The 57671-nt window shown below is 62.0% G+C and carries 48 protein-coding genes and 1 pseudogene (1 of these 49 running past the window's edge); 36 read left to right on the forward strand and 13 right to left on the reverse strand.

The features are described 5' to 3' along the window. Window positions 1–486 precede the first annotated feature (486 nt). The 9 genes and pseudogenes from ACZBJS_RS20865 to ACZBJS_RS20905 all read left to right on the forward strand — a co-directional run. Window positions 487–567: pseudogene (locus ACZBJS_RS20865) on the forward strand (tripartite tricarboxylate transporter TctB family protein); the annotation flags it as partial. A 478-nt stretch (window positions 568–1045) separates the two neighbouring features. After that, the gene (locus ACZBJS_RS20870) at window positions 1046–2599 is read left to right on the forward strand and encodes a lipopolysaccharide biosynthesis protein (RefSeq protein ID WP_463439080.1); all 1554 of its coding nucleotides are present in this window, start codon (window positions 1046–1048) and stop codon (window positions 2597–2599) included. A 2-nt stretch (window positions 2600–2601) separates the two neighbouring features. Then, window positions 2602–4440 carry an asparagine synthase (glutamine-hydrolyzing) gene (gene asnB / locus ACZBJS_RS20875; protein ID WP_253589787.1) on the forward strand — a complete coding sequence of 613 codons (1839 nt, stop codon included), beginning with the start codon at window positions 2602–2604 and terminating at the stop codon, window positions 4438–4440. Between the two features lie 3 nt (window positions 4441–4443). Next, window positions 4444–5541, forward strand: coding sequence for a glycosyltransferase family protein (locus ACZBJS_RS20880; protein ID WP_463439081.1), 1098 nt, complete (start codon window positions 4444–4446; stop codon window positions 5539–5541). A 157-nt stretch (window positions 5542–5698) separates the two neighbouring features. Then, window positions 5699–6268: an acyltransferase gene (locus ACZBJS_RS20885; protein ID WP_253589789.1), complete on the forward strand. Its 570-nt coding sequence runs from the start codon at window positions 5699–5701 to the stop codon at window positions 6266–6268. After that, a complete protein-coding gene (locus ACZBJS_RS20890; protein ID WP_253589790.1) occupies window positions 6258–7109 on the forward strand; it encodes a class I SAM-dependent methyltransferase in 852 nt (283 codons plus the stop codon). The genes ACZBJS_RS20885 and ACZBJS_RS20890 overlap by 11 nt, the downstream gene beginning before the upstream one ends. A gap of 2 nt (window positions 7110–7111) precedes the next feature. After that, entirely contained in the window at window positions 7112–8038 is a 927-nt protein-coding gene (locus tag ACZBJS_RS20895) for an NAD-dependent epimerase/dehydratase family protein (protein WP_463439082.1), read from the forward strand. 11 nt (window positions 8039–8049) lie between these two features. Beyond that, on the forward strand, window positions 8050–9195 hold the full coding sequence (locus ACZBJS_RS20900) for a glycosyltransferase family 4 protein (protein WP_253641404.1): 1146 nt from the start codon (window positions 8050–8052) through the stop codon (window positions 9193–9195). 677 nt (window positions 9196–9872) lie between these two features. Beyond that, a complete protein-coding gene (locus tag ACZBJS_RS20905; protein WP_463439083.1) occupies window positions 9873–10472 on the forward strand; it encodes a hypothetical protein in 600 nt (199 codons plus the stop codon). Between the two features lie 629 nt (window positions 10473–11101). Here the strand turns inward: ACZBJS_RS20905 and ACZBJS_RS20910 are convergent. Together ACZBJS_RS20910 and ACZBJS_RS20915 are read right to left on the reverse strand one after the other, a co-directional pair. Further along, window positions 11102–12433: a hypothetical protein gene (locus ACZBJS_RS20910; RefSeq protein ID WP_463439084.1), complete on the reverse strand. Its 1332-nt coding sequence runs from the start codon at window positions 12431–12433 to the stop codon at window positions 11102–11104. A gap of 704 nt (window positions 12434–13137) precedes the next feature. Continuing rightward, entirely contained in the window at window positions 13138–14322 is a 1185-nt protein-coding gene (locus ACZBJS_RS20915) for a glycosyltransferase family 4 protein (RefSeq protein WP_225644412.1), read from the reverse strand. A 712-nt stretch (window positions 14323–15034) separates the two neighbouring features. Between ACZBJS_RS20915 and ACZBJS_RS20920 the strand changes: the two genes are divergently transcribed. The 9 genes from ACZBJS_RS20920 to ACZBJS_RS20960 all read left to right on the forward strand — a co-directional run bounded on the left by ACZBJS_RS20920 (window position 15035) and on the right by ACZBJS_RS20960 (window position 26833). Further along, window positions 15035–15676: a winged helix-turn-helix transcriptional regulator gene (locus ACZBJS_RS20920; RefSeq protein WP_212058605.1), complete on the forward strand. Its 642-nt coding sequence runs from the start codon at window positions 15035–15037 to the stop codon at window positions 15674–15676. Window positions 15677–15760: 84 nt separating this feature from the next. Then, a complete protein-coding gene (gene asnB / locus ACZBJS_RS20925) occupies window positions 15761–17704 on the forward strand; it encodes an asparagine synthase (glutamine-hydrolyzing) (protein WP_463439085.1) in 1944 nt (647 codons plus the stop codon). Next, on the forward strand, window positions 17701–18501 hold the full coding sequence (locus ACZBJS_RS20930; protein ID WP_253589796.1) for an ABC transporter permease: 801 nt from the start codon (window positions 17701–17703) through the stop codon (window positions 18499–18501). Before asnB (ACZBJS_RS20925) ends, ACZBJS_RS20930 begins: the two co-directional genes overlap by 4 nt. Next, window positions 18498–19841 (forward strand): ABC transporter ATP-binding protein, encoded by a 1344-nt coding sequence (locus ACZBJS_RS20935; protein WP_229158727.1) that lies wholly within the window; start codon window positions 18498–18500, stop codon window positions 19839–19841. Before ACZBJS_RS20930 ends, ACZBJS_RS20935 begins: the two co-directional genes overlap by 4 nt. 8 nt (window positions 19842–19849) lie before the next feature. Continuing rightward, entirely contained in the window at window positions 19850–20713 is an 864-nt protein-coding gene (locus ACZBJS_RS20940; RefSeq protein ID WP_463439086.1) for a TylF/MycF/NovP-related O-methyltransferase, read from the forward strand. 43 nt (window positions 20714–20756) lie between these two features. Beyond that, on the forward strand, window positions 20757–22922 hold the full coding sequence (locus ACZBJS_RS20945) for a methyltransferase domain-containing protein (RefSeq protein ID WP_463439087.1): 2166 nt from the start codon (window positions 20757–20759) through the stop codon (window positions 22920–22922). Between the two features lie 122 nt (window positions 22923–23044). After that, entirely contained in the window at window positions 23045–24718 is a 1674-nt protein-coding gene (locus tag ACZBJS_RS20950) for a glycosyltransferase (RefSeq protein ID WP_456792503.1), read from the forward strand. Between the two features lie 22 nt (window positions 24719–24740). Then, window positions 24741–25550: a class I SAM-dependent methyltransferase gene (locus ACZBJS_RS20955; protein WP_016847978.1), complete on the forward strand. Its 810-nt coding sequence runs from the start codon at window positions 24741–24743 to the stop codon at window positions 25548–25550. A gap of 107 nt (window positions 25551–25657) precedes the next feature. Next, window positions 25658–26833 (forward strand): glycosyltransferase, encoded by a 1176-nt coding sequence (locus ACZBJS_RS20960; protein WP_253607799.1) that lies wholly within the window; start codon window positions 25658–25660, stop codon window positions 26831–26833. Between the two features lies 1 nt (window position 26834). Here the strand turns inward: ACZBJS_RS20960 and asnB (ACZBJS_RS20965) are convergent, their stop codons facing one another. Then, window positions 26835–28769: an asparagine synthase (glutamine-hydrolyzing) gene (asnB, locus tag ACZBJS_RS20965; RefSeq protein ID WP_253607800.1), complete on the reverse strand. Its 1935-nt coding sequence runs from the start codon at window positions 28767–28769 to the stop codon at window positions 26835–26837. Between the two features lie 440 nt (window positions 28770–29209). Here asnB (ACZBJS_RS20965) and ACZBJS_RS20970 point away from each other — a divergent pair, with 440 nt between their 5' ends. The 5 genes from ACZBJS_RS20970 to ACZBJS_RS20990 all read left to right on the forward strand — a co-directional run bounded on the left by ACZBJS_RS20970 (window position 29210) and on the right by ACZBJS_RS20990 (window position 34406). Continuing rightward, window positions 29210–30499 carry a nucleotide sugar dehydrogenase gene (locus tag ACZBJS_RS20970; protein ID WP_463439088.1) on the forward strand — a complete coding sequence of 430 codons (1290 nt, stop codon included), beginning with the start codon at window positions 29210–29212 and terminating at the stop codon, window positions 30497–30499. Window positions 30500–30518: 19 nt separating this feature from the next. Next, window positions 30519–31535 carry an NAD-dependent epimerase gene (locus ACZBJS_RS20975; protein WP_028338350.1) on the forward strand — a complete coding sequence of 339 codons (1017 nt, stop codon included), beginning with the start codon at window positions 30519–30521 and terminating at the stop codon, window positions 31533–31535. A gap of 229 nt (window positions 31536–31764) precedes the next feature. Then, window positions 31765–32826: a Gfo/Idh/MocA family protein gene (locus ACZBJS_RS20980; RefSeq protein WP_229158739.1), complete on the forward strand. Its 1062-nt coding sequence runs from the start codon at window positions 31765–31767 to the stop codon at window positions 32824–32826. Then, window positions 32823–33290: an acyltransferase gene (locus ACZBJS_RS20985; protein ID WP_253589801.1), complete on the forward strand. Its 468-nt coding sequence runs from the start codon at window positions 32823–32825 to the stop codon at window positions 33288–33290. Before ACZBJS_RS20980 ends, ACZBJS_RS20985 begins: the two co-directional genes overlap by 4 nt. A gap of 18 nt (window positions 33291–33308) precedes the next feature. After that, window positions 33309–34406, forward strand: coding sequence for a DegT/DnrJ/EryC1/StrS family aminotransferase (locus ACZBJS_RS20990; protein ID WP_253607802.1), 1098 nt, complete (start codon window positions 33309–33311; stop codon window positions 34404–34406). A gap of 37 nt (window positions 34407–34443) precedes the next feature. On the opposite strand, the gene ACZBJS_RS20995 is transcribed toward ACZBJS_RS20990, so the two are convergent. Together ACZBJS_RS20995 and ACZBJS_RS21000 are read right to left on the reverse strand one after the other, a co-directional pair. Further along, window positions 34444–34974, reverse strand: a complete 531-nt coding sequence (locus ACZBJS_RS20995) for an HAD family hydrolase (RefSeq protein WP_028338346.1) — start codon at window positions 34972–34974, stop codon at window positions 34444–34446. Between the two features lie 105 nt (window positions 34975–35079). Further along, window positions 35080–36303: a phenylacetate--CoA ligase family protein gene (locus ACZBJS_RS21000; RefSeq protein WP_463439089.1), complete on the reverse strand. Its 1224-nt coding sequence runs from the start codon at window positions 36301–36303 to the stop codon at window positions 35080–35082. A 95-nt stretch (window positions 36304–36398) separates the two neighbouring features. On the opposite strand from ACZBJS_RS21000, the gene ACZBJS_RS21005 reads away from it, so the two are divergent. Next, window positions 36399–37550, forward strand: coding sequence for an AGE family epimerase/isomerase (locus ACZBJS_RS21005; protein WP_463439090.1), 1152 nt, complete (start codon window positions 36399–36401; stop codon window positions 37548–37550). A 64-nt stretch (window positions 37551–37614) separates the two neighbouring features. Here the strand turns inward: ACZBJS_RS21005 and ACZBJS_RS21010 are convergent, their stop codons facing one another. The 6 genes from ACZBJS_RS21010 to ACZBJS_RS21035 form a co-directional block, all read right to left on the reverse strand. Further along, window positions 37615–38454 carry an ABC transporter ATP-binding protein gene (locus ACZBJS_RS21010; RefSeq protein WP_028338343.1) on the reverse strand — a complete coding sequence of 280 codons (840 nt, stop codon included), beginning with the start codon at window positions 38452–38454 and terminating at the stop codon, window positions 37615–37617. Window positions 38455–38621: 167 nt separating this feature from the next. Further along, window positions 38622–39905 carry an ABC transporter substrate-binding protein gene (locus ACZBJS_RS21015; protein WP_028338342.1) on the reverse strand — a complete coding sequence of 428 codons (1284 nt, stop codon included), beginning with the start codon at window positions 39903–39905 and terminating at the stop codon, window positions 38622–38624. 60 nt (window positions 39906–39965) lie between these two features. Beyond that, the gene (locus ACZBJS_RS21020; RefSeq protein WP_253589806.1) at window positions 39966–41039 is read right to left on the reverse strand and encodes a branched-chain amino acid ABC transporter permease; all 1074 of its coding nucleotides are present in this window, start codon (window positions 41037–41039) and stop codon (window positions 39966–39968) included. 3 nt (window positions 41040–41042) lie between these two features. Beyond that, window positions 41043–41936 carry a branched-chain amino acid ABC transporter permease gene (locus ACZBJS_RS21025; protein WP_028343071.1) on the reverse strand — a complete coding sequence of 298 codons (894 nt, stop codon included), beginning with the start codon at window positions 41934–41936 and terminating at the stop codon, window positions 41043–41045. 217 nt (window positions 41937–42153) lie between these two features. Further along, window positions 42154–44082 (reverse strand): long-chain fatty acid--CoA ligase, encoded by a 1929-nt coding sequence (locus tag ACZBJS_RS21030; protein ID WP_310885803.1) that lies wholly within the window; start codon window positions 44080–44082, stop codon window positions 42154–42156. Continuing rightward, on the reverse strand, window positions 44079–44900 hold the full coding sequence (locus tag ACZBJS_RS21035) for an ABC transporter ATP-binding protein (RefSeq protein ID WP_028338338.1): 822 nt from the start codon (window positions 44898–44900) through the stop codon (window positions 44079–44081). The genes ACZBJS_RS21030 and ACZBJS_RS21035 overlap by 4 nt, the downstream gene beginning before the upstream one ends. Before the next feature lie 398 nt (window positions 44901–45298). On the opposite strand from ACZBJS_RS21035, the gene ACZBJS_RS21040 reads away from it, so the two are divergent. From ACZBJS_RS21040 to ACZBJS_RS21055, 4 genes are all read left to right on the forward strand, one after another. Next, complete coding sequence (locus ACZBJS_RS21040) at window positions 45299–45973, forward strand: Crp/Fnr family transcriptional regulator (protein ID WP_028338337.1); 675 nt, start codon at window positions 45299–45301, stop codon at window positions 45971–45973. 137 nt (window positions 45974–46110) lie between these two features. After that, complete coding sequence (gene gmd / locus ACZBJS_RS21045) at window positions 46111–47211, forward strand: GDP-mannose 4,6-dehydratase (protein ID WP_411782425.1); 1101 nt, start codon at window positions 46111–46113, stop codon at window positions 47209–47211. Further along, window positions 47192–48136, forward strand: a complete 945-nt coding sequence (gene fcl, locus ACZBJS_RS21050; RefSeq protein WP_301322305.1) for a GDP-L-fucose synthase — start codon at window positions 47192–47194, stop codon at window positions 48134–48136. Before gmd ends, fcl begins: the two co-directional genes overlap by 20 nt. A gap of 117 nt (window positions 48137–48253) precedes the next feature. Further along, the gene (locus ACZBJS_RS21055; RefSeq protein WP_463439091.1) at window positions 48254–49231 is read left to right on the forward strand and encodes a tripartite tricarboxylate transporter substrate binding protein; all 978 of its coding nucleotides are present in this window, start codon (window positions 48254–48256) and stop codon (window positions 49229–49231) included. A 98-nt stretch (window positions 49232–49329) separates the two neighbouring features. Here ACZBJS_RS21055 and ACZBJS_RS21060 read toward each other — a convergent pair whose 3' ends face one another. Next, window positions 49330–50175 (reverse strand): uroporphyrinogen-III synthase, encoded by an 846-nt coding sequence (locus ACZBJS_RS21060; protein WP_253589809.1) that lies wholly within the window; start codon window positions 50173–50175, stop codon window positions 49330–49332. Window positions 50176–50310: 135 nt separating this feature from the next. Here ACZBJS_RS21060 and purU point away from each other — a divergent pair, with 135 nt between their 5' ends. Both purU and ACZBJS_RS21070 read left to right on the forward strand, forming a co-directional pair. Next, window positions 50311–51174 (forward strand): formyltetrahydrofolate deformylase, encoded by an 864-nt coding sequence (gene purU / locus ACZBJS_RS21065; RefSeq protein WP_229161371.1) that lies wholly within the window; start codon window positions 50311–50313, stop codon window positions 51172–51174. Window positions 51175–51489: 315 nt separating this feature from the next. Continuing rightward, the gene (locus tag ACZBJS_RS21070) at window positions 51490–51885 is read left to right on the forward strand and encodes a metallophosphoesterase family protein (RefSeq protein ID WP_253589810.1); all 396 of its coding nucleotides are present in this window, start codon (window positions 51490–51492) and stop codon (window positions 51883–51885) included. Window positions 51886–52076: 191 nt separating this feature from the next. Here ACZBJS_RS21070 and ACZBJS_RS21075 read toward each other — a convergent pair whose 3' ends face one another. Then, on the reverse strand, window positions 52077–52355 hold the full coding sequence (locus ACZBJS_RS21075) for a hypothetical protein (protein WP_229161380.1): 279 nt from the start codon (window positions 52353–52355) through the stop codon (window positions 52077–52079). A gap of 374 nt (window positions 52356–52729) precedes the next feature. On the opposite strand from ACZBJS_RS21075, the gene ACZBJS_RS21080 reads away from it, so the two are divergent. From ACZBJS_RS21080 to ACZBJS_RS21105, 6 genes are all read left to right on the forward strand, one after another. Continuing rightward, window positions 52730–53911: an ABC transporter substrate-binding protein gene (locus tag ACZBJS_RS21080; RefSeq protein WP_463439092.1), complete on the forward strand. Its 1182-nt coding sequence runs from the start codon at window positions 52730–52732 to the stop codon at window positions 53909–53911. 155 nt (window positions 53912–54066) lie between these two features. Continuing rightward, entirely contained in the window at window positions 54067–54936 is an 870-nt protein-coding gene (locus tag ACZBJS_RS21085) for a branched-chain amino acid ABC transporter permease (protein WP_463439093.1), read from the forward strand. A gap of 7 nt (window positions 54937–54943) precedes the next feature. Continuing rightward, window positions 54944–55975, forward strand: coding sequence for a branched-chain amino acid ABC transporter permease (locus ACZBJS_RS21090; protein ID WP_463439094.1), 1032 nt, complete (start codon window positions 54944–54946; stop codon window positions 55973–55975). Further along, window positions 55972–56724: an ABC transporter ATP-binding protein gene (locus ACZBJS_RS21095; RefSeq protein ID WP_253589813.1), complete on the forward strand. Its 753-nt coding sequence runs from the start codon at window positions 55972–55974 to the stop codon at window positions 56722–56724. Before ACZBJS_RS21090 ends, ACZBJS_RS21095 begins: the two co-directional genes overlap by 4 nt. Continuing rightward, complete coding sequence (locus tag ACZBJS_RS21100; RefSeq protein ID WP_463439095.1) at window positions 56717–57433, forward strand: ABC transporter ATP-binding protein; 717 nt, start codon at window positions 56717–56719, stop codon at window positions 57431–57433. Before ACZBJS_RS21095 ends, ACZBJS_RS21100 begins: the two co-directional genes overlap by 8 nt. Before the next feature lie 31 nt (window positions 57434–57464). Then, on the forward strand, window positions 57465–57671 hold the 5' portion of the coding sequence (locus ACZBJS_RS21105) for a cobalamin-independent methionine synthase II family protein (RefSeq protein WP_253589815.1). Its footprint extends 912 nt past the window's final position; the window shows 207 of its 1119 coding nt (coding positions 1–207); it begins with the start codon at window positions 57465–57467; the stop codon falls past the right edge of the window.

A 57671-nucleotide genomic window follows, 5' to 3' on the forward strand; every position in this document is an offset into this window, starting at 1 on the left:
TGGTTCCTCTCCCTCGGCGATCCATCTCGGCCTCCTCGACCACGTTGAATCTCCCTTAATATGCGATTCTCAACCCTCCAGATCGCGGCTTTCTGACTCAGTAAGATTAGGCCGTGTGGACAGTTGCCTTAGCCAGAGCGGAGCGGTAGCGATCGTTAAGATGGCGAAGTAATTTCGGGCGGTTTTTCGTAGCGCGTTGCGACGCGCCTGAACCGCTGCAGTTTTGAGAAGCAGCGTTCGATCACGTGACGCTCGGCATGGAGAGGCTTGTTGAACGGATGTTTGATTGCCCATGAGGGGGCGCGATGGCTTGTGTGCCTTTTGCGCCGATGGCGGATCGCAACGCATCCGAATCGTAGGTCGCATCGCCGTCAGACATTGGCTGAGAGCCCCTCGATGAGCGGTTGGGCTTGAGGCGCTTCGCCAGCTTGACCTGCCGTTAGGCCGATGGCCGTTCTGCTGCGCGCGCTCGCGTCAGCGCGCGGCTACGACAATTGGCGTACAGGCGCGTCCTGGGATGCGACCGGGCTCGAACCCGGTCACTTCTCGTTCTATCTCTGCATCATCCAGCAGCCTCTACGGCCTCACGGCGGTCCTTGCGCGGCGGCCGAGAGACCTTCGCCACGCGCGCAGGCCCGCCGTGTGATGACGGTGCTCGAGCTGGCGCACGCAGTGAGCCCGGAACCTGCCTGGGTCAGATCGAGCATGCCGAAGCCCGACAGGGCTCGGGATGTGGCGGAAAGGGCATTTAGATACCTCTTGTTTGAACGGGCGGCTTTGGGTCTGTGCTTATCTGCTTTAGAATTTAGACAGGCCTTTCCAATTGTTGCTTGAACGACAAGCCAGGCCGCAAGCAACCAGCCATGGTTCCGTGGAGATCGGCTCGTGCCTTTGCTGCGGCCCTGGCCTGGTCCCACGGCTCCCCGCCGTCTGCCAACCCTCGACAATCACCGCGCCGGCTGCTAGCCCGTCGTCATGCCGAATGGGTTTTGCCCTTACGGAAGAGGCACTTGAGGCGTATCGGAGCGATGGACCGAAAGCGGGCATGGCGGTGAAAAAGGGTCCATCCAATCTGCTCGGTAACTCGGCATGGAACGCGACCGCCTTCGCGGTTGCGGTGCTGCTGAACCTCGCGATCCTGCCGTTCGTGATTTTCCGGCTCGGTCTCGCCGCGTTCGGCGTTGCGGGTCTGGTGACGGCCTGTGTCGCGCCGGCGCTGATGTTCAGCAATGCGCTCGGCCTTTCGACGGCGCGGGAACTCGCGCAAAGGCTGGAACCGCCCGACCACGACCAGGCGCGGCGATTTTTCGCGACCGCTCTCGCGCTTGCCATCGTCCTTGGCGGCCTGATCGCGGCGTTGCTTGCCTTTGCCGGCGCGCCGCTCGCGCGGCTGGGATTCCACCTCGGCGGCCCGGCCGCCGACGACCTCGGGCTCGCCTTCGCATTGGCGGGCGCCGGTTGGCTGTTCCAGTGCCTGTTCGCCGTCTTCCTCTCGCTGTTCACGGCGCGTCAGGACTATCGGCGGATCGCGTCGATCAGCATCACGGGCACGGTGGTGACGACGATGTCGATGCTGCTGCTGATCCCGAACGCACCGCGCGCCTCGACCTTCATCGGCTGTCAGGCCTTGGGCTTCGCAACCAATCTCCTGATGGTCGTCGCCTGGTCGCGACGCGCAATCAGTGACTGGCTGGCACGGCCGGCGCTCGATCGCGGCGCGTTGCGTGCACTGGTGAAGCTTGGCGGCTGGCAGGTCGCGGCGCAAAGCGGCGCGCTGTTCGCAGGCCAGGCGGACCGTTATCTGCTCGGCGCGCTGCTGCAACCGCAATTCGTCGGCTTCTACAGCGTCGCGCAGCGGCTGGAGGAGGCTGTCTATATCGGTGTGCTGAAGATCGGCGAGATCTTGTTCCCGTTCTTCAGCACCCTGCAGAGAGAGGATGACGATCGCAAGGTCGACCTCCTGCTTCGCTCGTCCTGGATTCTCAATGTGCTTGCCGCGAGCGCGCTGGGTGGCCTGATCCCGGTCGCAGGCGCATTGCTGCATCGATGGACCGGCGCCGAGGTCGCCGCCGAGGCCCAGCTGGTGCTGGTGGTGCTTGCGATCAGCGGAATATTGGGGTCCAGCGCCAATGTGTTTGCGTTCTATCTGCTGTCGCAGGGGCGCTCCAGTTCCAACGCGCTGATCTCGCTCGTCACGGGCATCTTCACGCTGGCGACCAGCGCCGTCGCGTTGCCGTATTTCGGCTGGCAGGCGGCCGGTTGGAGCTCCTGTGTCGGGATGGTTGCGCAGATGGTGATCACGGTGCTGCTGTTGCGGCGTACCTTCAGGCTTTCGGGGATGTGGTCACGGATGCTGCATTTCGTCCTGATCCCGCTCGGGACGGGGATCGCCGTTGCGCTGGCGCTGCGCTCGCAGCTCGGCCATGTGTCATTCGACCAGGCGCCGTCATGGTGGTATGTGGTGTCGCTGTACGGTATGTCGGCGGCGGCGATCTTCGTTGCCGCCGTTGCCGTGTCGCAACTGGGTCCCTACCGCGCCGTCTGCTGGCGCGATCTCCACGTCATCATCACTCGCTTCTTGCCCTTCAAGGCCGTCTAGACATGTGCGGTATCGCAGGCATCGTCAATCTGCGCGGCGCTCCCGTGAAGCCGGCTGACATCTCGCGGCTCACCAATTTGATCGCGCATCGCGGTCCGTTCGGCGAGGGCACCTGGTTCAATGCCAAGCGAAACGTCGCCTTCGGCCATCGCCGGCTCGCCATCATCGATCCAGGCGAGGGTGGCTATCAGCCGATGGCATCAGGCGACGGCCGCCATGTGATCGTCTACAATGGCGAGATCTACAACTTCCTCGAATTGCGCCGCGAACTCGAGGCGAAGGGCGCAGCCTTTCGCAGCCAGTCCGATACCGAAGTGATCCTTGCCGCCTGGCAGGCTTGGGGCGAGGACATGCTGCTGCGCTTCAACGGCATGTGGGCGCTGGCGATCTACGACACGGCCACGGATGATCTGTTCCTGGCGCGCGATCGCTTCGGCATCAAGCCGATGCTGTATGCGCTGTCATCCGAGCGGTTCGTGTTCGCGTCCGAGCAGCGGGCGCTGGCGCGGAGCGGGCTGGTTGAGACGTCGCTCGATATTGACGTGGCGCGGCGGCTGTTGCTTGATCCGTTCGGGATCGAAGGCAGCGAGCGGACGCTGTTCGCGCAACTGCGCCGCCTGCAGGGCGGCCACTGCATGTGGTTGCGCCAGGGGCGTGTGCAGGTGCGTCGCTGGTGGCGGACCGTGGACCATCTGCCGGCGATTCCGGATACCGAGGCCGAACGGGTCGGACGCTTTCGCGACCTGTTTCAGGATTCCGTCGCGCTGCGGATGCGCAGCGACGTTCCGATCGGGACCTGCCTGTCCGGCGGCTTCGATTCGTCCGCGGTGATCTGCGCCATGGCGACCCATGAGAAAGCCGGCATGGGGCCGCGTGACTCGACCGCCTGGCGGCACGCCTTTGTCGCGACCTTTCCCGGCGCCAGCAATGACGAGCGGCCGATGGCGGAGGAAGCGGCCGCGTGGGCCGAGGTGGCACCGAGCTTCCTCGAGATCGGGCGCTCCGACGCGCTCACTGACCTTGACCGCATCCTCGACGACAATGACGACGTCTATATCGGACTGCCGAGCGCGCCGTGGTTGATCTATCGCGAACTCCGGCGCCAGAACGTCACCGTGTCACTCGACGGCCACGGCGCGGACGAATTGATGGGCGCCTACCTGCAGGAGGGACAGTCGGCCGCATTCCGGATCCGGAACGCAGCAGCCGCGCTCACCTCACGATCGCAGCTGGCGCAACGCGGCATCGACTTCCTGCGCGCGCAGATGATCAGGCGCGAGGGGCACTACTTCCTGCGCGGAGGCGCTACGGCCGCGCCCGCGCCGCTGCTGCTGGTCGCCGAGGATGACGAATTGCCTGATACATGGGGTGCGTTGAACCGGCGCCTCTACCGCATGTTCCATTCGACCACGCTGCCCACCATCCTGCGCAATTTCGACCGGCTCTCGATGGCGCACGGGATCGAGGTCCGCATGCCGTTCATGGACTGGCGGCTGGTCACCTACACGATGGCGCTGCCGGAAACGAGCAAGTCGGCAGACGGCCTGACCAAGGTGGTGGCGCGGCAGGCGATGGCGAACCTGATGCCCGAAAGCATCCGCACCGCGCGCCGCAAGGTAGGCTTCAACTCGCCGATGCCGGAATGGCTGAACGGGCCATTGGCGGGCTGGACGGCAGAGCTGCTCGAGCGGAATGTTCCGGCATTTGCCGAGTTCGTCGACGAAACGCCCCTTCGAAAGGCGGTCGGCCGCTTGACGGCGTCGCAGAGCTGGGATTGGAAGAGTGTCGGCCGGATCTGGCCTTATCTGAACATGAAATGGATGTTGGCAAGGTCCGCGTAACCGATGCGTCTGTTCCAGAATAGCGGTCTCTATCCGTCCTATTTGCCGAGGCTGAACCAGCTCGCGGCAAAGGCGTCAAGTTTCAACGCGCGCCGCGACGTGTTTCTGCACGATCGGTTTGGCGCCGCGCATTTTCTCAAGCCCGTGCTCGACGGCGCAGCTGAAGCCTTCTTCACGAATGGCGACGATGAAGTGCTGCAGCGCCAGTGGGCGCGTGAGCAGGGCATGAAGGAATCGCCGACGCTCGAGGCCATTCTGCTCGCGCAGATCGAGCATCATAGAACCGAGGTGTTCTACAATCTCGATCCGGTGCGCTATCCGAGTGCGTTTGTCGCCAAGCTTCCCGGCTGCGTGAAGAAGACGCTGTGCTGGCGCGCCGCGCCTTCCGGAAATGCTGATCTCACCGCCTATGGCGCGGTGCTTGGAAACTTCCCCTCGATCCTCGAGGCGTGGCGCAGCAAGGGGTGCCGGGCGGAGCTCTTCTTTCCCGCGATCGACCCCGTCATGGAGCAGTACGGCCACGGCGAACGGCCGATCGACGTGGCGTTTGTCGGGGGATATTCGCGGCATCATAGCGCGCGGGGCAGGACCCTCGAACAGGTCGCCGCCCTGGCGACCAATCGCAACATCGTGTTCTGCCTCGATGCCTCGCGGCTGACACGGCTTGCCGAGAGCGCGGTCGGGCGATTGCTGCCGCTGGGGAAGCACCGCCGCCCCGACGTCATCGCGCGAATCGCAAGGATGCCGCTGTTCGGCCGGGACCTCTACGAGCTGTTCGGATCGGCGAAGATCGTGCTCAACGGTGCAATCGACATGGCCGGCAACGATCGCGGCAACATGCGCTGCTTCGAGGCGATGGGGTGCGGGTCGCTGCTGGTGTCGGATGCCGGTAATTATCCGGAGGCGATGCGGGACGGGGTCACGATGCGTACCTACGACGCGCCGGAAAAGGCCGCCGCCACGATTTCAAGCAGCCTGCAGGATTGGCCGCAATGGGCCGGGATCGCTGGTTCCGGCCGGCGCCGCGTGCAGGAGACCTACAGCAAGGCCTCGCAATGGGCCCAGTTTATCGATCTCGTCGCGCGGATTGAGCCGTGCTAGACGGTGCAGGGTGGCCGACCGGCTTGCCCTGCCGCATTGTACAGGTTACGCGGCGGTGGGAGGCGATGTTTCCGATGCAAGTCCGTTTGACCCGCACGCGGGCGTTCGACGAGAGAGCAAACCATGCTGACGCCTTTGCGTAGATCGAGCTGAGCAAATGAATCTCGACTATTGCCTGCAGCGGCTGGTGGGGCGTGCGACGTGCCGGCTTGGAGCGGGCGCGAAATTGATGCGGACTGCGCGCATCCGCAACACTCGTCGCGACAGCGATCGGATTGTCATTGGCGAAAATAGCATCATCCGCGGGGAGTTGATGACCTTCGCGCACGGTGGCGAGCTGAGAATCGGCGAGTGGTGCTACGTCGGAGAGGGAACCCGGATCTGGTCTGCTGCCTCGATCGAGATCGGCAACCGCGTTTTGATCTCGCATTCGGCGAATGTCTTCGACAATCTCACGCATCCGCTGCGCGCGGCGGAGCGGCACCGGCAGGTCCAGCAGATTTTCACGCGTGGGCATCCGAGCGATATCTCGCTTAACGAGAGCCCGGTTAGAATTGGAGATGACGCTTGGATCGGCGCGGGTGCGATGGTGTTGCGCGGAGTGACGGTCGGGCAGGGCGCTATCGTCGCGGCCGGCGCGGTCGTGACGAAGGACGTCGCAGCGTTTTCGATCGTGGCGGGCAATCCGGCCGTGCAGGTAAGGGAGCTTGGCCCCGATGAGCGGTGAGCGCAAGTTTGCCACCTGGGAGGAAGCGGTCGTCTGGCTGCGCAATCAGCCCGACCAGGGCCAGCTTGTGCTCGACGCATTTTACGACGATCCCCTGGCTGGCGCTGCTGAACGCTATTTCCTGAGCTCCGAGTGGCAGGCGGTCGCCGCGCTGCTGGCTGGCCGGACTGGCACCGCACTCGACGTCGGCGCCGGCCGTGGCATTGCAAGCTACGCGCTTGCCCGAAGCGGCTTTGCCGTGACGGCGCTCGAGCCGGATCCCAGCGCAATCGTGGGGGCTGCGGCGATCCGGGGGCTGGCGCAACAGGCGCAATTGCCGATCCAGGTGGTTGAGGAGTTTTCCGAGCGGTTGCCGTTCGCCGATGCGACGTTCGATCTCGTCTTTGCCCGGGCCGTGCTGCATCACACGCGCGATCTCGAGGGCGCGTGCCGGGAGATGTTTCGCGTGCTGCGCCCCGGCGGCATGATGATCGCGGCGCGCGAGCACGTCATCAGCAAGGAGGCCGATCTTCCGCAGTTCCTTGCACAGCATCCGTTGCACCACCTTTACGGCGGCGAGCATGCCTTCCTGCTCGATCGCTACACCGGCGCGCTGGCCACCGCAGGATTTTCCTCGGTCGACACACTGGCGCCGCTCCAAAGCCCGATCAACCTGTTTCCCTATACGCTGGAGAGCCTGAGGACGGCGATCGTGACGAAGCTGACGCAGAAGATTCCAGTGGCGCCGCTGTGGCGAACCGCGCTCGGGTCACGCTCGATCTTTATCTCGCTGCTATCGATGGCCGAACGTTTCGACAATCGGCCGGGCCGGCTCTACTCCTTTGTCTGTCGCAAGGCCTGAGGATGATCGTCTGGGTTACAGGCGCGAAAGGATTCATCGGCCGCTATCTCGCGCACGCGTTGGCGGGGGCGGACCGTGCGGTGCATGGCGTCGGACACGGGGCGCTTGACGCAGCGGAAGCCCGGCGGCTTGGCTTGGCGAGCTGGACCAATGGTGAAATCGACGCGGCCAATCTTAACGCGCTTGCGGCTGCGCACGGGCTGCCGACGCACGTCTTTCATCTGGCCGGCGCATCGTCCGTCGGCATCTCGATCGAACGCCCATTCGAGGATTTCTCGCGGACTGTCGTGAGCACGGCGCGGCTGCTCGAATGGCTACGCGGATCCGCGCCGAACTGCGCAGTGATCGCGGCGTCGAGTGCGGCCGTTTATGGCGCCGACCATTTTGGCCCAATCCCTGAAAGTGTCATCCCGACTCCGATGTCGCCCTATGGGCAGCACAAGTTCATGATGGAGCAATTGTGCCGGAGCTACGCGCAGTCGTTTGGCATCCGCTGCACCATCGTGCGGCTGTTCTCGGTCTATGGCCCCAATTTGCGCAAACAATTGCTCTGGGACATCTGCTCACGGCTGGAAGCGAGGGAGCAGGTGCTCACGCTCGGCGGGACGGGCAACGAAATCCGCGACTGGACCGACGTGCGCGATGTCGCGAGGCTGCTTGCGAGCGTCGCGGACCCGTCGCAAGAGAGCTTCCGGGTCATCAATGGCGGTTCAGGCCGAGGGACCAGCGTTGCCGATATCGCCGCCGGCCTTATCCGGCAGTGGGGCAGCAACACCGTTGTGCGGCACTCCGGAGTGAGCCGGCCCGGTGATCCCGTGAGCCTGTTGGCCGACGATGCAATGCTGCGTCAGGTCGGGTTCGATTGGCGCGTTTCGCTCGATCAGGGCCTTGCCGATTACGTGGCGTGGTTCAAGGGCCAAGCTTCGTGACGCCGCGCCCATTGCGGTTCGCGTTCAGTCACATTTCGCGACGGCTATGGGCCGGCGGCTACAATTATCAGCGCAATCTGTTTGCGGCGCTTGCCAGGTTTCTGCCCGGCGAATTTGTTCCGATCGTCTTTGCCGGGAACAGGGCCGAGGAGAATGAGCTCGCGGAGCTTGCCGCAATACCGGGTGTCGAGGTCGTTCGATCGGAGGCATTCGATGGACAGCCAGGGTTGGCCGCGGCACTCGGGATCGGTCTGGATCGGGGAGCCGCGGCGGCGTTTCGAGGCGCCGGGATTGATGTCGTCGTCGAATCGGCACGTTTCTTTGGTTGGCGGCTCGCGCATCCGGCAGTGGCGTGGATTCCGGATCTGCAGCACCGCTCGCTGCCGCAACTGTTTCCAACGACGGCACGCTGGCGCCGCGAGCTTGGCTTTCGCATGCAAATCGCCTCGGGCCGAACCATCATGCTGAGCAGCGAGAGCGCGCTGCGTGATTTCAAGGCCTACTATCCAGGCGCAAGAAACAAGGTCTGCGTCGTTCGCTTCGCGACCCAGCCACCGGCCGCGTTCCTGAACACCGACCCGTCGGACGTAATCGCGGAATATAATCTGCCGGCGAACTATTTCTACCTGCCCAATCAGTTTTATCGCCACAAGAACCACCAGCTCGTCGTCGACGCCTTGACGATCCTGAAGGGGCGGGCGATCGACGTGGTGATCTGTGCATCCGGCAGCAAGGAAGACCGGCGCGAGCCGGGCTACTATGATCTGGTAAACTCCGAGATCCAAAAACGCGGCCTTGAAGCGCAGTTCCGCCACCTTGGCGTTATCCCGCTGCCGCATGTCTACGCGCTGCTGCGCGCTTCAACAGCCCTGATCAACCCATCGCGCTTCGAGGGCTGGAGCACGACCGTCGAGGAGGCGAAGTCGTTTGGCGTTCCAGTGATCCTGTCGGATATCGACGTGCACCGCGAGCAGACCTCAGGTGCCGCCCGCTATTTCGGCGTCGATGACCCGGTCGCGCTGGCGGATCATCTGATGCAGATTTCGGAGATGAATAGCCCTCCGACGGTACGAAACATTGTCCCGCATCAGGACGACAATGTCCGTGCGTTCGCGCGAAGCTTTTCGGACGCTATCCGGCAAACCGCCGTGAGTTGAAGGCCAGCTTCCTGGGGGCGGCAAGACGTGACCCCACGCTACCTCATAAGCGACCACCATGATCGCCGAGCCGGCCATCGACGCTGCTGAGCTTCGCAATTCAGGAAGATAGCTTGCCCTTCATCGATTGATATTTGAGTTGCGCTCGGCAGCAATCCTTGCTGCCTGCTAGCCCTCCACGATTTTCCAGGCGCGCCGGCAGTGTCACCAAGCGCTCCGTCACCTGGTTAGCCAATGTGGTTCTTGGGTTTCAGATTGCACCAGTGTTTCTGTAGGTTTCTGGCGGGCCAAATCTGCACGGTGAATAGCTCAATTGAGCTATTCACGCTCTCACCGTTTGAAAATAATGTGTTCAAGCACAAGAAGCGTCTTGCGTCTCATGCGGGTGCAGTACGGAGCTTAAGAGCGCCCTCAACAATGAGCGTCGCCGCCGATGAACTGGCTGAGGACCCTGCCGAGGCTCAGAAGGCCGACCCTGCTGCGGACCGTCGTCGCAATCTTGCTGGTGGCCGTCTCTGCTTCGCAGCTTCTGCCTATGCAATCGCGAGGCAGGCAAGTTGGTGTACCCGGATACGACTATGTGAGCGGGCGCACATAGCGGGATTCCGGACGCCGAACTCATCCGACGTCCTTCTGAGACCGACGATGTCGCCTACGCGAACCGGATCGCGCTCGCGGTGCACTACACCAGCTACAACTGCGAACCGGGCGACTTCTCGTTGACACCGATTGAGCGTGTTCTTTCTGCAACTCTTGCTCAGTTAGCACTAATCGACGCGAGCCTAATTTGGAGCGAGGGCCTTCTTCAGAAACGTACGCTGATATGCGGCTTCTGTGGCCAGCGCGCAGTGATCACTTCCGAGAATCTTCGCAAAAATGGAATTCAAGCGTGGGCGTTCGATGTCGGTGGCCGTGTGCTCGTAAAGTTTGCTGCCGGTGGGCACGACTACCTGGTTGATCCAGACTATGGGATTTCGGCTTACAGGTACGACGTGCGGCGCGGCGTCTTGCGAGCGGAGATAGTCGCGAAGTACACAAAAGCAGGTTGGGCGAACGCCAACGAGATCTACCGCTACGTATCGAGTCGATCCGACAATGAGGACTATTTGAATCCCGAGTACGTTTTGCACATTGAGAACATGCAGGACGTCGTTTTCCACTATTCCAATGCAATCGCAATAGGATTGATCTTGCTGGCTCCGTGCGCTGCTTTTTGGTGTCCGGTCAAAGATCGCTCGATCCGCTTCTTGGTCACCTCGTGTTCTGACCGCTCGTGAATATCTGCTTCCAGATGCAAAACGCGCAAGCTGGAGGGGCGAGAGGTTCAGTGATCGAACCTCGATGGGAATAGCCGGCTCAACAAACTTGGACGATGAGGAATTCGGAGCGAAACGAAGGGGTCCTTCGCGTCTGGATCAATGACTCGGTAGGCTCGCCCGTTTGTATTCGGGTCGCTGTTGTCGCTCGTCGAGAAAATCAAGGACGACTGCCAATGAGAGTATCGTCCGTTTCCTTTCTCGGCGATATCGACGTGCGTCGTATGAGCTGGTCCGAGAGCGTGACGGTCTTCTGTCACTTCAAGCCGAGACCGACTGGGTGCCTCATTGCTGTCCGAGACGGCGCCTGGGATAAGTGTCAGATATTGCCAAGCGTTGCCGCCAAAATGTTTGAATGGCGGGCGGATGAGGCCCGGGTCCGGCTCACGCCAAGGCGGAAGCGTATCGAGGTAGAGCCCGAGCGGAATGTATAAGATCGCTCCAAAAATAGTCGCGAGAACGAGCCTCCGCTGAAATCGCTTCGACATGTCGTGTCCAGTTTGCAGATCAGGATGCGGCGTAGATCAGGGCAAAATGCAGTGTTGGCTCGCACCAAATGCGATCGCTAACCAACATCGACCGCTTGATGGTCATGCGAGGTGCTCTTCAAGCTTCCTCTCGACGGCGACAGACCCACTCTGCGATGCAAAGACTGAGCGCGGCGTCAGATACCATAGCAGAAAAAGTACGGCGGCGCCGTGAGAGAGGAGGGTTGTCGTGAATGGCACGTTCAAGAGGATCTGAGGAAGGATCGCACCAGATACAAGGACGAAGCGAGGAGGAAGGCCCGAGGAAAATCGATTGACGAGAGCGACTACAAGTCCGCATGCCAAAACCGGGATCGGCGCCAGGAGAACGCCGACCGAAGCGATCCCTTCGGTCGCGAAAAGGGAGGCATTGAAATTACCGAGCCGGTAGGCCTGCTGCATCACTTCTCCCAACTGAACCGGATAGGGACAAGAGACGAGGGTTTTGACAAATGTAATCTGGCAGAAGGATGTGAGAGGGTGGTTGAAGAAGAAGTCGTTGTAGATATCCATCGCATTTGAAGGCGTAGCAATCATTCGAAGATTGACGATATCGAGATAGCGCGTGTCGCTGATGCCGAGGATGGCGTACAAGACGACGCCGATAATCAGCGGTACGAATAGCGAGAGCACAACTGCAATTCGGCAATCGAGCAGGCGCGTCAGTACAGCCATGGCCAGAAGCCACATTGGTGTGAAGAACGCGATCTTGTTGAGCGTGATTGGGTAGACAAGCAGCAATAGGACAAGCGTCAGTCCAGCTCGCCAGTAATTCCGCCGCTCCACAAAGCAGGCAAAGGTGAAGGGCAACAGGGCGTTCGAAACGACGCCAATGCAGTAGACGAGCGGGGAGGGCATGTTGATCTTGTCGCGGAAGTCGTACATCTGCCCGAGCGAGACCATTTTGAAGCTATAGCTTGCGGCTATCAGGATCGTGGCCACGCCGACTGCCAAGATAATTGTCAATGCGCGGTAGAAGGTTGTTTCGCTAATCGTGAACACTCGTCGGATCGGAGATGTCACGAGGAGTGATGGCGCCATGAATGCTATCATGGACGCGACGGCAGAGGCTCCGCTGAGCCAGTGATTGTACTCGAAGCGGGAGAAACAATTTAGCCAGAGGTATCCAAGGATCATGGTGTAAAAATAAAAGCTGAGAAAATAACCAAAGCTGAATGGAACGAGGAGGAAAAGGTAGGAGAGAGCAGCAAACGCGGCGATCGTTGCGATCGCCCCGTTGAGCAGTTCGGCATCATAAAAAATATGGAAGTTGCCGTAGCTGCGGCTGAGATAGCCGAGCGAGATGCAGCAGGCGACGATATGGAAGCTGATCAATATGCCCAAGCTCACGCGCGTTGAAATCTTGCCCGCTACCGCGATCTCGTTCGTATTCATGCTGCCAGTCCCGTTGCAGGTCATACGCGGCCGGTGAGTGTGGCTGGCGGCCTGCGGATTCGAAGATTCGAGAACTTAACCTGCTTGGTGCCAAGAGTAAGCCTCTGTTATCTCAGCGAAGCAACAATTGCCAACAATTGCCGTGATGACGTTCGTCATCTTTCGCGGATGCGGAGCCTTGCGAACATGGCGCAGCGTATCTTGAGTTCGGCCGGCGCCGCTGCGCGGCTGGGCCGGATCAACGAACCGCGCCGCAATTCCACGGCGACGCCGTGCTTGCTTCGTTCGCTTGGGCTCTCCCGGTCATCACAGGTATGGCTGGTCCCGGGACCGAAGGTACCCAAGATTTCGAGTGAGCCGAGTTGCTTCCATGAGCGGAACTCTCTGGTCGTGCTTGACGATTGCGTTGTCCTGTAAACACCAGGAAGCAGGTTGACAAGTCGCCAATTTCGAACGAGCAGCAAAGCAATTCAGCCAGCCTCCGCTTGCGCGGGCGTTTCTGTGGGCGAGTCCCATGGAGGAGTTCATGAGATTTCCTTGGCAACTGCCGCATTCACAGGCCCGGCCGCCGGCGCAGGAGCCCGGAGAATAGTGGTGATATCAAGCACGGCACGACACGTTGGCCGCAGCCTGTGAGGGACATCGCTTTGACGCCGGCTGCGTCAGTTCGCTTGTTCAGTGGGCCGCGATCGGCGAGGTCGCGGTTATCGATCGGTTCGGGCGTTCGAAGCAGTCAGTGGTGTCTCATTGCGCGCCAATATGTCACCGTAGAGCTGAGTGATCGTGTAGCCGATAATCCTTGCAGAGAATCGCTCCGACACGCGTCGTCTCGCCGCAGCACCGAACCTCGCCCGCAACTCAGGCGCTTCAGCAAGCCGCAGAATTGCGCTTGCCAGGGCTATTGGGTCCTCGAGTGGTACCAAGAGGCCGGTTTGATCAGCAAGCACAATCTCGCGGCAGCCAGGCGTGTCCGTCGCAATCAGGGGCCTGCCGCAGGCGGCTGCTTCCATCAACGCTCCCGGAAGCCCTTCACGATACGAAGGCAATGCCGCGATGTGTGAAGCGCGCCACAGCGAGGCGATGTTGTCGATGTGCCCGAGCCACGTGATGCCCGGTCGTGCGATCCACGCTTCGATCTCTTCGTGTGACACGGACGATGGATTCGCCGGGTCAGGATTTCCTGCGATGATAAGGTTGATATCGTGTCCTTGATCGCGCAGTAGACCGTGGGCGTGAACCAGAGTGCGGATGCCTTTGTCGACCAGCAGCCGCCCCGCGAATCCGATCGTGATCGGGCCTGCCGGCTCAGGTAGCGGCTGCAGTGATTCATCATCAACGCCAGATCCCGGAATCAACGTCATGCGGTCGGGCTTGGCACCGAGCGCCATCAGCGCCTCGCGGTCGTCGGGATTTTGCACGATTGTGTAGCTGCGATTTCGATTGAGCAGCCAAGGCAGCAGTCGGGTCAGGACGCGCTTCAGCAGACGTGACTGCGAACTCGATGACGTGAAGATATAGCCGAGCCCGGTGATCGCATTGACGACGGGGAATCTCCGGTCGAGCGCAGCCAGCGAACCAAAGACGCAGCATTGCACCCCGGAATGGTGCACGATGCTTGGCTTGATCGCGCGCTCCACCTCCCGGATAGCTTTCAGCGCCGCAGCAGCCGTGAGCATCGCCCGTTGACCACGTTGGAAGGGGATCTGGTGAAGTACAAAGTCCTCCGCCTTGATAGAGGCGGCGCCGCTGCTCACATTGGTCGCCACATGAACCTCAAGGCCGGCGTCACGCGCTGCCCGCGCCATTGGCAGGCGATTGAGCAAGAACGCCCAGTCCTCGTTAGCGATGTAGAGGATGCGACCCTTCAGCTTGATTTCTAGGGGATTCATTGATCAGTCGAAGCAGGATTGTCGGAAGCCCGGATGTCATGGGTAATCGGGAGCATGAAAAATCTGTGTCGTCTCGAAGGGAGCAGCAGGACCGCAAGTAGGCCATCAGCATCGTCGCCAACGTCACGAAGGGCCGCAATCATACCACGGGATGACGCACATCCACCAGCAGTGCGGCGGCCTGCCGCATGGTTCGGGTGCGACATCATCAGATTTGGTGGGTACGAAGTTCGAGCGATGCGCTGCTTGTGCCGCCTGGGTCTATCACAGCGCCGGCTGCTGCTGCGCGGACGCTTCGACGCGGTTGCTCTTGATTTGCGCCAGCTCTAACCGCCCAGTACAGGCGCTTATCGGATGTGGTGACCGCTCATTCCGAGGCGTCGTTGTTCGTCGACATTGCGGTCAGCGCACTCTGGAATGTTATTCATCGAACGCAACTACTGGGGGCAGGGGTATGGTCAGTCCATTTGGCGGCGTTCGAACGCGGCCGGTGGCAGCGCCGAGCGAATACTATCGGTACGCCGTAGTGAGTGGGCGTTTGCATCCAGGCTAAGAAAAGGCGCCCGTCCGAACATGCCAATTTGCTGGCTCAATTAGCTAGCCATAAAATTCTACAACAAATTCAATTGATTGAATTGTTCACATCGTGAACGTTCGACTTGACGTTCACGGCATGAACGGACTATCTGTCGCCGGCGGAGGGGGAGTCTCAATGGACCACACGTTGCCGGATTCTAGCGGGGAGGATGAACGGATCGTCCTTAATTTGCTGAATTCCGTCGATGATGGCGCGCAATCGCAGCGCCGCATCGCGGAGGAGCTTGGCATCGCGCTTGGCCTCGTTAACGCCTACCTCAAGCGATGCATCAAGAAGGGCCTTGTCAAAGTCAGCCAGGCGCCGGCGCGTCGCTACGCCTATTACCTGACGCCAAAGGGCTTCGCTGAGAAATCGCGCCTGACCGTGGAATATCTGTCGTCCTCTTTCTCGTTTTTTCGTCAGGCCAAGGCCGATTGTGCGCAGGTCCTTCAATTGGCGAAGGCGCAGCATTTCCAGAATCTGGTGCTCTGTGGAAGGTCGGACTTGGCCGAGATTGCCATGCTGTCGGCTGTCGATTGCGGAGTCTCGATCGTCGCCATTGTTGATGAAAATGCAGGCGACACGCGTTTCGTCGGGGTCCAGGTCGTTGCTGGCTACGATCGTGTTGCCATTCCATTTGATGCTGTGATGATCACCGATGTAGCCAATCCCAGTCGGGCTTTCGATGAAGCGGTACGCCTCTACGGACCAGGCCGTGTACTGGCTCCAAGCTTGCTGGGGTTGAATCACCAGGAGCATCAGGATGCAGCGCAATGATTGCGTCAAATACACGTTCCTTGCTGCTCTGCTTTTTTCAGTGATCTGAACAGTGTCTACGGCCAGGGGGAGAGGGGCGCAGTAATGTGCGGCATTGCGGGTTTCATGCGACTTCGGCCAGGCGGCCGCGGGCCTCTATCGCAGCGGGTCCTCGACGAAATGACCGATAGCCTCGCATATCGTGGGCCGGATTCGCGCGGCACTTGGCTCGACAGCGAACGAGGTGTGGGCTTCGGTCACCGACGTCTGGCGATCCGTGATTTGACCCCCACGGGCGCTCAACCGATGACGTCGGGATGTGGGCGGTTCGTCATCGTCTACAATGGTGAGGTTTACTCCCATAACGAGATTGCGGCCGATCTTGAGCGGACCAATCGTCGGCTCAAAGGTCACTCGGATACTGAAGTTATCCTCGAGGCCTGCGCGGAATGGGGCATCGAAAACGTGGTGCCGCGCCTGATCGGCATGTTCGCCATCGCGCTCTATGACAAGCAGACTGGCGATCTGACTCTTGTGCGCGACCGCCTTGGAATCAAGCCGCTTTACTGGAGCGTAATTGACGGGGTGCTGACCTTCGGCTCGGAATTGAAAGCGCTGCGCGCTGTTCCGGGCTGGCCGCCAGCCCTGGATCGCAACGCGATGGCTTCGTTCATGCGCCACAACTATATCCCGGCGCCTTTTACGATCTATAAGGATACCTACAAGCTTGAACCGGGCACCATGCTCAAGACCAAGCTTGGCGGCGAAGTTTCGACTGAGTGTTTCTGGAATCTCAGAGGCCTCGTTGAGACGTCGGTAGGCGGCAAATCGAAAATCGACGAGGGCGAGGCGATCAATCGCCTTGATGCTCTGCTGTCCGATGCGGTGAGGCGCCGGCTGGTTGCCGACGTGCCGATTGGTTCGCTGTTGTCGGGAGGGATAGACTCCTCGCTCGTGACTGCGCTGATGGCAGAGACCGCAGATCGAAAGATCAATACATTCTCGATCGGTTTTGCGGAGAAGGGATTTGACGAGGCGCCCTTTGCGCGCGAGGTCGCGCGCCACCTCGGAACTGACCACACCGAATTGTATGCTGATGCCTCGCATGCCTTGGATATGGTTGAGCATCTCCCGCAATGGTACGACGAACCGTTCGCCGACTCCTCTCAACTGCCGACCGCCTTGGTGTGCGAGCTGACGCGTCAGCATGTTAAGGTCGTGCTTTCGGGAGATGGTGGCGATGAATTGTTCGCGGGCTATTCCCGCTATGCCTACGCGCTGGATATGCGAAAGGTCGCCAGCCCCGCCCCAGGGGCTTTGCGCAATGTGCTGGCTCGAGGTCTCCGTGCTGTTCCGAGGCGTGCCTTGGATCAGATCGGCGAGGTGCTGCCGGGCCGCTGGCGGATAAACGGTCTTGGTTCGAAGGTTGAACGGTACGCCCCGGCCATTCTCGAGGGTGATCCCGACACGCTCTATCGCGGGATGCTGAGCCATTGGCACACACCGGACGATCTGGTGATCGGAGCTTCCGAGACCAAGGGGGTGCTTTGGGATACGCATCTCCCGACCGGCGTTCCGAATTTTCTCGACCGGATGATGCTTATCGACACTCTCACCTATCTGCCTGACGACATTCTGACGAAGGTCGATCGCGCCAGCATGGTCGTCGGCCTCGAAGCGCGGGTTCCGCTACTGGATCACCGGGTCGTGGAATTCTCCTGGACCCTTCCAAGGCATATGAAGTATCGCGATGGCGTTGCCAAATGGGCGTTGCGCGAGGTGCTCTATCGCCGTGTCCCGCGTGCACTGCTTGACCGTCCAAAGATGGGATTTGGCGTGCCGCTGGCGGAGTGGCTGAGGGGACCGCTGAGGGACTGGGCGGAAGAATTGTTGGCTGAGAAAAGATTGAAGGAGCAGGAATTGTTCACTCCCGCACCGATCCGAGAGCGATGGCAAGCGCATCTGGCTGGCGCGAACTGGGCCTATCCGCTGTGGAATGTCTTGATGGCGCAAGCGTGGCTGTCGGCTAATCCGGAGGTCTCGCTGTGATCGCGGCGCAGTCACTTCTTGGCTCGGTGTACGGACACCGCGAGCTCGTTGCTGAGCTCGTGAAGCGTGAGTTGCGTGATCGTCACACCGGACAGCTGCTGGGCGCGCTGTGGGCTTATGGCCATCCGCTGCTGCTCATGCTGATGTACTCGCTCCTGTTTGCCTACGTATTCCCGACCCGCGTCGGTAGCAGCGGCGGCCATCCCGATTTTGCCGTCAATGTCTTGATCGGAATAGTCTCGTGGCTGGCGTTTCAGGATTTGCTGGCGCGCTCCACCACGATATTGACCGCTCATGCAAGCCTCGTGAAGCAGATCATTTTTCCGGTCGTGGTATTGCCGATCAAGACTGCGATCGCTTCGGCGCTTCCATACTCAATCGCGCTTCTGTTCACGATCGGCTACGCTGCGGTCAGCGGAACCCTGACTTTCATGGTTCTGACCGTCCCGTTCCTGATTGCGATCCAACTCATTGCGATGACCGGCGTTGCTCTCATGCTATCGGCCCTCGGCATCTTCTTTCGCGATTTGCGCGACATCGTGACGATCTTCTGTGCGGTCAACCTGTTCGCACAGCCCATCTTGTTCAACCCGTATGTGACGCCGAGCTGGATGAATTGGGTTTTTCATTTCAATCCGTTCAGCTACCAGGTTTGGTGCTGGCAGGACGCGCTCTATTTCGGAGCCTTTCAACATCCGGCGGCTTGGATTGTTTTTCCCCTTGGGGCGGTCTCCTGCCTGACAATCGGCTACGCGGCATTCTCTCGCCTGCAGCACGGCTTTGGTGACGCGCTATGACCGGATCCGAAATCGCCATCCGTGCGCGCGGGCTGCGAAAGGCGTACCGCGTCTATGAGCATGCAATCGATCCGCTGGTGGAAGTTATTCGCCGCGTTCCGCGCCACACCGAGCGCGTGGCCCTTCAGGCCGTCGATCTCGATCTCAAGCGTGGAGAGATCGTCGGAATTCTTGGGCGCAATGGGGCCGGAAAATCGACGCTGCTCAAGATCATCGCCGGAACACTCGAGCGCTCGTCGGGTGATTTGGACGTCAACGGCCGGATCACCGCCATCCTCGAACTGGGAACCGGCTTTCACCCGGACTACACCGGCCGAGAGAACATTTTCATGGGTGGGCTGTGCCTCGGCATGCCCAAAGCGGAAATCGAACGCAAGCTCGATTCGATCATCGAATTTAGCGAGTTGCGGGACGTCATCGACCAGCCATTCAAGACCTATTCGACCGGGATGCAGGCGCGTCTCACGTTCGCCACGGCGATCAGCGTCGAGCCTGATATCCTGATCGTTGACGAAGCTCTATCGGTTGGCGACGCGCGGTTTCAAATGAAGTGCTTCGGCTGGATCCAGCGGCTGAAGCAGAAGAACGCGACGATCTTGCTCGTGTCCCATGATACCAACACGATTACGACTTTCTGCGATCGCGCCCTGATTCTGGAAGGCGGACGAGTCTTCGCGGAAGGCGAGGCCGGGCCGATATCGGTGGTCTATCACAATCTGCTGTTTGGCAAATCGGAAGCGAGCACGGCGACCGCGGCCGAAGAGGCGTCGTCGCCGGGGCTGGAGAACGCGATCAGTCAAAGAACCGTCGAGAATGCCGACGATTCCGAGCTGCCGGCGGAGGAAATCGCGCCGAAGGTTCGATATGGATCGGGTGAGGGGCGTTTGCTCGATTGGGGGGTGTTCGATGAGCACGGACGGCGCGCAACGCTCCTTCAGAGTGGAAGTAACTATCGCTTTTCGATGCGGTTTCGGTGCGATGTGGACATTCCGGCACTGTCCTGTGGTTTTGCAATTAAGGACCGCAGGGGAACTGTCGTATGGGGGGCAACCAACCTCACCAGCCATGGCGTGGCGTGGCAAGCCCGTGCCGGTGATGTTCTGACGATAGCGTGCGATTGCACGATGTGGTTGGCTGCGGGCGACTTCTTTCTAACGCTCGGCGCGGCGCATCTCCACGATGGTGCAAAAATCGATTTCGTCGAGGATGCCATTCAATTCCGGGTTGTTGGCACAAAAGGGGCTTTCACGACAGCCTTGGTCAATCTGGAGAGTGAAATCGTGATCTCCTCTGAACAAGAGGATGTCGCCCGGGTAAGCGGAGCTGTCGGAGGATGTTGAAGCGAATAATGGCGCCGTTGCTGGGACCGCGCGCGAAGACCGAGAGCGCGGCCCCGGTGCAACCCGCTCCGGCCCCGGTCTACAGTTCTGATGCTGCGCGGCTGGCGGCGGAGATCGAGAGCCTTGCGCCGGACAAGGCTGTTCAGCTTCTTACGCTCTTGAAGCGTGGGCTGGAGTTTCAATCCTCCGAATTCGAACGCTATCTTTCGGCGGAGGCGCTGACGACAGCCATCTATCCGAAGTTCAAATTCTCCGAATTTGCTCGGATATTCCTCGAGGATGAAGCATTCCTTGCCTACTACATGAGGTTCATGGATGTAGGGAACTGGCATTCGCTTGATCGCAAATATGCGATGAACGAGTTGCTGAAGCTCGTGCTTCATCTCGAAGGCGATGCCGCCGAATGCGGCGCGTACAGGGGCGCTACGGCCTACTTGCTGTGCCAGGCCTTCAGGAAGATACCGATGTCGATTCATCTCTTCGACAGTTTCGAGGGGTTGTCCGAGCCGGCTTCCGTCGATGGCACGTACTGGCGAAAGGGCTCGCTGACCGCGGCCGAAGATGAGTTGACGCAGAGCTTGCGAGAGTTCGACAACTATCGGATTTATAAGGGCTGGATTCCCACGCGATTTGCCGAAGCGGCCGACTGCAGGTTTCGCTTTGTGCACGTCGATGTCGATCTCTACCAGCCCACGCTCGACTCGCTTCAGTTCTTCTATCCTCGCATGGTTGCGGGTGGCATTATCCTGCTTGATGACCACGGGTTCAAATCATGCCCAGGTGCGAAACAAGCAGCTGACGAATTCTTCGAATCGAAGGCCGAGAATCTCGCGCTTTTGCCAACGGGGCAGGCCTTCACGATCAAGCAGTAGGATGGGGCTTCGCTGCTTCGTACAATGGTGAGAAAGCTCTGACATGGCTGCGGAACGCTTGAAGTGGACCCCCGAACTGGTCAACCGGTTCTGGGACAATGTGGGGCAAACCCGGCTGACCGAACTCAGTTTCGCGAAGCTTGGCGGCCGTAGTGTCATTACGGCTATCGATCACATACTTCCGAAGCACGGACGCATTCTCGATTTCGGTGCCGGTGATGGCCACCTTCTTCGCTTCATGGCCCAGCGGGGCCTGACCGTGGCGGGATACGAGCCGTCGAAAGGACGCGCGGCAAATCTGCAGCGTGCGCTGGAGAATTTCGATGGATTCCTGGGCGTCGTGGGCGACGACTCGACGGAGACCTTTGATGTCGTAATCATGTCCGAGGTCATCGAGCATGTTCTGGACGAGGTCATGGACGTCACGCTCGATCGTCTGGCGCGCTTTGTGCGGCCCGGGGGCGTGTTGGTCATCACGACGCCCAACAACGAAGACCTCGATTTGGACATGGCGTACTGCCCGGTCAGCAATTTGCTGTTCCATCGCTGGCAGCACGTTCGCTCGCTCGATCAATCGTCACTGAAAGCGCTTCTCTCCCGGTTCGGCTTCGATGAGGTGGTGACGCATCAGGTGGGGTTCGACGACAACATCTTTGTCCCGAACGATGCCTTCTGGAGCGGAAAGCCGCTCGTTGATCCTCTGCCGGATTGGCTTGAGAACATGCGCCAGAACAAGCCAACTCAGGCTGGGGCGGGGAATCGACTTCTGTACATTGGGCAGAAGGGGCGAGCGACCGACTATCAGGAGCAATTAACGGCCTTTCAGGCCCTTGCTGCGCAGGCGATGTCGAGCGCGTCAGCAAAGGCGTCGCCGCATCGCAGTGGAATCCTGATGATCATTGGTTCGTTGGGCCCGGGTGGCGCCGAACGGCAAATGGTCGCCTTGGTCGAACAGATCGTATCGAGAGGGATTGATTCAGTTACTGTGGCGCTCGTCCATCCGCCGGCGACGGAACGGGAGAATTTCTTCAGAGCCAGGCTGCAGAAGGCGGACGTCAAAATCATCGACGGCTTCTCTGCCGCCAAATCTCCGACCGGATCCGGGAAGACGGCGGGTCCCGATCCATTTGAATTGTTGTCGCCGGAGCTCGCTGACGTAAGGGCCTACTACGACGTTCTCTCGGATGTAAATCCCGAGACGGTGTATCTCTGGATGGACGAAGTGTGCATCAAAGGAGGCATTGCGGCGACCGTACTGCAGATTCCCCGAACATTGCTCTGCTTTCGCAATATGCCATCCTACAATTTCCCTTACTATCACGGGTACCATCGTGATTGTTATCGGTTCTTGGCAGAGCAACCGAACCTGCAGATGCTAAATAACAGCCATGCTGGTGCGCGCGCGTATGCCGCGTGGCTGGAGCTCCCAGAGGGAGCGATCAAGGTCGTGCACAACGGAATTGACCTCGACAATGATGCTGCACCCAAGGTCCTGAGAAAACAATACCGAGCCGCGTTGGGCATCGATGAGAAGATGCTGATTGTTGGCGGTGTCTTCAGGATGATGACGGAGAAACGTCCGTTCCTCTGGCTCGATGTCGCCGCGATGATACGTGAGAAGATGCCGAATGTGCGCTTCCTGCTGGTGGGCAATGGCGCGCGGTTCGATGATGTTCGCGCTCGCGCCGAGCAGCTTGGGTTGACCGGCGCATTGATATTTGCCGATCTGGAACTGCGCCCGGCCGCGGCAATCGCAGCAATGGACCTGTTCTTTCTGGCGTCTCGTATCGAGGGTCTTCCAAACGTCATTCTCGAAGCTCAGGCCCTTGGGGTTCCCGTCGCTACGACCTCCGCTGGAGGCGCTCCCGAGGCTGTGCTGGATGGCAAGACGGGGCAGATATTCAAGCCCGATGCGACAGCGCGGGTTATGGCTGATACTATCGTTGACTTGCTAGGCAACTTGCGCTGGAGAGAAAAAGCTGCGCAACTGGCCCCGCGACAGGTCAAGACTTCTTTTAATATAGAGCTCATGGCCGACGGGATGCTGGCCGCCCGCGATGAAATTGCGGTCGGTTCGGCAGTTGATAGCGTGGTTGTTGAGGCGGGTCCGTCGGCTGATCCTGTTGTGGAGAAGGCAGATCGACCGCAACGACCTTGGGCGCTGCGGTGGTTTGCAGCCAAGCTCCCGTCCTGGATCTATCGATCGTGAGCGGGCGACCGGGCCGAAGGTAGTGCCGAACCCATCGTGCGTATTAAGCAGGATCGAGCAAACCCATGACCGCAAGATTTGAACGGGGGCCGGCCAGGCCATTTGTCTAGGGGGCGAAGAACGTGGGCAAGGAGGAACAAGCGACATCGAAGGGCAATGCTGCATGGCGGCCGCCGGCGCGGACCGTTTCTTCCATGTTTGCAATAGGTCCAAAATTCGTGGCGAGGGCATTCGCCGTGGCGGTCCGTCGCAATCTGCCGCACCGCACGATTGCATTTATTCGGCAGTACCGGCCGCGTCGACCTCCAACCGTCACGTTCAAAGATGCGTATTTGTTCGCCTGGTCGAAGATGGCTCGTATTCGGCAGTACCGGCCGCGTCGATCTCCAACCGTCACGTTCAAAGATGCGTATTTGTTAGCCTGGTCGAAGATGGCTCGCTGTCGTCCCTTGTTGGCGCGCGATCCGGCAGAACTCAGCATGGTGGAGCGGGTCGAGCGTGGAATTCTCAAGCTCGTCCTGGCGATGCCTGATCGACGACATCGTCGCGCGCTCAGGCAGTTCGGTATCCAGCTGGAGAGGCAAGGTGTCTCGGCCGCGAGGAGATCGATTGCGCAGCAGCACGGTGTGACGATGATGATCGGCACGCTTGGCCCAGGCGGTGCAGAGCGCCAATTGGTGGTCACGGCGCGGGGGCTTCGCGAAGGCCGGAAGCCAAGCATCCGCGTGGCATGCGTCAATCTATCCTCCCCAGTCAGCAGGTTTTTTCTGCCGGAGCTTGAGTCCAGGGATATTGCAGCCAGCGTCATCGGCACTGAGGTGGACAGTAACCTCGAACCGGCGCGGCGGGCCGTCGTCGATGCCTTGCCGCCGGAGCTGCGGGACGACGTGGCCCTCTATGCCAAGACATTGGCGGCGCAGAACCCCGAGATTGCCCATCTGTGGCTCGACGAAGTCAACATCAAAGGGGGTATCGCGGCGGTGCTGACCGGCGTGCCAAAGATCATCATCTCGCAACGTAGTTTGCCGCCGATCAATTTCGTTTTTCATCAGCCATACATGCGTGAAAGCTACCGCTGGCTCGCGCGTCAGCCGGGTGTCAAGATGATCAACAACAGTGCGGCTGGCGCGAGGGCTTACGAGGCTTGGCTTGGATTAGCCAAGGACTCGATTGGCGTTGTCCGCAATGGTTATGCCTTTGATGAGTCCGAGCTGGCGGGGTACAAGGCGGATTGCGCCAAGCTCCGACAGCGCGTCGGAATTGAACCCGGCGCGCAGGTTGTGGGGACCGTGATGCGCTTCACCGAGGAAAAGTGCCCCATGCTGTGGCTGGAGATCGCAGCGCTCATCCGCCGGGAACTGCCTGATGTGCGTTTTCTGATCGTTGGAGATGGACCTTTGCGCGCGGTCATGGAGGCTCGCGCGGCTGCTGACGATTTGGCAGGAGCCGTGTTTTTCGCGGGCCATCTGAAGGAGTCGATGGCCGCTATTGCCAGCATGGACCTGATGCTTCTGACCTCCCGTGCGGAGGGGCTTCCGAACGTTTTGGTCGAAGCGCAGTTCCTGGGGGTGCCCGCCGTGACGACGCCCGCCGGCGGCGCGCCAGAGGCTGTCAATCACGGCAAGTCAGGGTGGGTTCTCCAAGGCTGGGACGCGGCATCGAGTGCTTGCCAAATCGTGCGCCTTTTGCGAGACGGCCACTGGCGAGAAGCCGCGGCGAAAGATGGTCCTGAGTTCGCGTTCAAGCGCTTCGGGGTTCAGCGTGCGATCGATGAAACGCTCGCGGTGTATGGTTAAACGGATTCCAGAGGACAATTTGATGGACCAGGTAGAAGAGAAGCGCTTCGAGTTCGGAAAGAATTGGCATGACTTCATTCAGAAGAATTTCGACGCGGAGAAGGTTCAGACTTCGAAGCGTCATATCCTTCAGTTCATGGGGCGTTCCGATCTCAATGGCCTGACGGTTATCGATATTGGCTGTGGCAGCGGGCTGCATTCGATTGCCATGCTCGATGCAGGCGCCGCCCGGGTGGACGGCTTCGACTATGATCCGGATTCGGTCCGGGCCAGCAAATTTGTCCAGTCGCAAGCGGGCAACCCTGCCAATTGGACCGCGGAGCAGGGGTCGGTTCTCGACGATGCCTACGTCGCCAAATTGCCGCTCTACGATCTGGTCTATTCGTGGGGTGTGCTGCATCACACGGGCGAGGTCTGGCATGCGATTCAAAATGCAGCCAGCCGAGTGAAGCCGGGAGGACTGTTCTACATCGCACTCTACTCGGCCGACGTACAGAAAGACCCGACTCCGGAGTTCTGGCTTGATGTGAAGCGCCGATACGTTGCTTCCGGTTGGCTGCGGCGCAGGCTCATGGACGGTTGGTACGTCTGGCGTTTCGAGATGTACCGAGATCCGCGCAATTTGCCCGCGTTCCTGCGGCGGGTGCGGGAATACAAGAAAATGCGCGGCATGAACAAGTTTACCGACATCCGCGATTGGCTCGGCGGCTGGCCCATGGAGTTCGTCTACGACAAGGACGCCATCGATTTTGTCGAGAAGATGGGCTTCAAGCTCGAGAAGATCGCAACCGGCGAAGCAAATTCCGAATTCCTGTTTGTTCGGAATGCGTAGAGGAACGATGCTATGTGCTCTGCCGCATGGAATCGCGACAAGGCGTTCGCGGTCGCGGCGAGGATGTCATTGATTTTCAGACAATGAGCCCACTCCCGATCATATACGTGATCGGCTCCCTCGATGTCGGGGGAGCCGAGCGGCATCTGGCACAGATCATCCCGAGACTTGATCGCGGCCGATGGAAGCCGGTCGTTTGTTGCATGACCGAAAGAGGCAAGCTCGCAGATGGTCTGGAGGCGGCCGGCTTCGAGGTGATAGCCCGTCCGGTCGCGCGGCGTTCCGGCGGCGCGTCTCGGATACGAAGCTTCGTGCGTCTCGCTGAGACGGTACTCTGGCTTTGCCGGGTCATGCGCCGATTTCGTCCGGCAATCGCTCATTTCTTTTTGCCTGGGGCATACATCCTGGGGGCTCCGGCGTCGATTCTGGCTCGCGTTCCTGTTCGGATCATGAGCCGACGAAGCCTCAATTACTATCAGCGCAACATTCGCTTTAGTCCTGCGATCGAAGGCTGGCTGCATCCCCATATGACGGCCATTCTCGGCAATTCAAACAGCGTGGTGCGCCAACTGCATGATGACGAAAACGTCCAGGCAGATCGGCTCGGCCTGATCTACAACGGCATCGATTTCGCAAAGTATCAAAAGTCTTCGATGGTGCGGCAGGGCGTGCGTGCCTCCCTCGAAATCGATCAAGACGCGCTTGTTTTCATTATGGTGGCAAACCTCATCCCTTACAAAGGACATCAGGATTTGCTCGTGGCCTTTTCGATGGCTTGCCCTCATTTGCCCGCCGGCTGGAGGCTCTTAGTGGTGGGGCGCGACGACGGAATCGGCGGGGCGCTGCGTGAGCAAGCGACGAATCTCAAAATAGCCGACAACGTGCTCTTTCTCGATTCAAGAAGCGACGTGCCTGATCTCCTGTGTGGCGCGGACATCGGTGTTCTGTCCTCGCACGAGGAGGGGTTCTCGAACGCGGTGCTCGAGAGCATGGCGGCCGGACTTCCGGTGATCGCAACCGACGTGGGAGGAAATCCCGAGGCGAATATCAACGGAGAAACCGGGTTCATCGTGCCGCCGCGTGATCCCAAAGCGATGAGCAAGGCAATACTTCTTCTCTCTGCGGACGGGGCATTGCGCGCCAGAATGGGCATGAAGGCGGCAGACCGGGCTGAAAAGACCTTCAGTCTGGATGCTTGTGTGTCGCGCTATGAGGATCTTTATCGCGGCTTGCTGGAGGGCAAGATTCCGAATGATATCCCGAGCATCCGGCTTTCGAAGTAATCTATCCCCACCGTTCACGCCAGGCTTCGAACATCAAGACGTCCCAGAGCGCGTATTGCCAGTTGCGCTTGCGCGACAGATGCTCGGTCCAGTGCCGGCGAATGAGCGCGACGTCGAAGAAATCCGTCTCCCGCAACCGCTTCTCGGAAAGCAGATTTTCCGCCCACTGCCGCAACGGCCCGCGCAGCCATTCGTCGAGTGGAACAGAAAAGCCCATCTTTGGACGCTCGACGAGATTTCTCGGGACGTGACGGTACAGAACCTGACGTAACAGCCATTTGCTGACGCCGCGCCGGATCTTGACGGAGTGCGGGAGCCGCCAGGCCATTTCGACAACGCGGTGATCGAGCAGCGGCACTCTCGCTTCAAGAGCGACCGCCATGCTCGCACGATCGACCTTCGTCAGGATATCGTCGGGAAGATAGGTCACCGAGTCGAGGAATTGCATTCGATCGAGCAAGTTCGGAAAGTCGGTCCGTACGGAATTGTCCCACAAGACCCCACGGGCTTCCGCCACGCCGGGCGCAATGCTATCCGGGTCCCAATGGCTGATCAGCTTTCTGTACAGCTCATCGGCATCGTTCAACCCGAGCACGTTCGCGAATTTATGGATCTTGTCGCCCGGCAGTCGTGGATAGCTGTGCTCCGGAAGGTAGTCGAAAATCGCGTTCCATCGCTCCGAGCTTACCGAAGTCAGGCCCGCTGCGAGTGCCTTTCGCGCGGGGGTCGGCACCAGCGAAAGCATCCTCCAGGAACGCCGGGTCAGCTGATATCGATTGTAGCCCGAGAAGAGTTCGTCGCCGCCATCGCCCGAAAGTGCGACGGTGACGTGCTTGCGTGTCATCGCCGAAACCAGGTAGGTCGGAATCTGTGACGAGTCAGCGAACGGCTCGTCGAAGATTTCGGAAAGCTTCGGTACGACCTCGAGCGCTTGCTGCGAGGTTGCGATGAGTTCGGTGTGCTCGGTTCCGAGATGCTTGGCGATCGCAGCGGCGTGAGGTGCCTCGTTAAAGGCCTTTTGCTCAAAGCCGATCGAGAACGTCTTTACCGGTCCGACGTTTGCGGCCTTCATCAACGCGACGACGGTCGATGAATCGATTCCGCCGGAAAGGAATGCGCCGAGCGGCACGTCCGCCATCGTTCGCTTGCGGATGGCATCGACAAGAAGCGTCTCGAGTTGTTCGACCAGCGACGCCTCGTCTCCGGAGAGCGGGTTGCTCAGGCCGTCGAGAGCCACCTGCCGGGCATCCCAGAACTTATCAATTTGTTGTTCGCGGCCGAATTCCAGGGTCAGAATAGTCCCCGGCTCGAGTTTGTAGACATCCCGATAGATGGTGTGCGGAGCCGGAATATAGTTGTGTCGCATGAACGAGGCGACCGCCGCCGGTTCGATCCGCGGCGTCCATCCCGGATGCCGGCGCAGCGCCTTGAGCTCCGAGCCGAACATGAACAGCCCGCCGACCTTGGCCCAATAGATCGGTTTGATGCCGAGTCGATCGCGAATGAGCTTCAGGGTTCGCTCTTGCCTGTCCCAGATCGCGATCGCAAACATGCCGATCAGTCGGTCAGCCGTGGCGCGGATTCCGTATCGCGCGAACGATTCGAGCAGGACCTCGGTGTCCGAGTGTCCGCGAAAACGGTGGCCGGTCGCTTCGATCTCGGCTCGGATTGGAAGGTGGCTGTAGACCTCGCCATTGTAGACCATCACGAAGCGGCCATCGGCCGAGTGCATGGGCTGGTGTCCGGCGGGCGAAAGATCCACGATCGACAGGCGGCGGTGAACGAGGGCAACACCAGCTTCGGCATCGACCCATATGCCGTGGTCGTCGGGACCGCGATGTTCCAGGCTGACGTCCATGGCGTCGGCGATGGATTTAAGCTGTTCGACCGATGTCCGACTGCTAGGGTCCGCGAGAAATCCGGCGATTCCGCACATCGTGCCCTACTGGAAGGCTTGCAAATCGGTCAGCGGGCAGGGGCCGAGCCAGGGAGATTGCCCGTCCAGCAGAATTAGCTCATATCGCATCTAAACCACGACAATAAGACGGCATCCACGGTTGATGACCTGGCTCAGGCGGGAACCAATAGGCGCGAAGGTTATCCCGAGGGAACCGGATAAGGCAAAGTTGGCGACGCCGGTATTGGGTCGACGAAGCTCAGAGCCGACGCATTTTGGCCGTGTCGCAGGTGTCTCAAAGGATGCAAGAGGGGCCGAAGAGGTTAATAACTTGGTATTCTCTTTAGGTCGCCCTGGCAATAGCGCTCATTTTTTGCGGCAGAATCCTTGGTATCTTAAGGACTTTCGCTCTTGCGACGTCGGCTGTATGGCGGCTAAACAACCGGCCTCGATGGTACGCCTGAGCCGGAACTTCCTTTATGTCACATTTCCGAAAGATTGCAGTTATTGGGTTGGGCTATGTCGGCCTTCCCGTTGCGGTTGCCTTCGCCCGCAAAAGAATACCCGTCGTTGGTTTTGACGTGGACCGCAGCCGTGTTGCCGAGCTCAGCAAGGGATATGACCGTACGCGTGAAGTCGACGCCGAAGATCTTCGCCATGCGTCGCTGACGTTCTCCGTGGATTCGGTGGCGATCCGGGACTCGGATTTCTTCATCGTCACTGTGCCGACGCCAATCGACGATGCGCACCGGCCGGATTTGGGGGCAATGATTGCCGCATCGCGCACGGTCGGCGGTGCGCTCAAGAAGGGTGACATCGTCGTCTACGAATCGACGGTTTATCCGGGCGCGATCGAGGAGGAATGTATCCCCATCCTGGCCGAGGTCTCCCATTTGAAGCCGGGCGTGGACTTCACGGTCGGGTACTCTCCCGAGCGGATCAATCCCGGTGACAAACTGCACCGTTTCGAGACCATCATGAAGGTCGTCTCTGCTCAGGATCCGAAAACGCTCGACATCGTTGCTAATGTCTATGGGTCCGTCGTAACGGCCGGCATCCATCGCGCACCTTCCATCAAGGTGGCCGAGGCTGCCAAGGTCATCGAGAACACGCAGCGCGATCTGAACATCGCGTTTATGAACGAGCTATCGCTGATCTTTCAGGTGCTGAATATCGACACTGGCGACGTTTTGGCGGCCGCGGGCACAAAATGGAATTTTCTGCCGTTTCAGCCCGGCCTCGTTGGCGGCCACTGCATCGGCGTCGACCCCTACTATCTGACTTTTCGTGCCGAGCGAGCGGGCTACCATCCGGAGGTGATTCTGGCCGGTCGCCGGATCAATGACGGCATGGGTCAGCGCATTGCGCGTGAATGTGTTCGAATGCTGCTTCGCGGGAAGGGCAAGGGGGGCAAAAGCACCGTCACGGTACTTGGCCTGACCTTCAAGGAAAATGTCCCGGATACGCGCAACTCCCGTGTGGTCGACATCATTCGTGAGCTTGAGACATTTGGTATTCACGTTCAGGTGCACGATCCTCTCGCGAATGCGGAGGATGCAAGCCATGAATATGGGCTGACGCTGACTGATCTCGATGACCTGCGCCCGGCGGATGCGGTTATCCTGGCCGTCGCGCATGATAGCTATCTCGCCGGTGGCTGGCCGCTCTTTCAGCGCCTATTGGATGGCGGCACGGGCCTCATTCTGGATGTCAAAGCGAAGCTCGACCGTAGCGTAGCTCCCGCCGGCATCGAGCTCTGGCGGCTATAGAACAATGGCTGAGAAAGCGATGTCGCACGATACACCACTGGTCACTGGAGCTGCCGGGTTCATTGGCTTTCACGTTGCCCAGCGCCTCTTGGCGGCGGGCCGCAAGGTCGTCGGCCTGGACATCGTCAACGACTATTACGATCCTCAACTGAAGGAAGCACGTCTCGAGATCCTGAAGCGCGACCCGAACTTCACTTTTGTGAAGCTCGATTTGACTGATCGCGCGGGTATCAAGTCGCTCTTTGCCGCGTATCGTTTTCCTGTCGTTGTCCATCTCGCCGCCCAAGCCGGCGTGCGCTACTCGCTGGAGCATCCACATGCCTATGTGGATGCAAACCTGGAAGGCTTCATCAATATTCTTGAAGGATGTCGCCACAACGGGTGCGGACACTTGCTGTTTGCATCATCGTCATCGGTCTACGGCAGCAATACAAAACTGCCCTTCTCGGTGCATGACAATGTCGACCATCCGATCAGCCTGTACGCCGCGTCAAAGAAGGCCAATGAGTTGATGGCGCACTCGTACAGCCATCTGTATGGCATCCCTGCTACCGGCCTGCGGTTCTTCACGGTCTATGGTCCGTGGGGCCGCCCGGACATGGCCATGTTCATTTTCGCGAAAGCGATTTTGAGTGAAACGCCGATCAAATTGTTCAACAACGGTGATATGCGCCGTGACTTCACTTTTGTTGACGATATCGCCGAAGCGATCATCCGCCTCATGGCGCGGCCACCTCAGGGGCAATCAATCCCCCCCACAGCCGCGCCCGATCCTTCGAGCAGCAGGGCGCCCTGGAAGATCTACAATATCGGCAACAATAACCCCGAGGAGCTCTTGCACGTCGTCTCTCTGCTGGAGAAGGAGCTCGGCCGGAAAGCAATCAGGGAACTGCTTCCGATGCAGCCCGGCGATGTGCCGGCGACCTATGCAGACATTGAAGATCTGGCGCGGGACATCGGATTTCGGCCTGCGACCAGCATCGAGGATGGGATCGCGCGATTTATCAAGTGGTACCGCGAGTACCACAAGGTTTGACAGGGAGCCGACATTCGGGCGTCGGCGCGGATCGGGTTTGCTCCCCACTGCCCGGCGACGAACATGGCGGAATCGGCGTGCCGTCCGCCACCTGATCGGCGCATGGCCTTGCTTTATCCCGGGTTTTCTGGGTAATGGAACGCTACCGTGCGGCTCGCAAGGCCGCTTGTTCCCTCGGCTCTTCGGCTGGTTGCACTGGCCAGCCACGAGACAAGACAGGGCCTGTTGCATGATCAGATTTGGCCTGCTCGGGTGCGGGCGTATCGCCAAGCGTCACTCGGATCTTCTGGGTGGCAATCACATCGAAGGAGCGAGCCTGGTCGCGGTCTGCGATCCGATCCGCGCGCGCGCCGATGCGGTTGCCGGGAAGTTCGGCGTTGCGGCCCATTACGACATGGACGAATTCCTGGCGCGGAAGGACATCGATGCCATCGCCGTGCTGACGCCGAGCGGTCAGCACCCCGCGCATGTGATCGCCTGCGCGAGGGCCGGCAAGCACGTCGTGGTCGAGAAGCCGATGGCGCTGCGTCTGCAGGACGCCGACGACATGATCCGGGCCTGCGACCAGGCCGGCGTCAAGATGTTCATCGTCAAGCAGAACCGCTTCAACGTGCCGGTAGTCAAGGCGCGCGAGGCGCTCGACGCCGGCCGCTTCGGCAAGCTCATCCTGGGGACGGTCAGGGTGCGCTGGTGCCGCGACCAGGCCTATTACGACCAGGACGATTGGCGCGGCACCTGGGCCTATGACGGCGGCGTGCTGACCAATCAGGCGAGCCACCATGTCGACATGCTAGAGTGGTTCTTCGGCGACGTCGTGAGCGTGCATGCGCGCGCGGCAACGGCGCTGGCCAACATCGAAACCGAAGATACGGCGGTTGCAACGCTGAAGTTCCGCAATGGCGCGCTCGGGATCATCGAGGCGACCACCGCGGCGCGCCCGACCGATCTCGAGGGCTCGCTCTCGATCCTGGGCGAAAAGGGCACGGTCGAGATTTCGGGCTTTGCGGTCAACCAGATCCGGCACTGGCGCTTTGTCGACGAGCTGCCGTCTGACAAGGACGTCGTGGAGAAGTTCTCGGTCAACCCGCCCAACGTCTACGGCTTCGGCCATCAGGCCTATTATCACCATGTGGTCGATTGCCTCGAGAACCAGCGCGCCGCGCTGGTCGACGGGCTCGAGGGCCGCAAGAGCCTGGAGCTGATCTCGGCCCTCTACGAGTCGATCGAGACCGGCGAGGAAGTCGCGCTGCGCTTCACGCCACGGCTAAGCCGGCTGGGCGTCGCTTCGTGAACCGGCCGGACGTGCATCAGGCCAGCGTGCGCGATGTCGCGTTCGGCGAACGCGTCAAGATCGTCGAGCCCTGCAACCTGTATGGCTGCAAGCTCGGCGACGACTGCTTCGTTGGCCCCTTCACCGAAATCCAGAAGGGCGTGATCGTCGGGGCGCGCACCCGCGTGCAGTCGCATGCCTTCGTCTGCGAGCTCGTCACCATCGGCGAGGATTGTTTCATCGGGCACGGTGTGATGTTCGTCAACGACACGTTCTCCACCGGCGGCCCGGCGCGTGGACGCAAGGAGCTGTGGCGCGAGACGGTGATCGGCAACCGGGTGTCGATCGGCTCCAATGCGACGATCATGCCGGTCAGGATCGTCGACGACGTCGTCATCGGCGCCGGATCGGTGGTGACCAAGCACATCACGACGCCTGGCACCTATGCCGGCAATCCGGCGCGCCGGCTGCTGACAAGCCAATAGGGCAATAGGGGAATATCGATGGCGGTGCCGTATGCCGACCTGCAACTGCAATACCAGTCCATCAAGGGCGAGATCGACGCTGCGATCGCCGGCGTGATCCGTGACAACGCCTTCATTCGCGGCAGCTATGTCGACGCCTTCGAGCGCGAATTTGCGGCGGCGGCCGAGGTCGCTCATTGCGTGTCCTGCGCCAACGGCACCGACGCGCTTTACCTCGCCATGCGCGCGCTGAAGGTGAAGCCGGGCGACGAGGTGATCACGACGGCGCATTCCTGGATCTCGACCGCTGCGATGATCACCCACTCCGGTGCCACCGTCGTGTTCTGCGACACCGACGAGGCGACGTTCACGATCGATCCGGCGGCCATCGAGGCCGCGATCACGCCGCGCACGGTCGGCATCATCCCGGTGCATCTCTATGGCCAGCCCGCGGATATGGACGCGATCATGGCGATCGCGCAGAAGCACAAGCTGTGGGTGATCGAGGATTGCGCCCAGGCCCATCTCGCGCGCTACAAGGGTCGCATGGTCGGCACCTTCGGCGAGGCCGCGACCTATTCCTTCTATCCCGGCAAGAATCTCGGCGCGATGGGCGATGCCGGCGCGGTCGTCACCAACGACGCGGCGCTCGCCGAGCAGATGGCCATGCTGGCGCGCCATGGTGGACTGGTGAAGCACCAGCACCACATCGAAGGCATCAACAGCCGGCTCGACGGCATGCAGGCCGCGATCCTCTCGGCCAAGCTGCCGCATCTTGCCGCCTGGACCGAGGCCCGGCAGGCCGCCGCCGAGATCTATGATGCCGGCCTCAATCAGATCGAGGATGTCGTGGTGCCCGAAGTCGCGCCGGCGCGCAGCCACGTCTATCACCTCTACACGATCAGGCATCCGCGCCGCGACGCGCTCGCCGCTCATCTCAACGCCAATGGCGTGCAGACCGCCATCAACTATCCCACTGCGCTGCCGTTCCTGCCGGCCTATGCGCGGTTCGATCATCGGCCGGAGCAGTTCCCTAACGCGCATCGCGATCAGGGCCGGATTCTCTCGCTGCCGATGTTCGCCGAGATCACGCGCCGGCAGCAGGACGAGGTGATTGAGCTGATCCGGAAGTTCTGACCGCGATCGCGCGGCCTCGCGCTTGACGCTGTGGTCTTCAGCTCCCGAGCAGCAGAGGCCTCAGGAACTTTTCCAGATTGGAGCCTGAGAACAGGTAGCTCTTCAGCCCGGCCGCTCGTGCCGCCTCGAGATCCGTCGGCTGATCGCCGACCAGGAAGCTGCGTTCGACGTCGACCGGAAAGCGTTCCAGCAGATCATTGATCATGCCCGGCGACGGTTTGCGCCGGTGGCTGACCTGCCGATATCGTTCAACCGTCCCTTCAGGATGGAACGGGCAGTATTCAAAGGCGTCGATATGCGCGCCGATCCTGCGAAGCTCATCGGCCATCCAGTCGTGAAGCTCCTGGACATGTGTCTCCTCGTAGAGACCCCTTGCGACGCCTGACTGGTTGGTTACGACGAACGCAAAATACCCCATGTCGTTGACGGCCTTGACCGCCTCGCGCGCGCCGTCGATCCAGACCAGCCTGTGGCTTTCAAACAGGTAACCGATGTCCTGGTTCAGGACGCCGTCCCGATCGAAGAAGACGGCCGGCTTTCGCGGCTGATCTCCGGAAGCGCTGCTCATGAGGTGATGATCCGTCCATCTCCACGGGGCACGAGCTAGCTCAATAGTTCACAACGCCGCGCGCGACAAATGCGGACTGATCAAACGCCTGGGTGATCTCAAGGCCTAGCGCTCGTCTGCAATCACCTTGCCGTCGTTTGGCAGCGAGCCGGTGCCGACCAGCTCGACGGTGCCGCCGAGCTTTGTCACGGCACGCAGCGTTGCCGCGACGTCGCTCTGCAGGGCATCCGCCGCCGAGGCGCATTCGGCCCTCAGCGTCATGGCGTCGGCCTCGCCGGCGCGCGTGACGACAAGGCGCAGCCGTCCGAGCTCGGGATGGCGCTTGCCGATCTCCGCGATCTGGTCGGGTCGCACGAACATCCCCTTCACCTTGGTGGTCTGGTCGGCGCGGCCCATCCAGCCCTTGATTCGCATGTTGGTGCGTCCGCAGCGGCTTGGGCCGGTCAGGGCGGCGGTCAGATCGCCGAGCGCGAGGCGAATCCAGGGATGGTGCGGATCGAGCGAGGTCACCACGATCTCGCCGACGTCCCCCGGCGCAACCGGATCGCCGGTGCCGGGCTTGACGATCTCCAGGATCAGGTCCTCGTTGACCGTCATTCCCTCGCGCGCCGCCGTCTCGAACGCGATCAAGCCGAGATCGGCAGTACCGAAGGCTTGGTAAGCCTCGACGCCGCGCGACTTCATCTCCTCCTGCAATGATTTCGGAAATGCCGCGCCTGAGACCAGCGCGCGCTTGATCGAGGACACATCGCGGCCGGCGGTAGCGGCGGCGTCGAGCAGGATCTTCAGGAAGTCCGGGGTGCCGCTATAGCCGATCGGGCGATAGGCCTCGATCAGCTCGAATTGCTGCTCGGTATTGCCGGGGCCTGCCGGGATCACCGCGCAGCCGAGCGCCCGCGCCGCGGCGTCGAAGATGAAGCCGCCGGGGGTGAGGTGATAGCTGAAGGTGTTCAGCACCACATCCCCCTCGCGAAAGCCCGCCGCAAAGAGCGCCCGGGCGCCGCGCCAGGGGTCCGCCTGACGGCCCTCGGGCTCGAAGATCGGTCCGGGCGAGGTGAACAGCCGAGCGAACGAGCCAGGCGTGTCGGCCACGAAGCCGCCGAACGGCGGGGCGGCCTTGTGCAGGGCCGGCAGTTCCGACTTGCGCAGCACCGGCAGCCCGGCCAGCGCCGCCCGGCTGGTGATGGAGGCGGGGTCGGTGCCCCTCAACAGGTTGGCATAGGCCGGCGCCGCCATCGCCTTGCGCAGCACCTCGGGCAGCCGGGCGAACAACGCGGCCTCGCGCTCGGCCGGATCGCGCGTTTCAAGGGCGTCGTAATGGTCGGTCATGGCAGGTCCTTGAGAGGATGTGCGCGGGTTGCGTGCCGGTCCGCCCGTGCTATCAGACGGTGACCGCTGACATTGGGACGGTTCCAGGGAGCACAATGGCTGAGGCAGAGAGCGTTGCGGCGCACGGGGCCGCCGACGTCGTCGCGAGGCTGAAGCGCCGCATCGTCGACCAGGCCCTGCCACTGTGGTCGACCGCAGGCTGGGACAGCAGCGCCGGCGGCTTTGTCGACCGGCTGCACCAGGACGGGACAGCGGACCGCGCCGCCCCGCGCCGGATCATGGTGCAGGCCCGCCAGATCTATTGCTACGCCAAGGCGGCCCAGCTCGGCTGGTATCCGGAAGGACGCGCGATCGCGCTGAAGGGGCTGGACTACCTGCTGGCCAAGGCCAAGGCGCCGGACGGCCGGCCCGGCTTCGTCTACAGCCTGACCGCGGAGGGCGGCGTGCACGATCCGCTGCGCGACACCTACGGCCACGCCTTCGTGCTGCTCGCGCTCGCGACCGTCTACGGCCTCGACCAGGACGCCCAGATCCGCGCCGAGATCGACGCGCTGCTGTCGTTCCTCGATACCCAGCTGCGCTCGCCCCATGGCGGCTTCCACGAGGGCCTGCCGCCCTCGATGCCGCGCCGGCAGAACCCGCAGATGCATCTGTTCGAGGCGATGATCGCCTGCTTCGACGCGACCCACGATTTGTCGTTCCAGAACCGCGCCGGCGATTTCTTCGCGCTGTTCCTCGCCAACCTCTACGACAAGCAGACGCGCACCCTCGGCGAATATTTCGAGGAGGACTGGTCGAAGATCCCGCCGGTCAGCGTCGAGCCTGGACACCTCGCGGAATGGGTCTGGCTGCTGAAGGGATTCGAGCGCATCACCGGCTGCCCGACCGGGCGCCCGCGCGGCGAGCTGCTGGCGTCGGCGCTGCGCTATTGCGATGCGGCCACCGGCTGCCTGGTCGACGAGGGCGACGCAGAGGGCAATATCCGCCGCCACACACGGCGGCTTTGGCCGCAGAGCGAGCTGGCGAAGGCGTGGATCGCGCAAGCCGAGTCGGGCGAAGCCGGCGCGGCGGACGAGGCGCGTGCGGCGCTGGTGCTGCTCGAGCGGCACTATCTCGGCCATGCCGTGGCCGGCGGCTGGTACGATCAGTTCGACCGCGACGGCAATTCGCTGGTCGCCACGATCCCGGCGTCGTCGTTCTATCATGTGCTTTGCGCGGTCACTGAAGCCGAGCAGGTGCTCGGATAGAACCGCCTTCCTGGTCTGACGCGTTTTCTGCACACGCAACTCCGCCCGAAAACGCTCGCTATCCTCACAGCCAGCGCTTGCGCCGCTTGAAGCTCTTCAGGTTCTTGAAGCTCTTGCGCTGGTCGCCGGCGCCGCCGAGGTAGAATTCCTTGACGTCCTCATTGTCGCGCAGCTCGTCGGCGGAGCCGTCGAGCACGACCTTGCCCTGTTCCATGATGTAGCCATGGCTCGCGACCGAGAGCGCGGCGCGCGCATTCTGCTCGACCAGGAGGATCGTGACGCCGAGGTCGCGGTTGATCTCCTTGATGATCGCGAACACTTCCTTGACGAGCAGAGGCGATAGCCCCATCGACGGCTCGTCCATCAGGATCATCTTCGGGCGCGCCATCAGCGCGCGGCCGATCGCGAGCATCTGCTGCTCGCCGCCGGAGAGATAGCCGGCGAGGCCGGTGCGCTCCTTCAGGCGCGGGAAATACTTGAACACCATGTCGATGTCATCGGAGACCTCGCCGTCGCGCCGGGTGAAGGCGCCGAGCCGCAGGTTCTCCAGCGACGTCATATCGGCGACGATGCGGCGGCCTTCCATCACCTGGAAGATGCCGCGGCGGACGATCTTGTCCGGATCGATGCCGTTGATGCGCTGGCCCTCGAACAGGATCTCGCCGCGGGTGACCTCGCCGTCCTCGGTCTTGAGCAGGCCGGAGATCGCCTTCAGCGTGGTCGACTTGCCGGCGCCGTTGGCGCCGAGCAGCGCCACGATCGCGCCCTTCGGCACTTCGAGACTGAGGCCGCGCAGCACCAGGATGACGTCGTCATAGACGACCTCGATGTTGTTGACGCTGAGCAGCGGCGGCGGCGGGACGGCCGTCGGCATCGGGCGGGTGGCTTCGAGGGTTTCGTTCATGGTCTGTGTTACCCTTCGACGTCATTGCCGGGCATAGCCGTCCGAAGAACGGCGTCGCTTCCGCTCGCCTTTGACCCGGCAATCCATCGATCGGAATACGTCTTCGCTTGATGGATGCGCGGGTCGAGCCCGCGCATGACGATTTGTGGACGTGATCAGCCGTTGCCTTACCACCCAAACCATTCCGGCTTGCGCGGTAGGTCGACGGTCTTCACCTTCTCGAGCTTGATCGTGCCCTTGCCCATCAGGTCGTTGATGTCGCCATCGGTCGCGCCCGAGATCTTCGAGCGATACAGGTCGACCTTCGTGGTCGGGCGGTGATCCTTTTCGGTCCAGGTCGACGGATTGCAGACGCCGTCCATGCCGGCCGGCACCCAATCCTTCTTCTGGTAGAAGCCCTTGGCGACGTTCTCGCCGGTGGCGCCGCCGTTCTTGGCGGCCCAGTCGAGCGCCTCCTTCAGATAGAGCGCGCTGCAGACCGCGGCGATGTAGTGCACCGGCCGATAGACCTTGCCGGACGGGTCGGACATCTTGGAGATTTCCATCACGGTCTTCATGCCGGGCGCGTTGCCGCCCCAGCTCACCGCCGTGCGGAGCGGGAAGATCACGCCGTCGGCTGCATCGCCGGCGGTCTTCGCCGCGTTCTCGTCCATGCCCCAGACATTGCCGAGGAATTGGACATCGACGCCGGCGGTCTTGCAGGCCTTCAGCACCGAGATGTTCGAGGCCGCCGTGTTGCCGAGATAGGCATAATTTGCGCCCGAGCTCTTCAGGCTGAGACACTGCGCCGAGTAGTCGCCGGGCGACAGCGCGAACACCAGCGGCGGCAGCACCTCGAAGCCGAGCTCGGTCGCCAGCGCTTCACCAGCCGCCTTCGGTGCGTTCGGATACGGATGGTTGGCGCCCATGTGGACGAATTTCGGCTTGCCGGGCTTGCCCTTGGCCTTCCAGTCCTCCGCGGCCCATGTCAGCATCGCGCGCATCGAGTCCGAATAGCTCGGGCCGTAGAAGAAATTGTAGGGTGCGGGCTTGGCCTTGCCGCTGGTGCCTTCCGGATCGGTCAGCGCGGCGGCGTAGGAGCCGGAGATGTCCGGGATCTTGTCCTGCGCCAGGAAGCCGGTGAGGGCTTCGGTATCCGCCGTGCCCCAGCCCATGATCGCCGCGACCTTGCCGTCGGGCGCCGACCACTTCTTGTACAGCGCGATGGCGCGCGGCACCTGGTAGCCATAGTCGTTGCTGTCGACATTGAGCTGCTTGCCGCCGATGCCGCCGTTCTTGTTCACCCAGGCGAAGGTGTCCGCGACGCCCTGGCCATAGGGGGTGCCGACGTCGGACGTGCCGCCCGAGAGGTCCTGCAGATGGCCGATGGCGATCTGCGCCTGCGCGGTGGTGGCCGCGCTGCTGATCAGCAGCGCAACGGAGACCGAGCTCAAAAGGGATCTAATCGTCATTTTTTCTTTCCTCCTGCCTATTCGTTGAACCGAATTTTGAGTTGCGTTCCGTGCCTTGCGTCAATGCGAGAACGGGTAGAGCTTCCAGTAGGCCTTGATCTGCCGCCAGCGATGCGCGAGGCCGTCGGGCTCGAACATCAAGAAGCCGATGATGATCAGGCCGATCGCGATCTCGCGCAGGAAGGTGATGTTGTTGTTGAGCTGCAGCGCCTTGTCGATGGCGCCGCCCTTCAGCCAGGCGCTCAGCCATTCCATCGATTCCGGCAGCAGCACCACGAAGGCCGTGCCCATCAGCGTGCCCATCACCGAGCCCGTGCCGCCGATGATGACCATGGCGAGGAACAGCACCGAGCGCTCGATGCCAAAGCCTTCCTGCGAGACCACGAGTTGATAGTGCGCGTAGAGCGCGCCGGCGATGCCGGCAAAGAAGGCGGCAAGCCCGAACGACAGCGTCCGGTACTTGGTGAGGTTGATGCCCATGATCTCGGCGGAGAGATAGTGATCGCGGATCGCGACCAGCGCGCGGCCGTCGCGGGTGCGCATCAGATTGGTGACGAGCAAATAGCTGACCACCATGTAGGCGAGCACGACGTAGAAATACTGGCGGTCGCCGCGCAGGGTGTAGCCGAAGATCGAGAACGGATTGGCGCTGGCCGGCACCGAGCCGCCCGAGAACCATTCGGCGCGCGAGAAGAAGTCGAGCAGGATATACTGCGCGGCGAGCGTCGCGATCACGAGATAGAGTCCCTTCAGCCGCGCCGCCGGCACGCCGAAGATCAGGCCGACCAGCGCCGTGACGACGCCGGCGAGGGGGATGGCGAAGAACACCGGGATCGGCGCGTTGTTGGAGATGTAGGCCGAGGTAAACGCGCCGAACAGGAAGAACGCGGCATGGCCGATCGAGATCTGGCCGGTGAAGCCGACCAGGACGTTGAGGCCGAGGGCTGCGATCGCGAAGATGCCGATCTGGATCGCGATCGAGAGCAGGTAGTTGGACAGCAGCATCGGCGCGAAGCAGGCGAGCACGATGCCGAGGATCGCGAAATTGCGGCTGGTTGCGGTCGGGAAGACCGTGGTGTCGGCCGCATAGCTGGTGCGGAAATCGCCCGAGGGGATGAGTGTGCTTGTCGCCATTGATCAGACCCGCTCAATATCCTTGGTGCCGAACAGGCCGTACGGCTTGATCATCAGGATGATGATCAGGACGTAGAACGGCGCGATCTCGTAGAGATTGCCCCAGTGCAGGTACTGGCTGTCGACATACTGGGCGACGTTTTCCAGCAGCCCGATGATGATGCCGCCGAGCACGGCGCCGCCGACCGAGTCGAGCCCGCCCAGGATCGCGGCCGGAAAGACCTTGATGCCGTAGGCGGAGAGGCCGGACGACACGCCGTTGACCACGGCGACCACGACACCGGCGACCGCCGAGACGGTGGCCGAGATCGCCCACGCCATCGCGAACACGTTCTTGACGGAAATGCCGAGCGACTGCGCGACCTGCTGGTTGAAGGCGGTGGCGCGCATCGCAAGGCCGTACTTGGAGGCGCGGAAGAACCAGGCCATGCCGACCATCATGGCGAGCGAGACCACGAGGCTCATGACATAGACGGTCTGGATCTGCAGTCCGAACAGGCTGACCGACTGGCTCTGGAACACGCGCGGGAACGGCTGCGGGTTGACGCCGAAGATCCACTTCAGCGCGGCCTGGAACACCGTCGACAGGCCGATCGTCACCATGATCACGGAGATGATGGGCTCGCCGATCATCGGACGCAGGATCACGACCTGGATCGCGATCCCGAAGATGAACATGAAGACCAGCGTGATTGGCATGCCGACCCAGAACGGCACCTGATACTTCGTCAGCAGCGCCCAGCACACCCAGGCGCCGACCAGCAGCAATTCGCCCTGCGCGAAGTTCACGACCTGCGTCGCCTTGTAGATCAGCACGAACGACATCGCGACCACGCCGTAAAGCGTGCCGACCACGAGGCCGTTGACGATCAACTGGATCAGGAACTGGGTGTTCATGGGGTACGGTCGCTCCGGACTGCGGCGCCAGCACCCTCTCCCCTTGCGGGAGAGGGTGGCTTCGCAAAGCGAAGCCGGGTGAGGGGTTGTCTCCGCATCGGGATCGTGGAGAGGGTACCCCTCACCCAAGCGAGTTCGTGTCGACTAACGGTGTAGCCCTCTCCCACAAGGGGAGAGGGCACATTCATGAGCACCGCGTTCTGGTCGCGCAACACAGTCATTCCGCGGCCTCCGCGATCACGGCGCGGCCGAGGTCGACGACCTCGAGCGTGGTGCGGACGCGCTGGATCGAGCCGTCCTGGAAGCGGATCACGGTGTCGACGGGGATAGTGGCCTTGCCGCGGTAGATCGCATCGATGATGTCGGCGTATTTCTCGTTGATCACGCCGCGGCGGACTTTTCGGGTCCGGGTCAGCTCGCCGTCATCGGCATCGAGCTCCTTGTAGAGCAGCAAAAAGCGCGAGATGCGTTGCGCCGGCGGCAGGGTGGCATTGACGGTCTCGACCTCATTCTTGAGCAGCGCATAGACTTCGGGCCGCGAGGACAGGTCGGTGTAGGTCGTGAACGAGATCCGGTTCTTCTCCGCCCATTTCGAGATGATCGAGTAGCGGATGCAAATCATCGCCGCGAGCGCGTCGCGGCCGGCGCCGAGCACCACCGCCTCGGCGACATAGGGCGAAAACTTCAGCTTGTTCTCGATATATTGCGGCGAGAAGCGTTCGCCGCGCGAGGTCTCGGCGAGATCCTTGATGCGGTCGATCACGACAAGCTGCCGGTTGTCGTTGTAGTAGCCGGCATCGCCCGAATGCATCCAGCCGTCCTTGATGTCGGCGACCGATGCTTCGGGGTTCTTGTAATAGCCGTGGAACATGTTCGGATGCCGCACCACGATCTCGCCGACGCCGTTGACGTCGGCATTGTCGATGCGGATCTCGATGCTGTCGGCCATCGGCACGCCGGTGGTGTCGGGATCGACCTTGCCTTCGGGATGCAGCGTGTAGGCGCCGAGCAGCTCGGTCTGGCCGTATAGCGTGCGCAGCGGCACGCCCATCGCCTGGAAGAACTTGAAGGTATCCGGCCCGAGCGCCGCGCCGCCGGTCGCCGCCGAGCGCAGCCGCGTGAAGCCGAGCCGGTCGCGCAGCGCACGGAACAAGAGCTGGTCGGCGAACACAGAACGCTTGCCCTCGGCGAGCGCCGCAAGGCCGGTCCTCATACCGAGGTCATAGAGCCGCTGCTTGAACGGCGAGGCGTCCATCACCCCGGCGCGGACGTCCGCCGCGATCGATTCCCAGACCCGCGGCGCGAACAGCACGAAGGTCGGCGCGATCTCGCGGAAGTCGTGCATCATGGTGTCGGGCTCTTCGACGAAGTTGACCTTCATCCGGGAGAGCAACCCTTTGCCCAGCGCGTAGATCTGTTCCATGATCCAGGGCAGCGGCAGCACCGAAACATATTCGTCGTCCGGCCCCTTCGGATCGAAGGCGAGATAGGTCGCGCAGTGCCGCAGCACGCGTCCGGCCGAGAGCATCGCAAGCTTCGGATTGGCTGTCGTGCCCGAGGTGGTGCAGAGGATCGCGACGTCCTCGCCATCAGTGGCATCGACCAGCCGCTCGTAGAGCCCAGGCTCGCGCTCGGCGCGGTCGCGGCCCAGCGCCACGAGCTTGCTCGCCTCCATCAATCGCGGATCGTCGTATTTGCGCATGCCGCGAGGGTCGGAATAGACGATGTACTTGAGGTGGGGCACGCGATCGGCCAGGCCGAGCATCTTGTCGACCTGTTCCTCGTCCTCGGCGAAGACCAGCTTGGCCTCGCCATAGGTCAGGAGGTAGGCGGCTTCCTCGTCGAGCACGTCGCGGTAAAGGCCGAGGCTCATCGCGCCAATCGCGTGGGCCGCGATCTCGGCGGCGACCCAGTCCGGCCGGTTGTCGCCGATAATGCCGATCACGTCGCCGCGGCCAAGCCCGAGCTCGACCATGCCGAGCGCGAAATCATGGGTGCGGGTCTGGTAGTCGTTCCAGGTGAATTCGCGCCACAACCCGAAATCCTTCTCGCGCAGCGCGATCTCCTGGCCGTGTTCCTTCGCGTTCAGGCGCAGCATCTTGGGAAAGGTGTCGGCCTGCGCGGCGCGACCGGCATAGTCCATCATGCGGCGCTCTCCCGCACCGCCGGCTTGTCGTCGGGATCGACCAGCGCCTCGTCCTCTTCGCCGAGATAGGCGCGCTTGACATGGGGATCGGCGAGCACGGTGGCCGGATCGCCCTCGGCGATCTTGCGGCCGAAGTCGAGCACCATGACGCGGTGGGAGATGTCCATCACGACGCCCATGTCGTGCTCGATCATCATCACCGTCATGCCGAACTCTTCGTTGAGATCGACGATGTAGCGCGCCATGTCTTCCTTCTCTTCGAAGTTCATGCCGGCCATCGGCTCGTCGAGCAGGATCAGTTGCGGCTCGAGCGCCATCGCGCGGGCGAGCTCGACGCGCTTGCGCAGGCCGTAGGGCAGAGTGCCGGCGGTCGCCTTGCGCACCGATTGCAGATCGAGGAAGTCGATGATCTCCTCCACCTTGCGGCGGTGCTCCAGCTCCTCGCGGCGCGCGCCGGTCAGCCAGTACAGCGATCCCGTGATGAAGTTGTTCTTCAGGAGGTGATGGCGGCCGACCATAATGTTGTCGAGCACGCTCATGTGGTGGAACAGCGCGAGATTCTGGAAGGTCCGGCCGATGCCGAGCCGGGGCCGCGCGTTCGGGTTGAGGCCGGTAATGTCCTGGCCGCGATAGAACAGCTGGCCTTCGGTCGGCCGGTAGCGGCCGGAGATACAGTTGACGATCGAGGTCTTGCCGGCGCCGTTCGGGCCGATGATGGAGAACAGCTCGCCCTCGTTGACGCCGAAGCTCACTTCGGTCAGCGCGCGGACGCCGCCAAAGCGCAATGAGACTCCGCGCACCTCGAGACTATTAGCCACCCTGTTCCCTCCAGATACGGGCGCTTTGGCGCGCTCTTTATCTTCGCTTCGATCTTACTCTTCGATCTTACATGGGCCGCCGAAGGGAGACCATCCGACTAATGATGCCTGCGTTCGGGAGATCGCTTGACCCGATCGCCTGCGTCATGCGCGGTAACGCCGCACCCGCCTGCAAGCCCGTCTCTCGCGTCGTCCGCCTTCAGCGATCCATCAAGGAGCTGCGCGACGTTACGCGAGGTGGCTCTGAATACGAGAAAGCGATAGGTTGAATTGTCATGTGCCCGACATTTAGTCAGGAATTTTCGCTGGCATTCCAGGCCTCGGGTCCCTGGCTTCGCGCACGGCGTTGCTGCGGTGCAATATCGTTGCAGTATCTTGGGGAGGACGCCGTCGCTAGCATGATAGCTGCTGATTACCTGAGGCACATCGCGGCCTGGTCGCGCGAACTGAGCGAGCAAGAAATCGAAATCGCGCGCGCCGGCATTTCCGAAAAATCCTATCGCGCCAACGAATTCATCTTCATGCGCGGCGACAATTTTCAGTACTGGACCGGCATCGTCACCGGGCTGGCGCGCATGGGCATCGTCTCGCGCGGCGGCAAGGCGGCGAGTTTCGCGGGTCTCACCGCAGGCGCGTGGTTCGGCGAGGGGACCGTGCTCAAAAATGAGCCCAGGCGCTACGATGTGGTCGCACTGCGCGACACGCGACTGGCGATGATGGATCGCCGGACCTTCGTCTGGCTGTTCGAGAACAGTGTCGGCTTCAACCGGTTCCTGGTCGGCTCGCTCAATGAGCGGCTCGGCCAGTTCATTGCGCTGCTCGAATATGGCCGCACGCTGGATGCCACCGCGCGGCTGGCGCGCTCGATCGCCTCGCTGTTCAATCCGATTCTCTACCCCGACCTCACCCTGCACCTGGAGATCACCCAGGAGGAGATCGGGGCGCTGTCGGGGATCTCCCGGCAGAACGCCAACCAGTGCCTGAAGCGGCTGGAGCGCGAGGGGCTGTTGCGGCTCGACTATGGCGGGGTGACCATCCTCAACCTCGACCGGTTGCGCCACTACGGGGAATGATGGGATCCAGGCCGCATTTAACCATTTTCGGGGGCGCTGAAGCCCCGATTCAGCAATTGTGATGTTAGACTTGGAGCAGGCCGGATGCTACAGACCGGCCTCGTCGGCGCGCTGTTTGCGCGATCTCTGGAGATGACATGGCAGTTAAGGATTCGGCGGCTCAGGACTCGAAGCGGCGCGTTGCGTTGATCACCGGCGTCACCGGGCAGGACGGCGCGTATCTCGCCGAATATCTGCTCGGCCTCGGTTATACCGTGCACGGGCTCAAGCGTCGCTCGTCCTCACTCAACACCGCGCGTGTCGACCATCTCTACCAGGATCCGCATGTCGGCAACGTCCCGTTCCTGATGCACTATGGCGACATGACCGATTCGACCAATCTGATCCGCCTGGTGCAGCAGATCCGGCCGACCGAGATCTACAACCTCGCGGCGCAAAGCCACGTCCAGGTCAGTTTCGAGAGCCCGGAATACACCGCCAACGCCGACGCGATCGGCGTGCTGCGGCTGCTGGAGGCGATTCGCATCCTCGGCATGGAAAAGGAAACGCGGTTCTACCAGGCCTCGACCTCGGAGCTTTACGGGCTCGTGCAAGAGGTGCCGCAGAAGGAGACCACGCCATTCTATCCGCGCTCGCCCTATGGCGTCGCCAAGCTCTACGGCTACTGGATCACGGTGAACTACCGTGAGGCCTATGGCATGTTCGCCAGCAACGGCATCCTGTTCAACCATGAGAGCCCGATCCGCGGCGAGACTTTCGTGACGCGCAAGATCACCCGCGCCGTTGCCCGCATCGAGGTCGGCCTCGAGAACAAGCTCTATCTCGGCAATCTCGACGCCAAGCGCGACTGGGGCCACGCCCGCGACTATGTCGAGGGCATGCACAGGATCCTGCAAGTCGACGAGCCCGGCGACTTCGTGCTCGCGACCGGCGAGACGCGGTCGGTCCGCGAGTTCGTCGAGCTGGCGTTTGCCGAGGTCGGCCGCAGCATCGAATGGCGCGGCAAGGGCGTCGAGGAGGTCGGTATCGACAAGGCGTCCGGCAACACCCTGGTACAGATTGATCCGACCTATTTCCGCCCGACCGAGGTCGATCTTCTGATCGGCGACGCCAGCAAGGCGCGCGCCAAGCTCGGCTGGGCGCCGAAGACGCCGTTCGCGCAGCTGGTGAAGGAAATGGTCGCCAGCGATCTCGTCGAGGCCAGGCAGGACGCGGCCAATGGCAAGCACGGCGTTTGAGCTGAAGGACAAGACGGTCTTCGTTGCCGGCCATCGCGGCATGGTCGGCTCGGCGCTGATGCGCCGGCTGGCGCGCGAGGAGGCCGACCTTCTGACGGTGTCGCGCAGCGAGGTCGATCTGCGCGACCAAACCGCGGTCAACGCATGGTTTGCCGCGAAGCGGCCGCAGGCCGTATTCCTCGCCGCCGCCAAGGTCGGCGGCATCGTCGCCAACAACACGCTGCGGGCGGAATTCCTCTACGACAATCTGGCGATCTCGAGCAACGTGATCCAGGCGGCGCACGCCAATGGCTGCGAGAAGCTGATGTTCTTCGGCTCGTCCTGCATCTATCCGCGCCTGGCGCCACAGCCGCTGCGCGAGGATTCGATGTTGACCGGCCCGCTCGAGCCAACCAACGAGCCCTATGCCATCGCCAAGATCGCCGGCATCAAGATGGCCGAGGCCTATCGCAGCCAGTACGGCGCCGATTTCATCAGCGTGATGCCGACCAATCTCTACGGCCCCGGCGACAATTATCACCCCGAATACAGCCACGTCGTCGCCGCGCTGATCCGCCGCTTCCACGAGGCCAAGGTTTCGGGCGCCGGCAACGTCGCGGTGTGGGGCACCGGCACGCCGCGCCGCGAATTCCTCTATGTCGACGATCTCGCCGACGCCTGCATCCATCTGATGAAGACCTATTCATCGCCCGAACTGGTCAATATCGGCACCGGCGAGGACATCACCATCGCCGAGTTCGCGCGCGTCGTCGCGGCCGCTGTCGGCTATCGCGGCGAGATCAGCTTCGACACGTCGCGCCCGGACGGCACGCCGCGCAAGCTGCTCGACGTCGGCCGGCTGGCCAGGCTCGGCTGGCGCGCCACCACCTCGCTCGAGGATGGCATCGCCCTCGCGTACCAGGCCTATCTGCGCGAGACGAAGTGACGCGGTGAACCTCCCGCCCTCCGACTGAGAATATCTGTCGGCTTGGCGACGCCGCGCGGCTAGGATGCGCGTGCCCAAGCGTGCCGCAAGAGCCGCCAGTGCGTCGGAGGAGACATCATGAAGGTTCTACGCCGCCAGTTCCTGCAACTTGCAGCCGCTACGGCTGCGTTGCCGCTCACATTTGGGAAAGCGTTTGCCGAGGCCTATCCGGCGCGGCCGGTTCGTCTCGTGATCGGCTATACGCCCGGCGGTTCGGCGGACCTGACGGCGCGCCTGATGGGGCAGTGGCTGTCGGAAAAGCTCGGGCAATCCTTCATTGTCGAGAACCGGCCGGGCGGCGGGACCAACATCGCCACCGAGCAGGCGCTGCGCGCGGCGCCCGATGGCTACACGCTGCTGCTGGTCGCGCCGGCCAATGCGATCAATGCGACGCTCTACCAGAAGCTGCCGTTCGATTTCATGCGCGAGATGGAGCCAATCGCGGGCATCATTCGCTTTCCCAACGTCGTGGTGGTGAACCCCTCGCTGCCGATCAAGTCGATTCCCGAATTGATCGCCTATGCAAAGGCCAATCCCGGCAAGCTCAACATGGCGTCCTCAGGCAACGGTTCGACGATCCACATGTCGGGCGAACTGTTCAAGATGCTGACCGGCATCAACATGCAGCACGTGCCCTACCGGGGCGGCGCGCCGGCGCTCACCGATATGCTGTCCGGCGTGATGCAGGTGATGTTTGACAATCTTCCGACCTGCGCCGAGCACGTCAAATTGGGCAAGCTGCGCGGACTTGCGGTCACCAGCACGACCCGTTCGGACGTGCTTCCGGACCTGCCGCCGGTCGCCGACTTCCTGCCGGGTTACGAGGCGAGCGCCTGGTACGGCCTCGCGGCGCCGAAGAACACGCCGCCTGAAATCGTCGACAGGCTCAACAAGGCCGTCAATGAAATCCTCGCCGATCCCAAGGCCAAGGCGCGCTTTACCGAGATCGGCGCGATCATGCTGCCGGGCTCGGCTGCCGACTTCGGCAGACTGGTGGCCGACGAGACCGAGAAATGGGGCAAGGTGGTCAAGTTCGCCGGCGCCAAGGTTGATTAGAGCGTTTTCGAGCGAAATGGACGCCGGTTCGCGTGAAGGAAACGCGTCAAAACTAGAATCTAGAGCTCCGTTCCGATTCGATCGGAACGGAAAAGGTTCTAGCTTCGCGCCGTCGCGCGCGGCGGATTCTTTGAAAGCGCCGCCGCCATCGCCGATATCAGCGGCCGCATGAAGAAGGCGTCTTCGGCCGGGTAGATGTCGGTGCGCAGGCCTTGGGACTTGAGTTCGTCCGATACCGCCGGTCCGACCGACGCGATCGGCGTACGCTCGAACCCCTCGCGTAACCTGTCCTCGCAGCCGCGCGCCCGTGCCACCTCGATCAGGCGGCGGACCTGGCCGAGATTGGTCAGAGCGATCGCGTCGATGCGGCCCTGCGCCATCTCCTCGATCGCGGTGACGATGTTGGCGTCGGCGGCCTGCGCGTCATAGACATAGGGCAGCACCGTATCGACCTCGGCGCCCTGTGCCTTGATCGCGCCGATCAGGCTGGCGTGATCCTTGTCGGGATAGAGCTGCAGGCCGAGCCGATGGCCAGTCAAGTCGAGCTTCGACAGCATCTCGGCGACGCCTTCCGAGGTTGGCTTCTCGGTCGTCATTTGCGGTTCCAGGCCGATCTCGCGCAGTGCCCGGCCGGGTTTGGGGCCGCGAGCGAATTTGCGCGCCTTGGCGAGGCTATCGCCGAACTCCCGCTCGACGCCGATCCGGCCCACGACTTTCATCAGCCGGCGCAGGCCTTCGCCGGTCATCAGCACGAGGTCGTCGAGCGGCCGTTCGATGGCGCGGCGAATCCAGGCCACGATCGGCGCCGGATCAGGCGCATCGTGGATGGTGAACATCGGGCATTGCAGCACGTCGGCGCCCTGTTCGGCGAGCAGGCGGGAAAACTGCGCCTCCTCGCGCGTCTCGAGGATCAGGATGCGGTAGCCGTTCAGCCGTTCAGCCATGATGGACCCTAACAAACATTGTCGTCATTTGTTCGATTTGACCCCGGCGCCGGGATTGGCGCAACGCCGCCTGCGGTGTAGACGAGGGCCGAAAATGACCGTTCCATCAATCTGCTCAAGCTTTGGTCAATTGGCATGCCCGACCATCAGTTCGTTTTGACCCTGTCCTGTCCGGACCGTCCAGGGATCGTCTCGGCGGTCTCGACGTTTCTCGCCCATAACGGCCAGAACATCCTGGACGCCCAGCAGTTCGATGACGTGGAGACCGGCAAGTTCTTCATGCGCGTGGTGTTTACCGCGGCCGACCTCGCGGTCGAGCTCGCGGCGCTGCAGACCGGCTTTGCCGCGATCGCCGAACGTTTCGGGATGGAATGGCAGATGCGCGATCGCGCCAGCCGCCGCCGGGTGATGCTATTGGTGTCGAAGTCCGATCACTGCCTGGTCGACATCCTCTACCGCTGGCGTACCGGCGAACTCGAAATGATCCCGACCGCGATCGTCTCCAACCATCCGCGCGAGACCTATGGCTCGCTCGATTTCGGCGATATCCCGTTCCATCATCTGCCGGTGACGAAGGGGACCAAGCGGCAGCAGGAAGACGCGGTGTGGAAGCTGGCCCAGGACACCAAGACCGATCTCGTGGTGCTGGCCCGCTACATGCAGATCCTGTCGGACGAGATGTCGGCGCGGCTGTCAGGCCGCTGCATCAACATCCATCATTCCTTCCTGCCGGGCTTCAAGGGCGCCAGGCCCTACCACCAGGCCCATGAGCGCGGCGTCAAGCTGATCGGCGCCACCGCGCATTACGTCACGTGCGACCTCGACGAAGGCCCGATCATCGACCAGGACGTCGAGCGCATCAGCCATCGCGACACGCCTGAGGATCTCGTGCGCAAGGGGCGCGACATCGAGCGCCGGGTGCTGGCGCGCGCGATCCGCTACCATCTCGCCGATCGCGTCATCCTCAACGGACGCAAGACCGTGGTGTTCGTGGACTGATCCGCGTTCACTCCGGTTGTCGCGCTTTGACGGCTAGGGTGTCGCCCTGCATCGAGGTGCTGCATGAAACTCATCCACATGAGCGACATCCATCTGACGACGCCGGGGAGCACGATCTTTGGCCGTGATCCCATGCAAGAACTTCGAGCGCGCTGGATCAGGTGCTTGCCGATCACCGCGACGCCGAGCTGATGGTGATCTCGGCGATCTTTCGGGTATCGGCGAGCTCGCTGACTATCACTTGCCGCGCGAACGCCTGAACGGGTTCTCAATCCCGGTGCGGCTCTGCATCGGCAATCATGATCATCGCGAGAGGTGTCTCAGCGTGTTTCCCGCGCCGACGCGGACGAGTTCGCGCAAGGCGTTCACGACACCTCGTTCGGCCGCTGCCTGCTGCTTGACACCTACGACCTGCAGACGGCCGCCGGCAGCTTTTGCCCGGCGCGGCAGGCCTGGCTGGAACACCAGCTATCGGAGCATGACGGCCCGTTCTTCCTGGTCATGCATCACAATCTATTCCCGACCCGCATCGCGCCGGTGGACCGGATCGGCCTGCTCGATGATGCAGGTTCCGATCAATCGTCACGAAGCACCGGAGCAAGATCAGGCACATCTTCTTCGGTCACCGCCACATCGTGCCGGGCGGTTCGGTGCGGGCGTTCCCATAACCCTCGCTGCGCCGAACCACGACGGCTATTCAGTATTCGCTGAGGTGCTGACCGTCGCCGATCTGCCGGATTCCTACGGGGTGCGTTCGTCGGCGACGACTACGTCACTGTCCACATGGTGGAGTTCGGCTACCGCGGCGAAATCATCCGCGAGGATGGCTCCAGCTAGTCTGTCGGGCTGTCGCTATCCCTGTGCACGGCACAACCCGGTGCCTGTCCTATCCGGCCGTACGCTCAGTGGGCAGCATCCTGCGGTGGCGTTGCCGGCTTGGGATCATCGCCGCGCTCGGCCGCAGGCATCAGGCGCTTGCGCTCCCGCTCCTGCATGTACTTGTCGTATTCGGGGGTACCTGCCCGCGGCGGCGCGTCGGCGGGCAGGCCGCCGGCCCAGGCCGGAATGTAGTCGGCCATGCCGGCCGAGAGCTTCCGGTTCACGGTGCCGCATCCTCCGAGCGTACAGGCCGCGAACGCGAGGGCAGTCAGGACAGAGATAGGGCGCGAGAAGATCGACATGTGAGGCAGGATACAGCCCTGGTCTTTATGGATGATGATCTTGGCGCGACCGTTCGGCTGCAATTGTGCTTGTTTGTTGACATCGCAGCGCTGTTTGTACGATCGTACAAATGATCGGGACCGCCAAGGTGCTCTGGTGACGCGTGATCGGTTCTTGGGCATTGAGTTTCGTGGCGTTCTTGGTATTTTAATACCACTTTCTTAGTTGGATTCGATCGCGTCCCGCGCGACACACATCCATCGTCCGATTGACAGAGGGCACGGGGAGACGCCTTGTCGCGTTGCGGCTTGGCGGTGACATGGTTGGGTTAAGATAAGCCAACAACCGGAACTAAAGCTCAGCGCCGAAGATCAGAAGGGGGAGGGGGATGTCGATGTTCAATCGTCGCAAAATGTTGCTGTGGGGCGCCGCTTCCGCCGTGCTTCCCGGGTTGTGCGCCAGCGTGCCGGCGTGGGCGGACGACGCCGTCAAGATCGGGCTGATCCTGCCGATGACCGGCGGTCAGGCGTCGACCGGCAAGCAGATCGATAACGCCATCAAGCTCTACATGCAGCAGAAGGGCGACACCGTCGCCGGCAAGAAGATCGAGATCATCCTGAAGGACGACACCGCGGTGCCGGACCACACCAAGCGGCTCGCGCAGGAACTGATCGTCAACGACAAGGTCAATTTCATCGCCGGCTTCGGCGTGACGCCCGCGGCGCTCGCCGCGGCGCCGCTGGCGACGCAGGCCAAGATCCCGGAAGTCGTGATGGCGGCCGGCACCTCCATCATCACCGAGCGTTCGCCCTATATCGTGCGTACCAGCTTCACGCTGGCGCAGTCCTCCACCATCATCGGCGACTGGGCGGTGAAGAACGGCATCAAGAAGGTCGCGACGCTGACCTCCGACTACGCGCCCGGCAACGATGCGCTGACCTTCTTCAAGCAGCACTTCACCGCCGGCGGCGGCGAGATCGTCGAAGAGGTCAAGGTCCCGCTCGCCAATCCGGACTTCGCGCCGTTCCTGCAGCGCATGAAGGATTCCAAGCCCGACGCGATGTTCGTATTCGTGCCGGCCGGGCAGGGCGGCAACTTCATGAAGCAATATGCCGAGCGCGGGCTCGACAAGAGCGGCATCAGGGTGATCGGACCCGGCGACGTCATGGACGACGATCTGCTCAACAATATGGGCGATGCCGCGCTCGGCGCGGTGACGGCGCATCTCTATTCGGCCGCGCATCCGTCCGCGATGAACAAGGACTTCGTCGCCGCATACAAGAAGGCGTTCGGCAACCGCCCCGGCTTCATGGCGGTCAGCGGCTATGACGGCATCCATCTGATCTACGAGGCGCTGAAGAAGACCAATGGTGCGACCGACGGCGACAAGCTGATCGAGGCGATGAAGGGCATGAAGTGGGAGAGCCCGCGCGGCCCGATCTCGATCGATCCGGAAACCCGCGACATCGTGCAGAACATCTATATCCGCAAGGTCGAGAAGGTCGACGGCGAGCTCTACAATGTCGAGTTCGCGACCTTCGAGGCCGTCAAGGATTCCGGCAAGACCAAGAAGTGACGCGCGAAAAGCCCGTCATCCCGGGGCGCTCAATAGCGCGAACCTCAGATGCGCGATTGCGCATCGGGGGATCTCGAGAGAATTGAAGAAGATTCCGGGTTCAGCGCAAGTGCTGTCCCGGAATGACGAGTCACCATCAGGTTTGCCGTCACTCCATGGCCTTTATCCTCACCAACCTGTTCGACGGCGTCGCCTACGGCATGCTGCTGTTCGTGCTCGCCTGCGGGCTTGCGGTGACACTCGGGTTGATGAATTTCGTCAATCTCGCGCATGGCGCCTTCGCGATGGCGGGCGGCTATATCTGCGCCGTGCTGGTGAACAATTCCGGCTGGCCGTTCTTCGCAGGGCTGCCGCTCGCCTTTGTCGGTAGCGCCGTGATCGGCGTCGCGCTGGAGCGCACGCTGTACCGCCATCTCTATAGCCGCAGCCATCTCGATCAGGTGCTGTTCTCGGTCGGTCTGGTGTTCATGTCGGTCGCGGCGGTCGACTACATCATGGGATCGTCGCGGGTCTTCATCAAGCTGCCGGCGGCGCTGGAGGGCCAGATCGACCTGTTCGGCGTCGGCATCGGCCGTTACCGGCTGCTGATCGTGGTGATCTGCGGCCTCCTCACGCTGGCGCTGCAATTGATCCTCGCCAAGACCCGGTTCGGCAGCCGGCTGCGCGCCGCGGTCGACGATCCGCGCGCTGCGATCGGCCTCGGCATCAACGTGCCGCAGGTGTTCGCCTTCACCTTTGCGTTCGGCTGCGGCCTGGCCGGTCTCGGCGGCGCGCTGAGTGCGGAGATCCTCGGGCTCGATCCGTACTTCCCGCTGAAATTCATGATCTACTTCCTGATCGTCGTCACCGTCGGCGGCTCTTCCTCGATCACCGGACCGTTCCTGGCGTCGCTGCTGCTTGGCATCGCCGATGTCACCGGCAAGTATTACGTGCCGAAGCTCGGCTCCTTCGTGATCTACACGGTCATGATCGTGATCCTGCTCTGGCGTCCGAACGGCCTATTCGGCCGTACCGCGGCACGGTGAGGCGGTCATGACGGCGCTGTCTGACGTATCCACTCACGCGATGGCCAGCGCGCGCTGGCGGGTCAGCGAGGTCGCGTTCTGGGCGCTGGCGCTCGCCTGCGCCTTCCTGTTCCCGTCGCGTTATTTGATCATGACCGACATCGTGCGGCTCGGCCTGTTCGCGCTGTCGCTCGACCTGATCCTCGGCTACGCCGGCATCGTCTCGCTCGGCCACGCGGCCTTTTTCGGCATCGGCGCCTATTCGGCCGGCTTGCTGGCGCTGCACGGCATCATCAACGAGCCCGTCATCGCGCTGGTCGCCGCCGGTCTGGTTGCGGCGCTGCTCGGCTTCCTGACCAGCTTTCTCGTCATCCGCGGTGTCGATCTGACGCGGCTGATGGTGACGCTCGGCATCGCGCTGCTGCTGGAAGCGCTCGCCGAGCGCTTCTCCAACATCACCGGCGGCACCGACGGGCTGCAGGGCATCGAAATGCAGCCGATCCTCGGTCTGTTCACCTTCGACATGTTCGGCAAGACCGGGTTCTTCTACTCGCTGATCATGATGTTCATCCTGTTCCTGCTCGCGCGGCGCGTGGTGCATTCGCCGTTCGGGCTGTCGCTGCGCGCGATCAGGAACAATCCGCTGCGCGCGGCCGCGATCGGCGTGCCGGTCAACCGCCGCCTGATCGCGGTCTATACGCTCGCCGCCTTCTATGCCGGGATCGCCGGCGCGCTGTTCACCCAGACCACGGCGCTCGCCTCGCTCGACGTCTTCTCCTTCGAGCGCTCCGCCGACCTGATGCTGGTGCTGGTGATCGGCGGCACCGGCTATCTCTATGGCGGCCTGATCGGCGCCGTTGTGTTCAAGATGCTGCAGGAGCTGTTTCAGAGCATCACCCCGCAATACTGGCTGTTCTGGATCGGCCTCGTGCTGGTCGTGATCGTGCTGGTCGGCCGCGTGCGCATCCATCGCTCGGTGCTGTTCGTGCCCAACCTGATCATCCGCCAGTTCGCCGGCCGCAAGGCTGCCGTTGCCGTGCCGGAGAGCGACGCGTCATGACGATCGCGCTTGAAACACGCGGCCTCGAAAAATCCTTCGGCGCCCTTCGCGTCACCCGCGACCTCTCGCTCAAGGTGATGCAGGGGGCCCGCCACGCGCTGATCGGGCCGAACGGCGCGGGCAAGACCACCGTCATCAATCAGCTGACCGGCGTGCTGACGCCGAACAGCGGGCGCATCCTGCTCGAAGGCAGCGACATCACCGAGCTCTCCGTGCACAAGCGGGTGTTGCGCGGGTTGTCGCGCACCTTCCAGATCAACCAGCTGTATCCCGATCTGACCCCGCTCGAAACCATCGGGCTTGCGGTCTCCGAACGGATGGGCCGCGGCAGCGACTGGTGGCGGCGGATGGGGACGCGCAGCGACGTCAACGCCGAGATCGCCGAAATCTTGACGCGCTTTCATCTGCTCGACGTGATGACCGAACTCACCTCGACCTTGCCCTATGGCAAGCAGCGCCTGCTCGAGATCGCGGTCGCGATCGCCGCCAAGCCGCGGGTGCTGCTGCTCGACGAGCCCGCGGCCGGCGTGCCCGAGAGCGAGCGCCACGATATCCTGGCGGCGGTGGCGGCATTGCCGCGCGACGTCACCGTGCTCCTGATCGAGCACGATATGGACCTCGTATTCTCCTTCGCCGACCGCATCTCGGTGCTGGTCAATGGCGGCCTGCTCACCGAGGGCGCGCCCGACGAGGTCGCGCGCGATCCGCAGGTGAGGGCGGTCTATCTCGGCGAGGCCGCCGATGCCTGACCTTCTTTCCATCCAGGGCCTGCGTGCCGGGTACGGCGAGGCGGTGGTGCTGCCCGATATGTCGCTGGCGCTTGCGGAGGGCCAGGTGCTCGCGCTGCTCGGCCGCAACGGTACCGGCAAGACCACGCTGATCAATTCGATCGTCGGCATCGTCAGGCGCTTCGGCGGCAGCGTCGCGCTCGCAGGCCGCGACATCACGGCGATGCGGCCCGACCAGCGCGCCCGCGCCGGGATCGGCTGGGTGCCGCAGGAGCGCAACATCTTCCGCTCGCTGACGGTGGAAGAGAACATGACCGCGGTGGCGCAGCCCGGGCCGTGGACGGTCGAGCGGGTATACGAGATGTTTCCGCGGCTGCAGGAGCGGCGGCGCAATTTCGGCAACCAGCTGTCCGGTGGCGAGCAGCAGATGCTGGCGATCGGCCGCGCGCTGACGCTAAATCCGAAAGTGCTGCTGCTCGACGAGCCGACCGAAGGCCTCGCGCCGATCATCGTTGAGGAATTATTAAAGGCGATCGGACTCATCACGCGCTCGGGTGGCATCTGCTCGATCATCGTCGAGCAGAACGCGCAAAAGATTCTGGGGCTGGCCGACCGCGCTGTGATATTGGAACGCGGCACGATCGTGCACGATGCCGCAAGCAGCGCGCTAAAAGCCGATCCCTCCGTCCTCGAGCGCCACCTCGGCGTCTCTGGGGCCAAGGCACATTAGACGGCACATTAGAAACGTCCGGGAGTTGACCATGCAGCGAACCAAGCCTCCGTTCCGCGCCGACGAGGTCGGCAGTCTGTTGCGGCCGCCGAAGATCAAGGAGGCTCGCGCCAGATTGGAAAAGAGCGAGATTTCCGCCGACGAGCTGCGCAAGGTGGAGGACATGGAGATCGAGAAGGTCGTGCACAAGCAGGCCTCGGTCGGCCTGAAGCTTGCGACCGACGGCGAGTTCCGCCGC

It is taken from the genome of Bradyrhizobium sp. KZN70725 (genome assembly GCF_055264925.1).

What these genes read in the sequence shown, in the direction of transcription:
- ACZBJS_RS20915 (WP_225644412.1), bottom strand. Translation starts at nt 14,322, where the DNA reads ATGAATCCCCTAGAAATCAAGCTGAAGGGTCGCATCCTCTACATCGCT.
- ACZBJS_RS20935 (WP_229158727.1), top strand. Translation starts at nt 18,498, where the DNA reads ATGACCGGATCCGAAATCGCCATCCGTGCGCGCGGGCTGCGAAAGGCG.
- ACZBJS_RS20920 (WP_212058605.1), top strand. Translation starts at nt 15,035, where the DNA reads ATGGACCACACGTTGCCGGATTCTAGCGGGGAGGATGAACGGATCGTC.
- ACZBJS_RS21040 (WP_028338337.1), top strand. Translation starts at nt 45,299, where the DNA reads ATGATAGCTGCTGATTACCTGAGGCACATCGCGGCCTGGTCGCGCGAA.
- ACZBJS_RS21055 (WP_463439091.1), top strand. Translation starts at nt 48,254, where the DNA reads ATGAAGGTTCTACGCCGCCAGTTCCTGCAACTTGCAGCCGCTACGGCT.
- ACZBJS_RS21090 (WP_463439094.1), top strand. Translation starts at nt 54,944, where the DNA reads ATGACGGCGCTGTCTGACGTATCCACTCACGCGATGGCCAGCGCGCGC.
- ACZBJS_RS20995 (WP_028338346.1), bottom strand. Translation starts at nt 34,974, where the DNA reads ATGAGCAGCGCTTCCGGAGATCAGCCGCGAAAGCCGGCCGTCTTCTTC.
- ACZBJS_RS21005 (WP_463439090.1), top strand. Translation starts at nt 36,399, where the DNA reads ATGGCTGAGGCAGAGAGCGTTGCGGCGCACGGGGCCGCCGACGTCGTC.
- ACZBJS_RS20955 (WP_016847978.1), top strand. Translation starts at nt 24,741, where the DNA reads ATGGACCAGGTAGAAGAGAAGCGCTTCGAGTTCGGAAAGAATTGGCAT.
- fcl (WP_301322305.1), top strand. Translation starts at nt 47,192, where the DNA reads ATGGCAAGCACGGCGTTTGAGCTGAAGGACAAGACGGTCTTCGTTGCC.
- ACZBJS_RS20910 (WP_463439084.1), bottom strand. Translation starts at nt 12,433, where the DNA reads ATGAATACGAACGAGATCGCGGTAGCGGGCAAGATTTCAACGCGCGTG.
- ACZBJS_RS21080 (WP_463439092.1), top strand. Translation starts at nt 52,730, where the DNA reads ATGTTCAATCGTCGCAAAATGTTGCTGTGGGGCGCCGCTTCCGCCGTG.
- ACZBJS_RS21015 (WP_028338342.1), bottom strand. Translation starts at nt 39,905, where the DNA reads ATGACGATTAGATCCCTTTTGAGCTCGGTCTCCGTTGCGCTGCTGATC.
- ACZBJS_RS21100 (WP_463439095.1), top strand. Translation starts at nt 56,717, where the DNA reads ATGCCTGACCTTCTTTCCATCCAGGGCCTGCGTGCCGGGTACGGCGAG.
- ACZBJS_RS21060 (WP_253589809.1), bottom strand. Translation starts at nt 50,175, where the DNA reads ATGGCTGAACGGCTGAACGGCTACCGCATCCTGATCCTCGAGACGCGC.
- ACZBJS_RS21020 (WP_253589806.1), bottom strand. Translation starts at nt 41,039, where the DNA reads ATGGCGACAAGCACACTCATCCCCTCGGGCGATTTCCGCACCAGCTAT.
- ACZBJS_RS20970 (WP_463439088.1), top strand. Translation starts at nt 29,210, where the DNA reads ATGTCACATTTCCGAAAGATTGCAGTTATTGGGTTGGGCTATGTCGGC.
- gmd (WP_411782425.1), top strand. Translation starts at nt 46,111, where the DNA reads ATGGCAGTTAAGGATTCGGCGGCTCAGGACTCGAAGCGGCGCGTTGCG.
- ACZBJS_RS20980 (WP_229158739.1), top strand. Translation starts at nt 31,765, where the DNA reads ATGATCAGATTTGGCCTGCTCGGGTGCGGGCGTATCGCCAAGCGTCAC.
- ACZBJS_RS21000 (WP_463439089.1), bottom strand. Translation starts at nt 36,303, where the DNA reads ATGACCGACCATTACGACGCCCTTGAAACGCGCGATCCGGCCGAGCGC.
- ACZBJS_RS20975 (WP_028338350.1), top strand. Translation starts at nt 30,519, where the DNA reads ATGTCGCACGATACACCACTGGTCACTGGAGCTGCCGGGTTCATTGGC.
- purU (WP_229161371.1), top strand. Translation starts at nt 50,311, where the DNA reads ATGCCCGACCATCAGTTCGTTTTGACCCTGTCCTGTCCGGACCGTCCA.
- asnB (WP_253607800.1), bottom strand. Translation starts at nt 28,769, where the DNA reads ATGTGCGGAATCGCCGGATTTCTCGCGGACCCTAGCAGTCGGACATCG.
- ACZBJS_RS20990 (WP_253607802.1), top strand. Translation starts at nt 33,309, where the DNA reads ATGGCGGTGCCGTATGCCGACCTGCAACTGCAATACCAGTCCATCAAG.
- asnB (WP_253589787.1), top strand. Translation starts at nt 2,602, where the DNA reads ATGTGCGGTATCGCAGGCATCGTCAATCTGCGCGGCGCTCCCGTGAAG.
- asnB (WP_463439085.1), top strand. Translation starts at nt 15,761, where the DNA reads ATGTGCGGCATTGCGGGTTTCATGCGACTTCGGCCAGGCGGCCGCGGG.
- ACZBJS_RS20880 (WP_463439081.1), top strand. Translation starts at nt 4,444, where the DNA reads ATGCGTCTGTTCCAGAATAGCGGTCTCTATCCGTCCTATTTGCCGAGG.
- ACZBJS_RS21085 (WP_463439093.1), top strand. Translation starts at nt 54,067, where the DNA reads ATGGCCTTTATCCTCACCAACCTGTTCGACGGCGTCGCCTACGGCATG.
- ACZBJS_RS21075 (WP_229161380.1), bottom strand. Translation starts at nt 52,355, where the DNA reads ATGTCGATCTTCTCGCGCCCTATCTCTGTCCTGACTGCCCTCGCGTTC.
- ACZBJS_RS21030 (WP_310885803.1), bottom strand. Translation starts at nt 44,082, where the DNA reads ATGATGGACTATGCCGGTCGCGCCGCGCAGGCCGACACCTTTCCCAAG.
- ACZBJS_RS21095 (WP_253589813.1), top strand. Translation starts at nt 55,972, where the DNA reads ATGACGATCGCGCTTGAAACACGCGGCCTCGAAAAATCCTTCGGCGCC.
- ACZBJS_RS20885 (WP_253589789.1), top strand. Translation starts at nt 5,699, where the DNA reads ATGAATCTCGACTATTGCCTGCAGCGGCTGGTGGGGCGTGCGACGTGC.
- ACZBJS_RS20870 (WP_463439080.1), top strand. Translation starts at nt 1,046, where the DNA reads ATGGCGGTGAAAAAGGGTCCATCCAATCTGCTCGGTAACTCGGCATGG.
- ACZBJS_RS20890 (WP_253589790.1), top strand. Translation starts at nt 6,258, where the DNA reads ATGAGCGGTGAGCGCAAGTTTGCCACCTGGGAGGAAGCGGTCGTCTGG.
- ACZBJS_RS21010 (WP_028338343.1), bottom strand. Translation starts at nt 38,454, where the DNA reads ATGAACGAAACCCTCGAAGCCACCCGCCCGATGCCGACGGCCGTCCCG.
- ACZBJS_RS20895 (WP_463439082.1), top strand. Translation starts at nt 7,112, where the DNA reads ATGATCGTCTGGGTTACAGGCGCGAAAGGATTCATCGGCCGCTATCTC.
- ACZBJS_RS20940 (WP_463439086.1), top strand. Translation starts at nt 19,850, where the DNA reads ATGGCGCCGTTGCTGGGACCGCGCGCGAAGACCGAGAGCGCGGCCCCG.
- ACZBJS_RS21025 (WP_028343071.1), bottom strand. Translation starts at nt 41,936, where the DNA reads ATGAACACCCAGTTCCTGATCCAGTTGATCGTCAACGGCCTCGTGGTC.
- ACZBJS_RS20945 (WP_463439087.1), top strand. Translation starts at nt 20,757, where the DNA reads ATGGCTGCGGAACGCTTGAAGTGGACCCCCGAACTGGTCAACCGGTTC.